Source organism: Micromonospora sp. NPDC049171, from assembly GCF_040648275.1.
In the GTDB taxonomy this organism is placed as follows: Bacteria; Actinomycetota; Actinomycetes; order Mycobacteriales; family Micromonosporaceae; genus Micromonospora.
Window position 1 is genome coordinate 1 of record NZ_JBEZDJ010000039.1, and the last position, 57671, is coordinate 57671.

Consider the following 57671-nt stretch of genomic DNA (forward strand, 5'->3'; position numbering starts at 1 on the left):
CGGATACCGGTGTCGTATCCGGACGAAGCCGCAACGCCGCCGGTCGTCGTCCGGGCCCGCCGCAGGCCGGCCAGTCCTGGTGAAACAGGCCCTAGGGAAGCCCAGGGGCCCGAGGCGCACGGAGCGTCCAGGCTGCGGCTCGGGCCAAGCCGGCCCTGGCCAGTGTTGACCCCCGCGTCGGGCCCGGAGCGTCCACGCCATCGCGGCCACCGTCGTCCGGGTGAAAGGCTGAGCGCGTGGGGCTGAACAAGGAGACAGCGGCAGCGCTTGCCGATGCGCGCCTGATCGAATGGCAACGCCTCGGCTATGGCGAGTTGCGCGAGCTGCTCGACGAGAAGGACGTACGCCAGGTCGTCGGCGAGGACGGCAAGCGCTACAGCGTCGTCAGCTACGCCCTCGACGACGGCGACGGGCGTATCCGCACGTCGGTGGCCGTGGATGACGGGGCCGGATCGGCGTTCGTGCCGCTGGTGCGAGATCAGGTCATGAATCCGGATGGCACGTTCGTCGAGTGACGGCTTCGGCGTCAAGGCAACGATCGGCCGTCGTTGAGCTGCGCGAGTCGTAGGCCTGGTCGGCGTCTTGCTCGTGGATCAGGCGGCGAGATGACGCTGTGACCGCAACCCCGATTCGGCTGGCGACCGGCTGCCGTTATCATCGCTGACGAATCGCGGCCGACGTAGATCAGCTTCGCTGCTCTGGACCCGGGGGCGGACATCAACCCGGGCACCGGTGGTCGGGTAGCCTGAAGCGCAGAGGGCTGTTAGCTCAATGGTAGAGCTGAGGACTTTTAATCCGCAGAGTTCGTGTTTTGGCAAACGACGGTCAGGCGCCTGAGCTGCGGAATTTGCCCCGGTCAACAAACCACTGTAGATATCAGGTGCTCGTAGGGTGCTCGCTTGTTGTGTGCAGGATTGTCCGCCACCCGCTTGAAAGGCGGAGACGACCGCCGGACTGGTCCCACAGATTGATCAAGTGGTCACTACCACAGTGGCACCTGTTGACTGTCCTCGGCCCGGCCTGCCACTCGGCTCGGCGGGGAGGACCTGGCGGCGGATGCACGCCACGAAGGACGTCGCCCGGTTTCGTCGCTAAAAACGCCGACGCTTACGGATTTCCCTTGCTGCAGGGATAATTCGATCTCCCGTGCGACTAGTGCCGTCGCGGAGCCACTGGTGCCGACACAACCCAAGGCTACCAACTGAGCAAATAGGGTGCTGGTCAGGTAATCCCTGACCGTGCGGAAGTCAAGGTACTGCAAGGCACCCGGGCGCTCGAGGTGCTTCTCGACCTGCTCGCGAGGCATGCACATCCCGGAGATCATCGAGGTGCTGTCGATGTCCAGAGTGTCGAGCTGACAGATCTTGACGAAGCTGGGCGTCGAAACCATTCGGTAATCACCACTTGGTTCTCCCTGTCCGCACTTGTTGTCGAGGGCCCGCATCACGTCGAGCTGTTGCCGGAAGTGATCGTCGATACGACAACGCCAGGATGAACCGTCCGGGACCATCCGCTTGTACTGGACCAAAACGAAACTGCGTCGTTGCTGGTGGTAGTAGATGAGGTCGGTACCGAGCCGGGTTTCGATCGGCCACCGGTTGACGTTCATGATCTCCAACGTGCGCCCATTACCGTCCGCGAACTTCCGAACGGCCAGCCGGTCGCTCTCCTGAGGGGTCCAGCCCAGAAACGTGTTCGCGTCGTGCTCGACCATTGGATCTTCTCGTGGCGTGACGTTAGGCCCGGAGGGGAGGAAGGAGTCACGGTCGGAGATGCTGCCGATCTCGTCATCAGAGAGGAAGCCGCCAGCGGGCGGCAGGTCGGGAGCTCCGGTAAACGCACACAGAGATGCGACGGAGTCCCGCTCCTCTGCCAGTGCCGCCTTGCGCGGCGCCGGCAAGTCGATGTCCCTGATGCCGAACAGTGATTGAATCAGCGGATCAAGCTCAGGTTCCTCGGCCAACAGGACCTCGAGCACGGCTTCGCTGGCCTTGTCGGTCAGCTTGCCCTGACGCTCCAGCGGCGGTCGCTGGTCCTTCCGCAGTGCGGCTCGCAGCCGGCTCATTTCTAATGGACGCTTGAGTTGAGTCAGTTCTCGCAGCCGAAACGCCCAGCGGATGTCATCGGCCCTACTGTCGTCATCGACGCCCGCCATGAAGTGTACGGCTTGTCGATATGAGATCAGAACTACGCCAGCTCCGATCCGCGACCGGACCGGGAAGGAAACTCGGCAGTCACCCGAACCTGCGCCTCGTGCTCGCCGGTCAGCCACCTCCTGCAGATACGACATACACGCGTCGTCGGCGAAAATTATCCCCAACTGGCGGCCACCCACTGCGCCTCCCTGCGATCGGCCGAGGTACGACTTCCGTTGCGGTTAGTTCGCGGTCGCTCGGGGCGACCAGTCGTTCGCGAAGGTTTCCATCTGTCGGATGACCAGGTCGACGGCGGCACGTTCGTGGTCCGGCGGATAGTCGTAGCGGGCCAGTAGGCGGCGGATGTGGCTGCGGAGCTTGGCGCGCACCGGTTCACGGGAAAACCAGTCCACCGTAATCGAGGTCTGAATTGACTTGACCAGCTCCCGGGCGATCTCCGCCAATGTGCCGACGCCCATGAGCTCCGTCGCCGCGCCGTTCTGGGCGACGGCGTCGTAGAAGGCAAGCTCGGCGTGGTTGAGCGGAGGATCGAACTGCTGGCCGCGCCGGGCATCCTCAGACACCTGCTTGGCCAGCTCGACCAGCTCAACGATCAGCTGCGCGCTGGTCAGCTGCTGGCGCATATAGCGGTTCATCAGGTCTTCGAGCTGGGCGGAGAACCGCTCCTGACGAACCACGTTGTGCTTGGTGACCTCACGCATCTTCCGCTCGATCAGCCGGCGCAGCGCCGAGGCGGCCAGGTGCGGGGTCTCCGAGTTCTGCAGACGCTGCAAGGCGACCGAATTGAGCTCGGTGATGTCGAGTTTGCCGAGGCCAGCCTCCTCGTAGATATCGGTGATGTCGGCGGCGTCGACCACCTCGGCGGCGAGCTGGGACAGGTAGCGCTCAACCTGAGCCGTGTTGGGAAGGCCCTTGGCCTCCCGGTCGGCGGCCTCCTCCTTGACGATCCAGACTCGGACGTCACGGAAGTAGTGGATGTCGCGGCGCAGGCGCTGGATGTCGCCGGCACGGTCGACGAAGTCGCGGCTGGTGGCGCAAAGCGTGTAAAACCGTTCCAGCCGGCCCGCCGAGTCGCGGAAACGCTGGTGCAGCGGCTTTGCGCCGGGCTCGACGACGTTGCCGGGGGTCCGCGGGTCACGCAAAAAGTTCGCGGCCTTGCGTACTGCCCGCAGCCAGCGGGTCGGGTTCTTCTCGTCGTCGAGGATCGCCCGCCACTTCACCGGGGCCAACATGGTTTCGATGACGGAGATCTCGTTGTGCACCTCGCTGATCGCCCGGTCGATCTCCCTACCGAGGGTCTGGTCCTCTTGGTCGCTGGAGGTGTACTCGCTGAGCGCCTTCCGCAGGTTCTCGGTTAGTGGGGCATAGCCAACCAGCAGCCCGTCCTGCTTCTCCCGGAAACGACGATTAACCCGGGCTAGCGCCTGCATGAGGTTGGCGCCCTTCATCGGCCGGTCCATGTACATGGTGTGGATCGGCGGCGCGTCGTAGCCGGTGAGCAGCATCGAGTGCACGATGAGCAACTCCAGCTCGTCGTTCGGGTCCTTGGCGCGAGCCTGGACCGTCCGCTGCTGTGACGGACGCAGGTGATGCGGACGCAGTTCCGCCTCGTCGCTCGGCACCCCGTGGAAGACGATCTTCATCTTGCCCTTGTCGACGGCCGATTCCGCCCAGTCGGGCCGCAGTTCCTTGATGGCGTCAAAGGTACGCACGCAGATTTCCCGGGTCGCACACACGAGCATCGCCTTGCCCGGCCCGCCGAGCTGCGGCCGCACGAGCTCGCGTCGATTCTCCCAGTGTTCGACCAGGTCCTTCGCAAGAGTCTCGACCCGGTCGGGGGCACCGTAGAGGTTGTTCATGGTCGTCGCGTACGTCTCGGCCCTGCGCCGTTCCGCGTCGTCCAGACTGGCGGTGAGCGCCGCTACCTGATCGTCGATGCTGTCCGGATCGATGTCCGGTGATAGCGACAGCGGGATGATCCGGGGTTCATGGTAGACCCGTACGGTCGCCTGGTCATCGACGGCACGCTTGAGGTCGTACAAGTCGATTCTCTCGCCGAAGACGGCGCGAGTGTTAACTTCGGTGGTGGCGATCGGGGTGCCGGTAAAGGCTATGAACGTGGCGTGCGGCAGCGCGTCGCGCAGGTGCCGAGCGTAGCCGTCCAGGCTGTCGTAGTGGCTCCGGTGCGCCTCGTCGACGATCACCAGGATGTTGCGCCGGTCGGAAAGCAGCGGATGCGGCCTCCCGGCCTCCCGCTCTTCCCTCGTACGTCCGAACTTCTGCAACGTCGTGAAGATGATGCCGCCGGAGTTCCGGTTCGACAACTCGTCTCGTAGTTCGGCGCGGGAGTCGACCTGGATGGGTTTCTGGCCGAGCAAACTCTGGCTGTCCTGGAACGTGTCGTAGAGTTGATCGTCGAGGTCGGTGCGGTCGGTGAGCACGACGATGGTCGGGTTCTTCAGAGTGGGGTGGCGCGCGGACAGCGCCGCGGTGCACACCATCTCCTCAGACTTGCCGGAGCCTTGGGTGTGCCAGACGAAGCCCGCCTTTCCGTCGCGCTTCGATGCTCGCACGATGCACTCGACGGCGCGGATGACCGCAAAGTACTGGTGTGCCTTGGCGATCCGCTTGCTCTTCGACGTGAAGTTGACGAACCCGTCGGTGAGCTCAAGGAAGCGCCGTTGGTTAAAGAGTCCGTAGAGAGCGACGATCAGCGCCTCCGGACCGTCGTAATCGGGAGCGGTAGCATCGACGGGCTTACCCTCGTCATCGATGTTCCACGGCGCGAAGTGCTCGTACGGGGTGAACGGGGTGCCGTACTTCGCGGTGATCCCGTCGGAGATCAGGCACAGCACGGCGTGCCGGAAGGCGAGCGGAAACTCCGCGAGGTATGTCTGGAGCTGAGCGTGTGCGCCAGTGAGGGTGGCGTTTTCGTCGGCAGCGTTCTTGAGCTCGATGATGGAAACCGGCAAGCCATTCAGGTAGAGAACGATATCGAGCCGGCGCCGGAAATCGCCGTCGACGATCGTGACTTGATTGATCGCCCGATAAATGTTGCGGCCGGGGTCGTGCAGGTCAACCAGACGCACGGTAGGGCTGTGTTCGGCGCCGTAGACGTCGGTGTAGGCGACCGATCGCATGCCGTCAACGAGCCGCTCGTGCGCAGCCCGATTCTCCGCGAACGCCTCCCTCGACGCCACGTTTGTAGCGACCCGGACCGCGTCAACGACTGCGGTCTGCGGTAGATCGGGGTTGAGCCGCTCGATCGCGGCCCGCAGGTCCTCCATGAGCACCAAGTCCGCCCAGTCACGCCGCTGCCCGGAGCCCGGCGCGAACTCCTTGCCCTCGCCCGGTTCCCAACCCAGGTCAGCGAGGTGCTCCGTTGCCAGGTTCTCCCAGTCGGCCTCGTTCATTCTTCCGCCCGGTCCCATAACAATCCTCCCGATGACCTATTCGACCTAGACCGCGTGCTCGATAGCCTTTTCGGCGTCCCTCACCTGCAACTTCCCCGACATCAATTCCGGCAACAACGTGTCGCGCAAGCGTTCGAGGGAACGTGACTCAGCCATTAGGGACTTTAAGTGGCGGAACGCGGCGCCGGCTTCGGCACCGAAGGCCGACAGTTTGCCGGGGTCGGGCCGCCGCACATGGAAATCCGCCGCGTCGGCGGCGCTCACTCGCTGACGCCCGGAGGAGCCGACCATCTTCCGGATCGCGTGTTCCCGAAAGCGCTCCTCGCGGGCGAGGAAGTAGGGGAACTGTGGCGGTGCATCACCTTTGGGTCGCATAACGATAAACTCGGTTGAGCCAGTACCGATCTCGCCGTCCGAAAGGAAGTCCACATAGCCCGTCTTGCCGTTCTCTAGGCATGGAGTGATGCGGGCCAGTAGCGTGTCGCCGTTTCGAAAACGGCTGCCGCTCTTTGGTGCGCGGCGCGACCACGTGCGGATGGAGGAGTGCTGCGTGGGTAGCGCCGCCATGTCGACGTAGACGGCGTCGTGCCGATCGGCGTGGGCAGTCTTCGGATTAAACTCGACCAGATCGGTGATCGGGTAGTCGCCGTCCTCGTTCGTTCCGAGAGCCGCGAACTTGGCCCGGAGCAGGTCTTCGTAGGTCTCGGCGATACGCTCGTTGACCGCAATCTTATCGTCTAGAGCCCCTAGGAGGGATGAGATCCCTCGCTGCGTTGAAGGGTCGGGGATTCGGATTGGCCAGCGCGGCAGATCGACGAGCGGGATCCGGTTGACTGTTGCCCCGTGGATCTGCCGCTGGTGGATCACCTCCTGGAACTGCGGGGACAGGTACGCCATGAGCAGGAACCTGGGCTCAACCAGTTCCTGCCGAGGCCTGAGAAGACCCATGCGGCGCCCAAGAGCTGCCCTGATTCCGGCCGGCATAAGGGCCGCCTCGCCGAGCCTGGTCTCGTAAGAGAAGAGGACATCGCCTGCCTGGGGTATGACCCTCCTGGTCCAGCGCTCGAAGTCTGCTTCCGACAGGTGGGCGGACTCAGCTAGTTTCAGGCGGCCGGATACAAGGCTGGAAATGCTGAGGAACCATGGTCCGCCCTCGGTCTTTGTCGGTGTCGCGTGCGGGCCGTCGAAGACTTCGGCGACATCGTCGACGGTGTAGGTTTGCCATCTAGACATCGATCCCTCCGAGCTGCTCGCGGATGAGTGCCTCGAGATGCGATGACTCATCGAATGATGTGTACAGATCCTTGGTCAGGCGCTCGATGCGTTCTGTCAAAGGCTCGGCGTCGGGATCGTTCTCGACTTCGGCGGCGCCGACGTAGAGTCCTGGAGTCAGGACGTAGTCGCGGGCAGCTACCTCATCTAAACGGGCGGAGTAGCAGAAGCCGGGATCATCTCGGTACTCCTGGTTATCGTTCTTCGCAGACTTGGTCCCCCGCCATGCGTGATAGGTACCGGCGACCTTGGCGATGTCCTCATCAGTGAGGACGCGCTCGGTGCGATCCGTCATGGTGCCCAACCCGCGAGCATTGATGAACAGGATCTCGCCCCGCCGGTCGTTCAGGGCCCGGGAACCCTGCGGCGACTTGTCCCTGACGAGGAACCAGAGGCACGCTGGGATCGCCGTGGTGCGGAACAGGTTCGGCGGAAGAGTGACCATGCATGCCACCAGGTCCCCCTCGACCATGGCGCGTCGGATCTCGCCCTCTCCCGACTGCCGGGAGGCCAGCGAGCCGTTGGCCAGAACGACGCCGGCGCTCCCGCGCTCGCCCAACTTGGCGGCGAAATGCTGGAGCCAGGCGTAGTTGGCGTTGCTCTGCGGAGGTACACCGTAACGCCAGCGCGGGTCGGTTTCTCGACGGAACCAGTCCCCATCGTTGAACGGCGGGTTGGCGATGATGAAGTCGGCTCTCAGATCGGGGTGCTTATCCTCGTAGAACGTGTCACCCCAACGGTCCCCGAGGCCCTTGGGATCCATGCCGTGAATGGCCAAGTTCATTTTTGCCAGGCGCCACGTGCGCTCGTTGCTCTCCTGGCCGTAGACAGCAATGTCATGTGTATGATCGCGGCCCGCATGTGCCGTGACGAACTTTCCCGACTGCACGAACATGCCGCCTGAACCGCAGCAGCCGTCATACACCCGGCCCTCGTAGGGCTCGAGCACCTCGACGAGAAGTCGCACCACGCTCGCCGGTGTGTAAAACTCGCCGGCTCGTCTGCCCTCGGCACGGGCAAACTTCTCCAGAAAGTACTCGTAAACCTCGCCAAGGACATCTTTCGCCTCCCGACCGTTGTGACCGGTGAAGCGGGCATCGCTAATCAGATCGACGAGCTCCTTCAACCGCTTCTGGTCAACGTTGTCCCGGTTGAAGATCTTCGGAAGGACGCCGGTTAGCGCAGGGTTCTCTCGCATGATCGCGTCCATGGCGTCATCGAGCAGCGCGCCGACGCCGCCGGGTGCGTTCTCCACCAGGTGGTCCCAGCGAGCGGTCTCCGGGACCCAAAAGACGTTGGCGCTCGTGTACTCGTCGCGCTCGTTGAGGAACTGGGCGCGGCGGTTCTCCGGGATGCCGGAAAGGCTGTCCTCGATCTGCGTGCGGCGTTCGGCGAAGGCGTCCGAGACGTACTTGAGGAAGACCAGGCCGAGGACGAACTCCTTGTACTGTGCGGCGTCCATGGAGCCGCGCAGCTTGTCGGCAGCCTTCCACAGGATATCCTGGATTTGCTTGGTGCTGGACACGCCAAACAGCTCGGCCTGTCCGTTGGCACGTTTACGTTGGGGCACTGTGTGTTCCGTTCTCTCGCTCAGGAGTTCGTACCGTACAAAGTCGTGAGCGTGCCGTCGGCAAAGCCGGTCACGACGAGTTCGCGCAGCTTCGCCAAGAGATCGGCTTGCCGCTCCAGTAGATGCTCGCGTTCGTCCAGACGGCGAAGCACCTCGTCGAGGCGGGCCGCCTCGTCGCGGGCCAGGTCGGGGATCGTGGCTTCCCTCAGCCGCGGGCCCCGCACTGCACCAGGGCTGCGTGCCATGTTGCGGGCAGTGCCCAGGAGTGCCGCCAGCACTCGGGGAGTAAGCGGGTCGCCAGGGGAGATACGCAGGCCGCTGGCCGGGAACTCGATCACCGAAAAGCCGTCGTCGTCGAGGAGGACCCCGAACCGGGGGGCGCTTGTGACCACGAGGTCACCTGGTTCGGTGAGGGCGACCTGCGGGTACCCCGCAGCGAGCGTGAGCCGGTCCATCCAGCGCTTAGACGGCTGCGCGAGAACCTCCGCCGGGCCGATGACACGGTGGTGACCCCGCGGTCCGACATGCTCGGGGTTAAGGCGGTGCCCGGTGAGGGGGCGGACTCGGCGAGCGGTTCGTAGCGCCTCGCAAGAAAGCTCCTTCGGCCTGATTCCGTCGCGCTGTACGGCGCCGGTGTTCAGGAAGCCGTTCTCCTTCCCGTACCGGATGGCCTCTTGCTCAGCGTCGGTTAGACGGCCCTCAACCTCGCCGACGAGCGCGGGACGGTCGGCGGCCAGGCGGGCACGCATAGAGACCGACGCTGGACCCGGTGGCCGGAGTGCGGCGGCTCGGCGCAGGTCGAGGCTTTCCAGCGGGACGATTCGACCGGTCCGTGGATCGTGACCGTCATTGCGGTGCCCCTCGCTGCGCCAGAGGAGAATGTCCTCAGCTGCGGATTCAACAGTGGGTTGGTCCAGCGCATGACCATTGAGGTCGGCGAGCAGCACGCGGCCCTTGGTTGCGGGGATCGGATCCCGGGTCAGTAGCCATAGGGCAGTGGGATGGCCTGGCCGGGCCGGGTAGACGCCGCCCGGTAGCTGCACGATTGCCTCGACGATGCCGCTGCTCAGCAGCGCGGACCGGCGCAACGCCGCTGGCCCGTCTCGCAGTTGGTCGACCAAGCTGCTCGCGGGACCGACGACGATGGCCGTGCGGCCCGGACCGAGCAGGTCGGCGATCGCCTCGACCCGGTTGAGGTCGGCGAGGGCATCCCGGCTCTCAGCGGGCTGGTAGGGGAGCCGGGTGACGATGAGGTCCGGCTCGGCGAACTCCTCGTTCAGCTCGTCGGCGCGCACCTCGAACTGGAACTCGGACAGTTCGGCGAGGAGCAACTGCCGGCGCACCAGGCGGGCGATTTCCTCATCAGCAACGAACGCATTGACCAGCAGACTGTCGCGGTCCTGGCCGCTTACCAGCGCTGTCAGCAGGTCGCCAGTGCCCGCATTGCCGTCGGCGACGGTAACGGCACGGTGACCCCGGAGCCGGGTCGGCACGTCAGCGACCCGACGGATCAGGGCGACCGTCTCCGGGGTGAGTGCATCAGCCGTCAGCTCGGGCCAGCCGAGGCGGTTGGCCGAGCTGAGCAGGAACTGACAGCTGCGCCAGGGGTCGAAGGCTCCCTCGATCAGTTGCTCGACCAGTTGGGCCAGCCCAGCTGGTTCAGGTGCGTCGGCCAGTTCGTGCAGCAGAAACTCGTCTTCGGGATCGAGGCGGCGGGCCAGCGGCAGAGGGTCGGCTGGCAGCGCCCGGCCGGCGAGGTGGCGGAGGCAGAGCGCGGCGCCGAGAACGACGATGGCACGTCGGCCGCCGTGCCGCCGGGCGTACGCCGTCAGCGTGTGCATGGACCGCTCGGCGCGCAGAGTGTCCGGGTCAGCATGGCCGAGCCCAGTCCGGAGTAGCCAAGCCACGACCGAATCTGCGGGAAAGAGGGGCTGGCCATGGTTGCCCGGCACGGGTGCAGGGAAGTCGGGGTGCCGCCGGCGCCAAGCCGCGACCGCCGGCTTGCTGACTCGCGCGAGCAGCGCGATCTCGCGCTGCGACATCAACTCCGCCTCCACGGCTCACCTCCTTGCTCTGGCGATCACGGTACGAGCCATGAGGTTGGGAAGACGACCATGAGTCTGTTATCCCGGGATAACAGTGTGTAGAGCAGTCTAGGCGACGGATCTGCGGTTCCCTCGGTGCGACGACGACATCAGGGGGTCTGATGAAAGACACACTCACGCTCTACCAGGAACTCACCGATCGCCTTCACCGGTCCCAGGTGCCGCGCGCGGTCACCGACCTAGTTCTTGCCGCCTTCCATGGCGAGCAGGTTCTCGATGCCGTGCTGCGGGGTGAGGCCCTTCCGCCGTCGCCCGAGCGGGGCGAGGCGGGCGGCGTCACGCCACAGGCATTCCTGGAAGAGATCCGGGTCGCCGGCTTCCGCGGGATCGGCCAGCAGGTCACGGTCGGGCGGCTGCCCAAGACCGGGCTGACACTGTTCGTGGGCCGCAACGGCTCCGGGAAGTCCAGTTTCTCGGAGGCCATGGAGTACACGCTGACTGAGGACTCCTTACGCTGGGCGCGGCGCCCGCTGGCCTTCCGCGAGGGCTGGCGGAACCTGCACCACGACGGCGCGTCGGAGATCCGCCTTGGCCTGCGGCTCGACTCCGGTCAGCAGGTGACGACTCACCGCACCTGGCCGGCCGGGGCGACCGATCTGACCTCCGCAACGGTCACCACGACCATCGGCGGCGCCGCGATGCCGCCCGGTCAGGTGCCGCAGTGGATCGGTCAGGCCGCAAGGTACCGGCCGTTTCTGTCCGCTCGGGACCTCGAACGGGTCTTCACCGCGAAGCCGGCCGAGCTGTACGACGCGATCGCGCCGATCCTCGGCCTGGGCCCGCTGCGCGACACGGACAGCTGGCTGCAGCAGCGGCGCAAGGTCTACGACGACCGGGTCAAGGCGCTCAAGGCGGCCTTCGCCGAGCTACGCGAACAGCTCGGCCAGATCGACGACGACCGCGCCCGCGATGCCCTGAACGCCCTCGGCGCGCAGGCCGGTCGGGCGAATCTGACCAGGCTGGCCGACCTCGCACGCAGCGACACCGCCGCGTCCGAGGAGCCCGCCGCGGCGGCCGCACAACGGCTCATCGAGCAGGACCTGCCCGACCTCGGCCAGGCACTGGTTGCCCTGAACGAGTCCGCGGCGGCGGTACGAGAGGAAACCGCCAGCGGCAGCGGTACGGCGGATCGGAGCGCTCGGCTGCTGCGGGCCGCGCTTGACGTGCACGACGAGCGTGGGGACGGCCCCTGCCCGGTCTGCCGCGCCGGAACCCTTGACCAGGACTGGCGTACGCAGGCACAGGCCGAACTCACCGGGTTGGCTGCAGCCGCCGCGGTGGCCCGCGCTGCACAGCAGGCGTACGCGAAGGCTGGCCGCACGGTCGACGGGCTTGTCCGCGACGTACGCCAGCTCCTGGCACCAGCAGCCACCGCGCTGGCACCCCACATTCCCGCGGAGAGTACGGCGATGGGTGAGGCTCTCGCCGAACTCAGTAAGGACCCGGCCGCTTGGGATGGTGTCGTCGCGGCACGCGCCGCCCTCGCGACGGCGGCAACCGAGTGGCTCACCCAGCGGCACGACACCTGGCGTGAGCCCGGCGCCGCGATCCGCAGGTGGGTCGACGCCGCGACCCTGATTCGCGCCGAAACGCCGACCCTCGCCCTACTCACCAAGGCCCGTGCGGCGCTCGACACCGCCGCCAAGGCGATGCGTGCCGAACGGCTGGGCAGCTTCGCCGCGCAGTCCGACCACATCTGGCGGAAGCTGCGGCAGGAAAGCAACGTCGAGCTGCACCACCTGCGGATGGAGGGAGCGAACAACACCCGGCGGCTCCTCTTCCCCGTGGCGGCCGACGGGGTCGAGACCAACGCCCTCGCGGTGATGAGCCAGGGTGAGCTGCACGCCCTCGGCCTGGCGGTCTTCCTGCCGCGCGCCTGCGCCGAGACCAGCCCGTACCGGTTCGTGATCATCGACGACCCGGTGCAGAGCATGGACCCCACCAAGATCGACGGCTTGGCCGAGGTGTTGCGGGAGATCGCTCTGACCCGGCAGGTCATCGTGTTCACCCACGACGACCGGCTGCCAGAAGCGATCCGCCGCCTCGACATCGAGGCCGACGTCCGGGAGGTCACTCGCCGCGAAGGCTCGATTGTCGAGGTCCGTAAGGTCTGCGACCCGGCAGACCGCTACCTCGACGATGCCCGCGCCCTCGTCGCTGCGGACATCTCGGACGAGGCGAAGTACCTGATGGTCGCCGGGTTCTGCCGGTCCGCGATCGAGTCGGTAAGCATGGATCGCTTCCGGGCCGCCGAGCATCGGCGCGGCACGCCCTACCAGCAGATTCTGGAAGGACTCAGCCGGGTGCACACCGTCAAGGACCGGCTCAGTCTCGGGCTCTTCGGCCGTGTCGTACCCCGTCCGGAGCTCTTCGCCCGTCTCGACCGTGACTACGGCGCGCAGGCCACCCCAACGGTCCAGGCGGTGGCGCAGGCCGTCCACGGTCATCGGAGCATGCCGGTCCGGACGATGGTTGCGAATACCGCCGCGCTCGTGGGGCGGTTGCGATGACGGCGTCGCCGTATCTCGCCACCGCAGACCGGATGCTCACCAGCGTCATCCGCGGCGCCCGCGGAGCCTGGCCCCGGGCATGCGCCTGGCTGCTGCGCCACGAACTGGAAGCGGCAATGGACCGGTACTGGGCCCGGGTCTGCCCGGAGATCGGACGGACTCGGGTGCAGCGGCCGAAGCTGCTGCTGCTCGCCCACTACGCCGGCCCCGACCTCGGGCACCGGGCCAGCTACCTGTGGTGGGCTCTGTCCCGCGCCGGTCACCACCACCACTACGAACTCGGCGTCACCGCAGCCGAGCTCACCCGGCTCCGCGCCGAACTCATCGACATCGTCGCACTCCTCGACCACTCGGAGGCATCCACATGCTGAAGCGGGATTACGCCATGCTGATACTCGGCGTGGAAGCGCTGGCCATCGTCGGCGTCGTCTACTACCTCGTCACGCTCGACCTCGTCAGCCTCGCCTGGTCGGCGTCGATCGCGATCGCCATCCCGGCCTGGCTGCTCGCCGTAAAGGCACCGACGACATGCGCCGTGACCACCCAGAACGGCGGCCGGTGCGGCCGGAAGGTCAACGGGGTGATCTTCGGCTGCGGCCGGTCGAACCACACCTGGGTCAAGTTCTTTGCGCGTTTTGGCTGGCACCGTCAGCCTGATCCGAGCATTCGACGGGTTTGGTCTACCGAGGCTGCAGAGGCCACCGAGGTGGTGACGGTGAAGATCGCCGAGGACTGGAAGAGCACTGTGGCGTTCTGGCTCGCCCTCACCGCGACGACATGCGCCCTGATCAGTGCCACCGTAGATGCCACCAGCTTTCTTCGGGAACAGGAGGCGTCCAAGTCGCCGGCCGTCGTCTCCCGTTGAGGGTTCACCTTCATCGCATGCTTTGACGGTCCTGCCTCCGTAAGATTCGCCTGGTGTGGCCCTTTCTGCGCTAACGTCTCCACGCTGCATCGCCGGGATCACGGCGATGCAGGCTGAGGCGTTCACGAGGCATGGTGAAGTCCCTTTCGTCGACGGCCACGTCGACCGGCACGAACTACCGGACGGACGGTGGACACGATCGACGCTCACCTTTGCCCAAAGATCAAGTCGTCCGGTCTCTTCGGCTTTCCGACTGGCAGCGCGAAGGTTGTTGTGACGGTCAGCTACCACTGTCACTTTCAGCGATAGTTGTCACCGCGGCTGATCCGCCGCTCCGGGCGGTGGTAGGAATTCGCTTAAGATTGATCGCCGGGTTCCGCCGGCCGGAGTCGGCGGCGGGTCGCGTGAAGACGTTCGCCACTCACAGCAACTCACAGCGGCGTCCGCCGGTGTGAGTGCGGGCGCGGGCGCTGTCGCCGGACAGCGTGGCTGACAGACTCTGACAGCTTCCCGATCGAGGCGCACTCCGCTTCCGGTCGCCTCGGATCGCGCCCGTACGGCGGGTGACGGTTACCGGCCCGGCGAGCTGGCGGGTGGGGGTGGGTGCGGCGGCCTGCAGGCCGCCGCACGCGCCGTGTGTTCCGCTCCCCCCCATTAGGCGGCCCGCTCGTCCGGGGTGGGCTGGTCGTGGGTGGGGTATTGGTCGTCGTGATGGGCGTCGGTGTAGGGCAGGTCGATGAGGCGGTGACGGCCGGTACGGCCGGGGAGTTGCCAGATCTGGTGGGCGGGGCTGGCGGCGAGGACGGTGCGGAGTTCGGCGGTGGTGGTGGCGATGACCGCTTCCAGGCTGATGCCGGCGATCCGGTGGTGCAGGTTCGCCTCGCGTCGTGCGGAGGGTAGGTGAAACAGCACCGGCCATGCCCAGGTGCTCAGCATGTACAGCCGCTCGTATTTGATGATTTTGTCGGTGAGGACCTGCAGGTTCTCACCGCTGGTGTCGTACTCGAGGAAGAACGGCACGGACCGTTCGTGCTCGGTCCATATCCCGGCGCCGTCGGGGCGGGGGAAGCCGGTCGCTCCGGCGATGATGTGCGGGTCGTCGCCTTTGCGGTAGAGGGTGCCGGGTTCGTGGTAGGCCGACGCGGGTTGCCAGCGGGCCAGTTCGGTGTGGGGGTGGGTGCGGGCGTGGGCGGCGAGGTCGATGAAGACCTGGTTGCCGCCGAGCAGGTGCGGCAGGTCCGGTCGGTTGGTGAGTGAGTGTTTGCGGCGGCGGGCTTGGTCGCGGCGGCCTCGTGGGAGTCCGCGTTGGGCGTGGACGTGGTCGTAGCCGAGTTGGTCTAGGACGTAGTGGTAGGGGTAGGAGCCGCCGTCGGCTTTGTTGGGTCGGAACCGGTCGACCGCCCGCAGGGCGGTGAGGCGGCGCAGGCGGCGTTGGGTGAAGTCCAGGGATGGGAACAGGGCGGCGGCGACTTGGTCGGTGGTGAGCACGCCGTGGTCGTAGAGCCAGCCCAGGAGCCGGTCGTCGCGGGCGGTGATGCTGGCCTGCAGGCGCAGCAGCGGGTCCGCGGCGGGTAGGTGTTTACCCATGGGCACCAGCCCTGGGGGAGAGACCCGAGACTGAAGGGTCTGTCTGGAGTGGTCCCAGACTCCTGACAGCGGGGCTGACCTGGGCTGTGAGCGGCCGTGAGGGGTCAGGTTGGGGGTCAGGATCAAGACGGACGGTAGAACGGCGATCGGCACTGACTGCTGAAGCACCGGGCACAACGGGTTCGGCGTGACAGTGCGGTGAGGGTGGGTGTGATTCGGGCCGTTGACGCTGGTGAGGTTCGCGGCGCGGGGTGATCATCTTTGTTGCTCCAAGGTCAGAGGTGCGAGCGGGTATGAGGTTGGTGCGCCCCGCGACTGCAGCGGGCGGAAGCAACCGGAGGTCCGCAGTCGCTGTACGGAAGCCTGGTTGGACATGCCAACCTGCCTGGTCTCGCGCGTGTGGCGAACTTCCGGTGATACGGGCAGTCAGTCGCCCGTCGATCGAAGTTGGTCTCGGCGGCTGCGGCCTAGGGTGTGAGCCGACGGCGTTGCCGTTCGGGTTCGAAGCGAACGGCAACTTCCGGCAGTCCCCCTGACAGCGGCCGGGTGGGCGCTTCGCTGGGGCGCCCCAGGTCTGCTCCTCGACCGACCAGGGTGGGCCGGTCGAGGAGCAGCGGTCGGTTGGTCAGGGGCGCGGCGGGTAGTGGTACTCGCCGTTGGCCACGGATTCTTCGTAGGGGCGTTCGGGGTCGTAGATGGGGTGTGGGGCTCGGGGCCGTACCTCCTTGAAGGTCACGGTGTCGGGCGGCCACTGCTCGGGGGTGTGGGGAAGGTCGGTCAGGGCGAGGCGGTGTGTATCGCCGATCGGCTGCCAGACCGGGTCTGCCGGGTGGCCGTGCTCGGGGTTGCTGGTGACGACGGTGAGGTGCCGCGTGTTGCGGCGCTCGAGGTGGCGGCGTAGTTCCTGCTCGCGCTGCGGGTCGGCGGCGTGGAACAGCAGGGTCGCCAGGCCGGTCTGTTCGGCCAGCCGCCGGTAGGCGTGGACGTGGTCGGCGAGGTTGGCGGGACGGATCTCGCCGGGGTCGGGCTGGTACCAGAACGCGTGGCGGTTGCGGTCGTGGATGTACTCGCCGTGCCAGGCGGCATGTCGCGCCGCGGTGACGTGTCGGCAGGTGCGCGGTGACCACCAGGTGCGTAGGTCACTGCCGGGCTTGGTGAGCGCGTGGGTGGCCAGGTCGACGAAGAAGTCGTTGGCCTGCAGCATGCCGGGCAGCCCCGCGTGTTCGCGGAGCCGGTCGCGGGCCCGGTACACCTGCACCGGTGTGACATCGTGGTCTTCGCCGATCGGGGTGAGTTGGGTGCCGATCGGGCCGAGGCACCACGAGGTGTGGGCGGTGGCCGCGGCGCGGGTGTTCCAGAGGCGGTCGATCCAGCCGCGGCGGGCGAGGATCGCCAGACGTCGGGTTGCCGACGCCGTGGTGGTGGCGAAGCCGAGTGCGGTGAGTTGCGCGGTGGTCAGGACGCGGTGCTCGGCGAGCATCTCGACGGCCCACCAGTCGGGCAGGCGCATGCGGCCGCTCTCAGCCAGGAGCAGCTCCGCCGGGATCGGTCGGGTGGACGGGACAGTGAACTGGGGATGGTAGGTGGTCGTCACGACCGGTACCTCCAAGATGGGGCCGTCCCCGGATAGGGGTGGCAGGGGTGGATGAATGCCCGTGCGACCGCGTCGGTACGGCGCACCTCGGGCGGATCACGCCACCGCGGTCGTGCATCGCGGTGGGTGACAGTGCAACGGCTCGCCGGTTCCGTGCCCGGACGGCCGCCCGGGCACGGAACCGGCCGGTCCGCGCGGCCGGATCACCGGCCGGTCATGCGGTACGGCGCGAATCCGAGCGCAGCTTCTGGCGCCGTCATTAACAAACCGCCGCTTGTGTGCTCTGGCGAACGCCTGCCCCACTCACAGCCACTCACAACAAGGGGTTCTCAGTTGAGGTGATCCGTCCCAGGGGCCCTCACCGAGGGAAGGCGACGGCGCCGCGAGAAGAGGGCTCCCGGGACAGCCGACCTACGCGACTGCCGTCGACGTGGCGGCAGTGGTGGAGAGGCGACGGCGGCTGGCGGCGCGCAGACTGGCCCGGCGTTCGGCTCGTGCCGCCAACGCCTTGGCGGCCTGCGGGGACGCCGCGCCGGTCAGCATGCCGCTGGCGAGGGCTTCGGCGAGGCGGGTGTCGATGCGACCCAACCGCATGCGCAGGGCGTCGGTGCTGATGCCCATCCGGGCCGCGATGGGGTCCATGGCCCGCCGTCCCAGTCGCACGTCGATGTAGGGCTGCTCGTCGTCAGCGTCGAGGATCCCCAGGCGCACCGCGCGGCGTACCAGCACGTCCGGATGCCCGTAGGGCACCTGCGGGGTCCTCGGTCCCGTGACGCGCTCCACGTCCTCGACCGGAACGAACTCGCCGGCCTGCTGGCGCAGCGCGTGCCCGGCGCGCCACCCGGCCCGGCACAACGACGCGTACGGCGCCCGGCGGGCCACGTCCACGTGGTCCCGCAGCGCCGCCAGGAAACCCGCGAGGATCTCCGCGCCGATGTCGTCGGGGTCACCGCGGTAGCCGTCGGACAACCGCCTCGCGTAGCGGCGCAGCGCCGGCATCGCCATACCGACCGCGGCGATGACCCACTGCGGCCCGTCCAGTCGGGCACGACGGATCAACTCCCGCCACACCGCGTCGCGGGCCGTGTAGACGCGCGGGTTCGCCAGCAGCCAGTCCCGCAGCGCCGGCAGCGCCACGACACCCCTTGGCAGGCCGTCATCCGGACCGAACATGTCGAGGTCGAGGGACAGGGGCGCCGGGCCGCCGCTCAGCGCCGTGAACGCGACGTCAACGGCGTCCAGGGGCGCGGCGGGCCAGATCGTGTCGGAGACACTCATGATCAACACTCCTGGGTCAGGAAGACCATCGAGCGTCGCCGTGTTTCGGCGACGCTGGGAATGCCGATTACGCCACGACCGGCTCACAACCGCTCACAGCGCAGGTCACGGCCGGAATGCCACCACCATTCGCACCGTGGCCGCGACAGGCGCCGGCGCGCTCGATCGGCCACGTCGGCCGGTCGACCGGCGAGGGCAAGTGCGCCTCTGAGCAGGACTGTGAGCGGTCAGCCGACCATAAATCCCACCCGTCGGCACCCCAATGGCCTACGCCCTGGTTCCCATTCCTTGCGGGTCTCCGCGCCGTCCACAGCCGCTCACAGCGACTCACAGCCGCTCACAACGGCCGAAAGCCGGGACCCAGCGGCCGCGGGTGAGCAGCCGATCTCGCCACCCGGCGTGCCGGCGGTCAGCCGGTCGGGCGACCCAGCGGCCAGAGCAGGAACGTTCGGCAGCCGGTACGGGCCGTCTTGGTGTCGACGTGGCAGCCGCGAGGCGGTGGCATCGAGGCGGCGTCGATGGGGTGCGTCACTCTCGCCGGCGTCACCCGTGACACGTTGACAATCTCAACGAGGCCGGTCGATGCGTCCGGACACGATGACACCGCCCGCGGTCACGATGGCCGCGCCATCGGCGCGGCGTCGCCTGTTCTGTCATCGTGGCCAGCGGCGCTGCGCCGTGATGACAGTGTCAACGGCGTTGTCGATGCGTTCGGACATGGTGGCACTCCGCCAGTCATGACGGTCGTGTCATCGCGGCCTCCGTGCCGGTGCCGCCGCGCATGACGATGTGCCCGCCATGCCGTGACACCGTGACATCGGCGGTCTTCGTTGACATTTTGTCCGGGCAGGCCGCTGAACAGCTCTTTGACATCCGCCGAGTCCACGCCGCGGGGGTGACACGCAGGCGCGACGGCAATCACGGGCGGCGGGCAGCGGTTACGGCGAAGCCGTCGCGGCCACGCCTTCAGCGGGCCCTTGCGGCGAGCGGGCCGACGACGGTCACCGCGTGCGTCATGACACTGCCGCCCCTGCGCCACGGGCACGATGTCACGATGTCACGATGTCACGATGTCACGATGTCATAGACATTAATTGATGACACGATGACATTTCGTGGCCGCGCCTGGCGTCCATGACTGGTCACGCTGCTCAGGCAAGGGGCGTGCATCTGAGCGGATCATTTCGCCGGGAAAGGTGGCAGGCCGGTCGGTCTCCCGCTGATCTGTCGCGCGATAGCGTCCACGGCCGGGGGCTGGCGGCTCTTGTCCCGCGCGCAGCGGTGTGGCCGAAGATCGGGGCGTAGGCGTCGCTGCGTAGGGCACCTGGATCCGACGGCTTGGTGGCCCTTGGCCCGGATGCTCAGTCAAAGGTGGGCGTGAGCGCCGGCCGCAGCGAAGCGCCTCGAGTGTGAAAACCGGCCCGTCGGATCACCTCAGTTGCTGAGGAGTAGCAGGTCAACTGAGAAAGAACACCGGTCGATCGGCGGCTCTGTGAGTCGCTGTGGGCGGCTGTGAGTGGGAGCAGGCGTTCGTCAGAGCACACAAACGCGGGTTTTTTTGATGTCAGCGCACCATCGGCGCGGCGTGGAGCCGACATCCAGATGATCGAGTATCCGCCGCACCACCACGAAGCCGTTCGGCCCGCCACCCCGCACCTGGTCGGCCCGACCCTGACCGGCCGAGTCGCCGGCCGACGATCCACCGGCGTCGGCGCACCCTGTGACGCGCCGCCGGCAACCCCGGTCGATCTCCGTCGCCTCGGCGCCGGAGCGCGTACCGCCACCGTCGTCCCGCACCCAGCCCCGACGCCGCCCTCCTCCAACGCCGGGAGGACACGTCGCGATGACCACTCCTGACCACCAGCGTGACCATCGGCCCCCTGCCGGCCCGGCCGGCGACGACACGTGGACCGCGCAGCGGATCCGCGCCCTGGGCGCGGTCACTGACCTGGGCACCACAGCCCGGATCTTCGGGCTGTCCCGGTCCGTCGCCTACGACCTGGCCAAGCGCGACCAGTTCCCCGTCCCGGTGCTGCGGTTCGGCAGCCGCTACCGGGTGCCGGTCCCTGCGATCCTGCACGCCCTGCACCTGCCCGCCGCCGACGACCCCGAGCCCGCGGCCGAGCCGCCCGACGGCGACTTGATCGCGGGCCGAAGGCACGCGTGGATCATCCCGGACCGAATCCGCAGCCGCTGGCTGCCGCACACCCCGGCCGAAGGGAACACTTGATCATGGCGGACGGATCCGTCTTCAAACGATGCTCCTGCCGCGACGTCGACGGCCGCAAGATCGGCAACCGCTGCCCCCAGCTGCGTCGGGCCGGCGGGGCGTGGAGTCCCACCCACGGGCGGTGGGCCTACCAACTCGAACTTCCCGTCCACCCCGGCCAGGCACGCCGGCAGTTGCGCCGCAGCACCTTCGACACCCGCGACGCCGCCACCACCGACCGCGACCACGCGAAGACCCTGCTCGCTCTCGCCGGCGACGACATGGCGGTGGCCGCCGAGATCGCTGACCTGCTCCTGGCCACCCGCGTCGGCGCCCCTCTGCCGGACCGCGACACCATCGCCCGGCGGGTCCGGGCAGGGTTGCCCGCCACCGCCACGACGACCGTCGGCGAGTATTTGCACCAGTGGCTGGCGTCGCGGCGTGGCATCGAACCCGCGACCGTGTTGGTGTACGCGTCGCACATCCGCATCCACCTCGTGCCCCACCTCGGCGCGATCCCCCTGGTTAAGCTGCGGGTGGAGCATATCGAGGCGATGTTCACCGCCATCGCCGACCGCAGCACCGCCATTGAGGTTGCCCGCCAGAGCGACGATGCCGCCATCCGGGCTAGCGTGCGCGGCCAGCGCCCCACCAGGCCGCCCACGATGCACCGCATCCGCGCCACCCTACGCAAGGCCCTCAACGACGCCATCCGCCGAAGCAACAATCGGCTCATCGACTTCAACCCCGCCGCCCACGTCGAACTGCCAACCGGCGTGCGCCCCAAGGCCAGGGTGTGGACCGCCAAGGCCGTGCAGAAGTGGCGCGACACCGGCGAGCGGCCCAGCCCGGTGATGGTGTGGACCCCGCAGCAGGCCGGACAGTTCCTCGACCACGCCGAGGACCACGACGTCGCCCTCTACCCGCTGTTCGTGCTCATCCTGCACCGCGGCCTGCGGCGCGGGGAGGCCATCGGACTCACCGACACCGCCGTCGACCTCGACAACGCGCTGATCAGCGTCACCCAACAGCTGACCACCCACGGCTACACACCCGTGATCAAAAAGGTCAAGTCCGAATCCGGTAACCGGGTGATGGCCATCGACAGCTTCACCCACGCGGCGCTGCGCGCCCACCAGACTCGCCGTGCCCAGTGGAAACTGGCCGCCGGCGCCGCCTGGCCCGACACCGGGCTGTTCTTCGTCCAACCCGACGGCAAGCCCTGGCACCCCCACGCCGTCACCGACCGGTTCGAAGCCCTCGTCCACGACGTCGGGCTACCCCCGATCCGGCTGCACGACCTACGACACTGCGCCGCCACTTACCTCAAAGCCGCCGGCGCCGACCTCAAGGACATCCAGGAACTGCTCGGCCACTCCTCGCTGGCCATGACCGACACCTACACCTCGGTCATCGCCGAACTCGATGTTGAGCGCGCCAAAGCCGAAGCCGCCGCCAGACTCGTCCCCCGCCGCCGCCGAGCCGCGTAACGCCCACACGCCCCAGCCGCCGCCGCGGCGATGCTCCGCGACCCCCGGATGCGGTCGAGCCCGAAATGGCCGGCCGCATCCGGGTCGTGACCAGGCGCACCCCGGAGTCGGGCCCAGCCCGCGCCGCCTTTGGCTGTGGCGTGCCAACGACCTGTCGCCGCGTGCGAGGACGGGTCACGCCTTGAACGGCGGCGGCACGGGGATCGTCCCGGGCGTCAATCCCGATGCTGGGTGCTCGACGGTTGCTCGCACACGAGGCCGCAAATCCGACAAATATCGACGCGAAACAGCCGAGGGGTAACGATGAACAGCTATCTTCCCAGCTCAGTGGTGGGCCGCCTGGGACTCGAACCCAGAACCTAAGGATTAAAAGTCCTCAGCTCTACCATTGAGCTAACAGCCCTCTGCGCTTCAGGTTACCCGACCGCCTGCGCCCAGGTTGATGTCCGCCCCCCAGTCCAGACGAGCGATGCTGATCTAGGCCCGCCGTGACGCGTGAGCGGCGATACCCTCCCGCCGATTGCCGTCTGCCTCGGGGTTGCGGCGCATCGGGTGCAGGCTCGGACCGTCCGGCAGGATGATCGGGGGACGGGGTGTGTAGCCGTGCCTGCTGTAGAGGTCACTGGCCGAGGTGGTGCTGGTCCATGGCGGCAGGCCTAGGTGATCGAGGCGACTGCGGTGGTGGGCGAGCATGGCGGTGCCGTAGCCGGCGCCTGCGCTGCTGGGCCGTACCGCGAGAAACGCCAGCTCGTAGTGGGGCTCGGTGGGCCGCGCCTTGGCGAGCAGCCGATCGAGAGTGTCGAAGCGGTCGGGGTGCGGGCCTGCCGCGTCGGCCAGTCGCATCTGGTACTGCGCTGGTGGGGGGATGCTGCGGTATCGGTGGAAGCCGACGGTGGCGGCGGTGGCGTCGTCGGTGAGGTGAATGTCGCCGTAGAACATGGCGTGTTCGACCCAGATGCCGAGAACGTCGGTGAGGATTCGGCGGCGTGGGCCTGGGTCGGGGATCAGCCAGGTGGCGAGAGGGCTGGGATGCAGTGCGTCGGCGATGAGTGCGGCGACGTGGTCTTTGTCCGCCCAGCGGGCGGCGCGGATCAGCGTTAAAGAGTCCATGGCGAGATGTCCCCTCGATGTTGTTGGTCGCGCAGGTCAGGAGTTGCCGCTGCTGGTGGCACGGGTGTGGACGAGGAACAGGTGGTAGTCGTCGACCAGGGGGCCGGTCCGGTCGCTGCCAGGTGGCGGTGTGAGCGCGGCTCTTTCGTAGGCGAGTAGTTCGCCGGTGGCGGGGTTGAGGATCAGCAGGAAGCGGATGGCGTGGGAGGTGGCGCTGACGCCGACACCGGTTCGGCCCGCCCGGTCGGTCACCGAGCCGTGGTACGCGATGCCGGGGGTGTCGCGCAGGACGGTGAGGACCGCGGTGCGGGCGGCTTGGTTGGGAGTACGCCAGCCGAGCAGGCTGGCGAGGCCGCGGATGACGGCGGTGGGTCCGCGGAATCGGGGCTGGGTGGAGTCGATGTGCGCGGTGAGCACTTTCGGGTCGGCGGCGACCGGGCCGATGGGTCCGTCCAACTCGCCGGGGTGGTAGGTGCTGTCGTCGGTGGGCTGGTTGCCGCCGGGGTAGCGGCTGCGGATGATGCGCCCGGAGGCGTCGTCGGCGCGCCAGCGTCGCTCTTCGAACAGCACGATCCGCGTGGTGCTGCTGCCCGCGATCGCGGTGTCCGTGGCCCATTGCAGCAGGTGGACATAGGCGAACCGACCCGGGATGGAATCGCAGCCGGACGGCCCAACCGTCACCGCTTCCAGAGCCTGCCGCGCCGGGGCCGACTCCGGCAGATGCGTCGGCGATGGGTCGAGTTTCTGCTGCGCGCGTGCCTTGAGCTGTGTCGCGGTCAGGGCGGCAGTTGACGGACACGGAGACACGGCCGACTGGGACGCGGCGGTGGTGGAGGGCGAGGGTGGGGATTGGGCTGGCCCGGCGGTGCCCGTCCAGTCCGGAATGGCTGTGGCGGTGGCGAGGAGGCCGAGCGCGCAGGCGGCGGCAGTGACTCTTACGGCTCGGCGGCCCACCGGGTGGGGCGTCTCGGCCACGGGTCGCGCGTGGGGCAGGTTGTTCACGGCCAGCTTTCTTGAGGTGAGGTGAATTGGGGCTAGCGGTAGGTGGCCGTAGCGAGGTCACCCACGGCGGCGTCTACGGCGGCGGTGATGTGGCGCACCGGCTGGTAGTGCTGCGCGGCGACGGCCTTCAGGCGAGCGGCCAGGACGGTGGTGTCGTCGTCGAGGTAGAGGTGGTGCGTGAGGCCGAGATCAGCGACGAGGCCGGCGAGGGCCGCGGTGTGGTTGTCGGGTTGTTCGCGGCCGGCGGCGAGGTAGCGCAGGCGGGAGCGAGCGATGACTGCCCACTTACTGTGGGTGGGCAGGTAGGTGTCGGCGCGTATGAGGCCGCCGAAGCGCCGTCGGGTGTGGCGGCGCAGGATTCCGCCCGCGACGAGGCCGTTACGGGTGCGGTCGTAGAGGTCGGCGGAGAACCCGCGCAGCCACCCCCGCAGTAGCGGGTGGGTGTGGCGGATGGTGGCGGTCGCGGCGTCGGCGATCAGGTCTCCGACTGGCCGGTCGATGTGCGGGTATATCCGCAGGTGGCTGACCGGGCGGGTGTCGTCGTTCGGGTCGAGGATCACCCGCCCGGCCAGGTACAGGTCGATCAGGACCGCGCCCGCGAGCCCGAGGGCGAGGGTCTGCCGGTGCACGTGGGGGTGTCCGGTGTCGTCGTCGTGGCCGAGGAGGAACAGCTCGTCGCGCAGCGGCAGGCGCGGGATCGACGCGGTCATCGGCGGAGCTCCTACCGCAGCCCGGCGGTGAGCCGCCGCAGCCGCTCGTGTGCCCCGCCGTACGCGGTACCGGGGGCGGGGAGCAGGTTTTTGTCGATGGCGGCGAGGACGGTGTAGTTGGGGTCGCAGACGTTGCCGACCGGCGCCCGCCCGGCCTGCGACACGAGCTGGTAGGCGTCCAGGGTTTCCAGGCCGGTCAGGGCGGCGGCCCAGCCGACGAGGTCGTGCTGGGCGATGCGGTAGGCATCCTCCAGCGGGCGGGCGCAACCGATCGTCAGTATGTTCCGGTCGGTCTCCAACCGCGGCCAGCGTGTGGTGACGCCTTTGATGACGTCGATGGCGAGGGTGGTGGTCGTGGCGATCTCCACGCCGACGCCGCAGGCCTCGCCCTCGCCCTGGCGGGCGTGTCCGTCGCCGAGCGCGAGCATCGCCCCGTGGACGTTCACCCCGAGGTAGAGGGTGGTGCCGGCGCGCAGGTGTGGGGTGTCGAGGTTCCCGCCGTGGGTGTCGGGCACGAGTGTGGATCGGGCTTCGAACCCGCCGGGGGCGACACCGATCGTGCCGATCATCGGGTCCAGCGGCAGGTCCACGGTGTGGTCGCTGCGCGTGGCCTCGAACCGTACGGTCCCGGCCCGCCGGTCGATGCCGTACACCCACACCCGCTCCTCCAGCGGCGGTTGCAGGGTAGCGGTGTGGGAGGTAGAGGTCAGTGCGCCGAAGTGCGGAAACGTCGAGGACACACCCCAGTCCCGGGCCGGGGTGATGGCGGCGAGGTGGACGGCGAGGGTGTCGCCGGGCTCGGCGTCCTCGACGAAGAACGGCCCGGACACCGGATTGAGGTACGGCATGCGGCACACCTGCGACGGCAGGTCCGCCGGCCCCCTCACGAGGCCACCGAAGCAGTCCTGCGTCACGACGGTGAACACGTCACCGCCGCGCACGTGCGCAACCGGCATCCGACCGCCGAAGGTGTAGGCCAGCTCGTCGCGGGCGGGCCGGTAGGTGAACCTGTCCATGCCGGTCACACCCGCTCCACGTGACGCGCCTGCGGCTGCGCGGGCGCCAACCCCGACAGGGCAGGCCGACGGCCGGACAGGTACAGACCAGCCAGAACGATGACGCCGAGGGCGAGCCATGCCAGGCCTAGGCGCTGGGCGGCGATGTTGGCGTTGACCACCACCCACACCAAGATGGCGAAGCCAATGCCGGGCATGACCAGGTGCGCCCACCAGTTCCCGCTGCGCGCCCGGATGAGGTAATGCACCACGACCGAGACGTGCAGGACGAGGAACGCGACCATCGCCCCGAAGTTGATCAGCGATGACAGCAGGGTGATCCCATCCGCACGGGTGGCCATGTACAGGCCCAGCGCCAGGGACACCGCGCCGGTGAGCAGCGTCGCGTTGATCGGCACGTTGCGCCGGATCGACACCTTCGCCAGGAACGCCGGCAACTGCCGGTCACGGGCCATCGCGTACAACAGCCGAGACGTCGCGACCTGCGCGACCATCGAGTTCGGCAACCCCCACGCGATCGCCGTCGCCACCGCGCACATCGTCGCCAACCAACCCCCACCGGCCACGGCGGCGGCGTCGTAGAAGGCAGTGCCGTTTGGATCGCCCTCCGCAAGAAGGCTGCCGGGGTCGGGGACGAGCATCGCGGCCAGCCACGTCTGCGCGACGAACAGCACCCCCGCCAAGACCAGAACGGCGGCCATCGCGCGGCCGATCTGACGGGAGCCGCCCTTGGTCTCCTCCGCCAGCATGGAGATCCCGTCGAAGCCAAGGAAGGACAGCACCGCGAGCGACACCGCCCCCGCCACCACCGACCAGGTGAACGTGTCGGAGTTGTAGAACGCCTCCCAACTGAACCGGCCCTTCCCGGTCGCGAGAGCCCAGCCCGCGACGGCCACGAAGACCGCCAAGATGATCAACTCGCCGACGAGCATCACCCGGGTAACCACTGCGGTCATGCGGATGCCGACCGAGTTGACGACCGTGTTGACCGCGACGAACCCGAGCAGCCACAGCCACACCGGCACCGCCGGGACCGTGGCGTGCATCGCCACCGACGCCACCAGGTACAACAGCCCCGGCACGAGCACGTAGTCGAGGAGGATCACCCAGCCGGCGAGGAACCCGACAGGCGGGCTGATGCCGCGCCCTGCGTAGTTGTAGACGCTGCCCGACATCGGGAACGCCTTCACCATCTGCGCGTACGAGAACGCCGTGAACACCAACGCCACCACACCGACCGCGTAGGCCAGGGCCACCATCCCGCCGGAGCCGGCGTAGACGCTGCCGAAGATCGCCATCGGCGCGATCGGCACCATGTACACCAACCCGTAGGCAAGTAGATCCCGGAACCTTAGTTGACGGCTCAATTCTTGCCGGTAGCCGTAACGCTTCAATTCCTCTTTCAATTGCATCGCAGCCCTTTCGATCAGCTCGCGTTTGTCTGGGCAGGCAGCCATTGCCGGTCCGGCCTGCGGGCCTCTCCCAGTCGAAAGGGTCGCTCGGAACGAATAGCCGGGTCGATACCGGAATTGCGGACAGAGAAGTTGTCCGCATGTAGAGAGCTATGACGCGACGACCCGGCCAGCGGCCAGTTCGGCACAAGAAGTCCGGCGGTCGGGACAGGCAAGTCCGGCGTAGAGTCGCCGGTGTCCGAGGGACACTCGCCCCGGCCGGTCCGGCGGCGGGCGGGGCATGCCAGAGTTGTTCGAGGAGGGCCGTGCAAGTGGCGGATTCGGTCGCCGCCGTCTCGTTGGCCGACGCTGTCAGCGCGTCTGTCAGCTACGACCAGCTTCGGGTCTCTGACGGCACGCTCTATTGGTTGGAAACCCGTCCGGACGCTGGCGGGGTCACGACATTGACGCGCTGGCGGGCTGGCGAGGGCAAGTTCGATGCCAGCCCTGCGGGGTTCGACGTCACCAACAACGTTCACGCCTATGGTGGCGGGTCTTTCGCCATCGCCGGGGAGTCGTTGTGGTGTGTCGGCGAAGGTGGCCTGTACGAGGGCCGTCAAGGCGAGGAGCTCGACCTGGTCAGCCGGGCATCCTTGGGAGATCTGACGCTCGGCGACGGCGAGTTGCTGGCAGTGCGAGAGTCGGACCACGGCGACGAGCTGATCGCGCTTCCACTCACGGGCGCACGACAGCTGAGAACCCTCGTCGCGAGCAGAGGTTTCCTGAGCGCACCAAGGCCAGGTACGAATTCCCTGGCCTGGTCTGCTTGGAGCGAGCGTGACATGCCTTGGGATGCCTGTGAGGTATGGGTGGCACCCTATTCATCGCACGGTCACATTGAGGCACCGGTCAGGGTCGCCGGCGGTGCCGACGAGTCAGCGATCGAGCCTCGGTGGGGACCCGATGCCGCGTTGTACTTCATGTCAGACCGCAGCGGTTGGTGGAATCTGTTCCGCTGGGATGGAGACAGGGTCGAGGCGGTGGCATCCATCGCCGGCGAGTGCGCCGCAGAGCCGTGGGAGCTGGGTTACGCGTCATACGAATTTCTCGACGACGGTCGAATCGTCGTGGCAGTCCAGGAGGGGCCGCGACACCGACTCGTTGTCATCGACGCTCTCGGCACCGTCCGCCAGGTGAATCTGCCGTACACGTCGATCAAGCCCTACCTGGCCGCGCTTGGTACGACGGTGGCGTTGATCGGTTCGTCACCAACGGCGGCGCCCCAGATTGCGCTCGTTCACCTAGCCGGTGACGACCCGCAGGTGGAGGTGCTTGCACGATCGGAGCACGCCGGGCTTGCCCGGGTTCAGGTGTCGACGCCGACTGAGCTGCGGGTCCGCGTCACTGATGACCGTGAGGTCTTGGCGCTGGTGTATCCACCGACGGGCTCACCGACGTCGTGGCGGGCTCCTGTGATCGTTCGGGCGCACCCTGGGCCAACAGCATCCTGCCTGCTGCGCCTGGACTGGCAGGCGCAGTTCTTCACCAGTCGCGGATTCGCTGTCGTCGACGTGGACTACCTCGGCAGCACGGGGTACGGCCGAGCCTTCCGGGAATCTCTGTATGGCCGGTGGGGCTTAGACGACGTCGATGACTGCGTAGCAGTGGCGAACCAGCTCCTGACGGCAGGGCAAGCCGTCCCAGGACAGGTCTTCATCCGCGGTGCCAGCGCTGGCGGATACACGGCGCTGCACGCGGTGGCGCAGGATAGTCCGTTCGCTGCTGCCACCGCCATTTCAGCGATCGTGGATCCTGACCGGTGGACGAAGACTGTGCCCCGATTCCAACGTGCACATGCCATGCGGCTTCGCGGCGGTGCCGGGCGAGTCGATGCCGCCGCCGTCCAGCGACCTGTGCTGTTCATTCACGGCACTGCCGATGAAGTGGCCGTGGCCGAGGACGTACGGGAACTTGCCGATCAACTGGAGGCTCGCACTGTCCCTCACGAGCTGCTGCTCCTCCCCGGCATCGGACACTACGTGGCAACTTCCAAGCGGGCGGGTGCGGCACTGGAGGCGGAATTGGTCCACTACCGCGCAGCGATAGCAGCTGCCGTGACCAGTCGAGGCGGTCACACTGCAGCGAGCGGCAGCTGATGGCGAACGTATTCGCCGAGCTCACGAACCTCCGGCTCGCATCGGTAGGGCTCTAGGTCGGCTTGGACCTCGACGACGCGCTGCAAGCAACGGTGCGAGGCGGTCTTCGCCGCATGATCTACCGCCTCCCGGGCGGCAACGCAGGCTTCGTCAATGCGGCCGGCGGCGGCCAACGACGAGGCCAGTAGCGCGGTGTCGATGGCAAGACGACGGACGTGCGTGGGACTCAACGCGGCAAGAGCGTCACCCAGGTGCTGTTGCGTCTGCTGCGGTCTGCCCAGGTCATGGAAGCAATGGGCCATCTCGTCCGCCAGGTACGCCGACGTGAAGTACCTAATCCATGTCGGCTCGTCCTCAGGCCGGCTGCGGGCCAGATGTCTCTCCGCGATGTCTAGGTGGCTGAGGCACTCGCCTTCACGTCCGAGTCGGGCGTGCGAGCGTGCCACCACGGCGTGCAGCCCTGCCTTCACGGCTGGCGTCGCCAGACCCTCACCGCCTCGCACCGCCGTGAGCGCCATCCTCAGGGCCGGCTCGGGGTGACCGCAGTGCAGCGCGAGGTGGCCGATGTTCACAGCCAGCAGGTAGCTGCCGTAGAGGCGGTCCTCGGCGGCCTGCGTCAACCGCAATGCACGTAGGTAGCGGCGCTGTGCGAGACCATAGGCACCGGTATCGACCGCCTGGTAGCCGCACAGCTCGAAGAAGCCAGCCGCCAGCGTGTACAGACGCCGACCGATCGCTTCCGAGGCGGGACTGTTCGCCAGCAACCGGTTCAGCTCATCCTCGACGTATCGCTGCACCTGGGCGTGGATCCGTCCAGCGCCGTGCGTGTGGTCCAACTGTCGGAACATCTCCAGGGCGGTCTCAGCGGAAAAGAGGTCCTCATCGCAGACCTGATCAGACGAGCCGGGTCGCGCGTGCAGGGACAGGAGCGGGCCGGATGGGGCATTCAGCCAGTCCAGGGCGGCACGATCAAGGACCCCCGGTTGAAATGGGACCCGGACGACCATCTCAGATATCACCGACGGCTGCGCCGAGTAGGTGGGCAGCAACTTGGTGCCGCCCGCAGGGCCGGCCGGCGGCGGGCCCTCCTCGTTCCGCGTCTTCTCAAGCAGCGGTAGCAGTCGAATCAGGGCTCCGTCGGCCGCCAGCGCCTTGTCACATGCCTCGACGAATTCCCGAGAGGGGAATCGGTCCGCGGTCTCGACCCGACGAATCAGATCAGCGCTAAATCGGATCATGGAGCCCAAGCGAGCCTGGGAGAGATCGGCCCGCTCCCGCCGCTGTCGGAGTTCGGCACCGAAGAAATGCCGCTCGGACAAGGATGGCTGTAGCGCCCGCGGGGCCTGACCCATGACACCGCCTCCTCAGGCCACTCCGGACCAAGCGAAATCGAGCGGCGTGGACATCGCACATAGGGTCGCTCACCGTCTGGCGGGATGCAACCAGGATCGCCTGAATCGCTGCCGATTGACAGCCCCACACGTTGGGCACGCGGATGCGGACAACCACTTCGTCCGCATGCCCGGCGTTCACCCAGAGGACTCGAAAGGTGAGTGTGGAGATACCGGCACCACGCCGCACGTCGATGGAGGTTGGGGCCTGCGATGACGACTACCCATGGCGATATCACCGAGATCGACTACGGGGCGATGATCCGCTCCTTGAATCAGGCGCACTACGCGGGTGAAACCTCGTTCTACGACACAGCGCCGCTGCGTACATGCGAGGAGGCGCTCTACCACGGGCTCGGCACCGAGGCGCGGATCCTCGATGTCGGGTGCGGAGCAGGTCGTGTGACCCGGGCGATCACCGCGCTCGGCGGCAACGTCGTCGGCGTCGACATCAACGAAGCAGCTCTGACCGCAGCCCGAGTCGCGTGCCCGCACGGCACATTCGTGCACGGCAGCATGAGCGCACTGCCGCTACCTACGGCCAGCTTCGACCAGGTGTGGTGCCTGCGTTTCTCCTTCAACGCCCTCGCAACCGAAGCCGAACGGCTGGAAACCCTGCACGAGCTGTGGCGAGTGTGCGCCCCGGGAGGCCGCGTCCTGGTAGAGACGTTCAACTGGCACTATGCCGGCCGCTTCGGGCTTGTCCGCATCGCCAACGTCCTGGACATGACCGCACGCGCCGTCCGTTGGCAGGGCCAACGCCGTGCTGGCTCTAGGCCACTGCCCGCGCGCGACATCATCTATCTGGCCAACAAGGCCAGCGGTGCCGCGCCCGGCTACGCCCACCTCACCACCGCAACCGAGCTGTACCTCCTGGCCTCGGCCTGCGGCATTCGTCAGCACGCGATCGTGACCTCCGAAGCTGGTGTCTTGTCGACACCTTCGCCCCCGATTCGCAGCAGACACCGTCGCTACTCCATGTGGCTGGTCCTCAGCAAGTCCCCGGAGCAGCCATGAGTCTCCTGACCATCGGCAACCGCTCACTGGAGCTGCGCGTCGCGAAGTCGGCACCGCCGTCGCTGCGGCACTTCGTCACCCGGATCACCCGCGCGGAACGCCCGACCGGGCAGGCAACCCAGTCCATGCACGTGTGCGGTGGCGACCGGACCCGGTTGATCGTCGACACATGCAAAAACGAAGTCCTGCTCGAACTCGCCGCAAATCTGCCCGGTGGCCAGGCCACGCTCGAGATCGGGATACTCCAGGCCGCCGCTCGTTCCATGGCCGTTATGGGCAATGACGACCTGGCGCTCCTTCACGGCAGCGCGATTACCACCGACGAAGGAAAGTCGGCCGTGGCGGTGCTGGACGGCGGTCGCGGGCAGGGTAAGACCTCCCTCGCGCTGGGCCTCGCCGCGCGCGGCGGAAGCCTACTTGTCGACGAATTCGCATTCACCGTCGTCCGCCACGACCAGCCGTGCATCGTGCCGATGCCGACCATGCCCTGGCACCTCCGAGCCGACATGGCGGCACTGCTGGTCCCTGGGGCCGCAGAGCGGCTTCTCTACCCGGTGGATCTGCCCGCCGGGGCGCTAGCCGAGCACCGGCCTGTGCCGTTGAGCCTCATCGTCATCCCGGACCACGGACTGCCGGCGGGCGAACTGCGGGAGGCGCCCGCCCCAGCGGGCCGCGACCTGCTACGCGCCGCGGTGACCGACCACGAGGCCAAGCTCCGCAACCCAAGGCTTGACCACGTCTCGATTTTCGACTCACCCGACGACGTCAGCATCGGCCGCAATCTCTGCGGAGCCAGCCGGGATGAGAAGATGATCGAGGCGCTGAGCGCCGTTCCGATCGTCCGTGCCGGCATCGGCAAGCCACACGACCTGCCCGCGAGCGTCATGGCGGTCAGCCGCCGGATAGCGGGAGGCACCTGATGCCGATGCTGCCCACGCCACCACCGATGCTCCTCCTCGCGGGCACCAGCGAGGCCGGAAAATCGAGCGCGGGCGAGTACCTGGGCGCTCTCGGCGCTCGACGCATCAAGATCCGAACAATCCTAGTGCAACTCACCACGGGCCGGGAGGCCTACCACGAAGGCGCGGAAACGCGCGAAGACTTCGCGTACGAGGAGTTCATCGCGAAGCTCATCGAGCTGTCGATTGCCAGTGAGGCCCCGTTGGTAGTCGAGAGCTTCATCGACGCCGCTCTCACGGCCGAACTGAAGCGGGCATGGCCAGCACCATGCGACATCATTTTCATCACCGCGCCGCAGGCCCTGCGCATCAGACGCTTGGCAGCGGCTCGAGGAATGAGCACCAAGCAGGCGCAACAGATCGTCCGTCGCAAGGACGACCGCAAGCGAGTTCACGAACAGTTACCGACCTGGCGCGCTGTTGCCGATCATTGGATCGACAACAGCGCCGACATCACCAGCTTCAGGGCTCGTTTACGTGGCGCGCTCGAGACCATCCAGACACCCCCGGGAGGCATCCCCTCATGATCCGTCGCTACTCCTCGGCCGGCGCCGTCGTCACGACCGATGACCTGAACGCCCCGTCCGTCCTGCTCCTCGACCAGATTCGGAAGACCGGCGAACGACAGACCGTGGCCCCGAAGGGTCGCCTGGAGCCGGGCGAGGCCCCGCTACAGGCAGCCACGCGGGAGGTGACCGAGGAAGCTGGCTTGACCGACACGCACTACAGCGCCTACCTCGGACAGGAGGGCTACACCTTCGTCGACAACGACGGCACAACCGCCGCAAAAACGGTCGACTGGTTCCTCTTCAGGGCGTCATCCACGGCAACAACCCCGAACCGAGACGAAGGCTTCGTGGAAGCCCGCTGGCTCGACGCCGACTCCGCCCGCCAGGCTGCCAGTCATCCGCAATTCCAGCAGATACTGGACCGCGCCCTCGCCATCATCGCCTGGCGTTCCGCACGGCCTCTACCTTTCAGCAAGGACCTCAGTCGCCTGATCGCGGAGGTGGCAGCGGGGGCACAAGCGGCCGTCGCCGAGCATCCGGAAGCCGGAGTCGGGCTGTGCGGATCTGCCGCACGTGGCGACTTCGTCGACGGGTGGAGCGACGTCGACTTCATCGCCTGGAACCTGCCCGGTGCATCGAGCGCGACAACCGAGCTCGAGGGAACCGTCACCCGAGCCGCCCACCGCCTTGGCCTGCGGGCATCACTGCACCTTGCTGACGACAAGGGGCGCGACGCACGTCGCCTTGGCGACCTGTACGACATGAAGATGCGCGCCGTACTGCGTCGTGTCGGAATCGACACCGCCGTGATCGCGGGCACCGCGCCTACTCACGCATTACCGGAAGAAACCGACCTCGCCGGTGACATCGGTGTGCTGCACAAATTTGCTCTCCTACGTCTCAGCAGGAGCCGCGACAGTGTTCCGGAGCGCGAGGACGCGGCGCGCCGGGTGCTGTCCGTACTCTCAAGCGCCGCCCGGCTGCTTGTGACACACCGGCGCCCGGATGCGCCCCTGCGACTTCCCGACGTCGCAGACGCCCTGCATGACTGGCCCGGTGATCAGCTCCGCGCGTTGCTGCACGACTACAACGCCTACCGACGCGCTGGCGCGGGCAACATCGGCCAGGCAGAACAGCTCGCCGCGCGCGTTCCCAGCGTGCTCATGGAATCACAGCGACTCGCCGAAGAGCTCTCACAGCGATGATCCTCTTCGTCGACGGCATCGACGGCAGCGGCAAGACAACACTTGTCCGCCACCTTCACGAGGCACTCAACTCCGCAGACATCGACACACACGTCGCTGAGCCGCTTTGGCAGCACCTCACGCCGATTACCGCTCCCGAACAGTTCGGCCCCTGGGTCACCAGCAGCAGCGGGACAGAGGTGGCCATAGCGCTGGTGAGAGCGATGATCGGTCGGATCGACAGCCTGCGGCGGGGCAGCGAAAAGCAAACCAGCGTGCATCTCGTTGATCGAGGGCCAAAGACCGTCTACGCCTCTGCTCTCGCACACGCCGGAGGACATCACACGAAACTCGGCGACCTGCGGGAACTTCTCGCCAACGCCGTCCGCGCGCTTCAGGAAACCCAGCCGTGCACGGCGGTTGAACTTGGCGCCGAAGATGCGCTCGGGGTCGCCCTGCCACGCCTCGAAAAAGTTCAGCCCGTAAGTCCGCGATACCTGGGGTACCTACGGACGTTCGCGGAGGAGATGCGGGTCGGGCCTGATTGGCCAGGGCTGCCAACGCAGCGAGTGAACTCTTTCGCCTCAGCCGACGATAGTTGCCGAGCCGTCCTCGCGGCGCTCCACCACGGCCTACACCCAGCCGCGCCCAACTGATTGGACGTCCACCCGTTTCCGGCGTCACGTTGGGGCTCACTTCCGTGAGTACACAAGTAGGTGGTGGTTCCACCGCCAATCCACGTCATGCTCCGGGCCCAGGTCTTCGACTGCCGATGCCTGGTGGGCCTCCCAGATACCCCGGTAGTTTCGGCTACCGGACATCATCACAGTCTTCGATTGGGGAATCGACCACGTGTCGCACATCGAGAAGATCACCGCTGAACTCCGGGCACTGGCGACGGGCGTCGAGCGCGCGCAGGGACTGGCAGCCGCGGCCGACAGTCAGGCACAGGAGGTGGCCCTGCGGGCCGCGGGCGCTGGCTTCGCCGCGGTGGCGGTGGGCGTAACGCGAGTGCGGAGTGCGATCACCGATATTCAAGGTGGCCTGGGCAGCCTCGGCGGTTCGATCGGTGAGGCGACGAAGGCAACCGCGGCCGTTCCGCACGAAGCGACTCCGCAGGAGACGATCTCCGGGCTGACACCCGTCCACGCGGCGGTAGACAGCACCCGAGACGCGACGGCAGCGACGATCGCTCAGGTTGGTGAGGCACAGCGGCTTGTCACCATGATCCTGCAGGGCGGGCAGCCCGGGCCCCTGCTACAGGCGCTGGAAAGCATCAAGCAGGTCCTGGTACTGGTAGTCCAGCGCACCAGCACCACTCGGCAGCTCATCGAAGCCGCGATCACTGAAGCACGGCATATCGGGTCCTCGGGAAACTGATCGGGGCTGGCAGTCCCAGACCGGCCAGCCCGCCCCCTCTTGCCACCAGCAATCCGAACCCGCCGCCTCCCGCCTCCGGCAGCGGTGCCTCGGGTAACCGCAACCACACCCCCTGGAGCCGGCATCCCACCGGCGTCCTCGGCGGATCACCTACCGGGCCCCGAACCAGGATCCCGCCCCGGGCGGATCAGAGGGTGCAGCGTGCGTTGGAGTTGGAGAACGCGTGTGCCGACACGGTCGCCGGCAAGGGTTACCGCTTGCACCAGAACCCGACCAGGCAGGAGCTCGCCGAGGCGCGGCGGAACACGGGCGACGCCGGGAAGCCGGACAAGGACCCGGACTACCTGATCGAAGGCCATGTCTTCGACTGCTACTCACCGACCCCCGCCAAAGCCGCACGCGGCGTCTGGACGGAAGTCTCGGGAAAGGTGGCGAGCCAGCAGACCCAACGGATCATGCTCAACCTGCGGGACTGGCGTGGCGACCTCGGCACCCTGCAGAAGCAGTTCGACGACTGGCCCATCCACCACCTGAAAGAACTCACAGCGCTGACCCGCAGCGGTGAGATCATTCAGATCGTCCGACGAGACTGAGAAGGCAGGCAGCACGTGGGTATCGAGTACCGACTGACGCTGGCGGGCGACATCCCGCTGGAACACGTGGCCGAAATCGTGGCTCCCGGGAACGTCGAGGAGTCAACTCTGCCCGGATACCCCCGACTACTCGGCGCTGACCTCGGTGACGAGTCCGGATACACCGTCAGCATCTATGCGGGCAGAAACGGTTACTACGACGCCGAGGACGACGACGGCTCCCAATGGGAATGGGAACCCGACACGTACGTCAACATCGTCTTCCACATGCACAAGGACGACACGTCCGGCAGGGCGGTCCCCGACATGGTCTCGGCCGTCGACCGGCTGCTCGCCAGCAGGCCGGAGGACGCGGCACTGACACTGAACGGTAACTGGCTGCTACTGACCCGAGTCGCAGGAGCCCTTCGAAGGCACCGACCGTCGTGGTGGAACAACTATGGCCTCGACCATCGTCCCGCCTGAGTAGAAGCCCGCGAGTTGGGATGACCGCCTGAGGGCGCAGGATCGTTTAGCTCGGCCCCACGACGCGCTTGAATCCAGGTAGTTCCTCCGAGGAACCCCGCCGTACGGCAGGAACAGGAATCGCAGCGAGTGACCGCGGTGATCGAGACGAAACGAGCGAAGGGGCAACGACGCCGCCGCCGTTGCCCGCTCCCGACGCGTTCACGCTCCTGACCAGCGTCGGCGTTCTGGATACTGGTGGCTTAGGACGGAACGCCACCCGCAGGCACCGCAGCACGCGGCGCAACTGCCGGCGCAGACGAGCGAGGCAAGCCAGGAGCTTGTCCACTGGACGATCACCGGCAGTCGCGAATCGGGGTGGCCGGGTGGGTCCCGTCGGGACTGATGCTGAGGCGCGCAGGACGAGCGCATGAGAGTTATTCGACGCTCTTACCGCGAAGCATAAGTAGCGCGAGGTCTATCGTCTCGATTACGGCGCTTTCGGCAGATTGGGTCATGTGTGCGATATCCGAAATCGGGAGATGGTCATGAAAGCGCAAATAGATGATTTCACGCCACTCGCTGGGCATAGCTTGCAATCGTCTTGAGTAATCGCTTGCAGCCGTGTCGCCCGCAGCGTATTCGATGCCCACACCCTGCTGCTCCAAGAAATCGGGGTGATCGATGCTTACATGAGCGCAGGCAGTGTTCGCGCGACGCACTTCGGCTACTTTGTGAACGGGAACATCAAGGTGTCTGGCGATTTCCTCCTCACGGGGCGACCTCCCGAGTTGTGCGTACAGAGAGTCCCCTGCTTCACGAACAGCTGAGCCGTAGTCCTGCAGCACGGTTCGGGTCCCGGTCTGAAGATCCGCTCTAACGAGACCGTGCAACAGCCCGGCGATACGAGATCTGAGATACGAGAGGAATAGTCCGCGCCTCGGGTCTTGGTATTTGATCGCCAGAGCGACAGCCTCACCCCACACTTCTTCGGCGTATTCTGGACGATTCATCTTCCAAGCCGCACTCGTGGCAATCTTTTCGGCGATTGGCTTGAGTTCGATCGCCAAAGCGTTTTCGAGTCGACGACGGTGTGGGTCCGAATCTGGGTACAGCCGAATTCGATCAAGTGTACTACGAATTTTCAGCTCGTCTTTGGAGGGACGTAGGGTCGGGAAGGCGGCGATGATGTCGTCGACGGTCGTGGTAGACGGCAGGAAGGTCCGGGCGACACGCAGGAGATAATCCCGATCCGGAATAAGGCCACGCTCCACATCCTGGACCCTCTGCACACTCACACCAAGCTTGGCCGCGAACTGGTCTCGCGTCCGCCGAACTGCCACCCGAACTGCGGCAAGAAAGATGGATGGCGGCTCCTGGCGAAACCGGGAGAGTTCAGCCACGCCTGATCGAGGTATACCGATTATTGGGCCGATTTGCTTAAAATCGGGATCAGCAAGGGGGATCTTGTCGATCAGGTCCAGTAGGAAGTTCCACGACGGCACTCGTCGCCCGACCCGATAATCATGGACCGCGCTCGGGCTGTACCCGGTCAGCCGCGCGATATCGGCCAGGGACATATCCAGCTCCGCACCAGCCCACTCCAGGTACTTCCTTGCCGCACCGCGCCGGGACTTTCGATCCCTACCCTGCACATTAGACTTCACAGCTCCAGCCACGACAGCGGATCGTAGGATGCTCTGTAGGGCGCCAACGGACCAACTGTGCGACGTGTTCACCGGTCGGGGCCGCAGCGGGCGCAGTCATGGACGACCAGATCGGCGGTCCGACCTGAAGACGCTGGCTGACCGGGACAGCGACGCCGAGACTTTTCGGGGCGGATGCGGCTGTCGCGGGAGCGGCACGCACGCCTCGACGCGGCACCGCCCCGAGCCACCGCCCCTGGCCCAAGGGGCCGGTTGCCTTCTGCTTGCTCTGCGCCGCGAGGGCCTCACCATAATCGGTTATCCGGTAGACGCGCCGTAGCCGAGATTTGAAGTGCTTCCTGCCTCCTGGCGCCCCTGACAGCGGTACCCGTTTGGCGTACGCCGGAAGGCCGCCCGTCAGGCCAACACGCTTCGCACGCTGTGATTCGGATCCTGCGCGAGACGATCGTGAACGGACCGCCGGACCTCGTCTGTCTCCACACCGCCGAGCGCCTCAGCCAAGGCCCGCCGTACCCTGACGTCGGAATCGGTCGCAAGCCGCATCCCGGCCTGGACGGGCGTCCCGTGCCTGGCCCAGAGAATGGCGGCGAACGACCTCAGCGCCCACCCTTGGATCAGCAGATAGCCGACGTCCTCGCGCATCGCGTCGCCCAACTGCTGGAGCGCTCGCGTGACCCAGTAGCCGGACTCGCCGCCGCCGTTGACGAGCAACTCGTAGGCATGGTCGCGCACCGCCGTCCGCTGCCCGTCGTCGCCAGCCATGCACGCGGCGAGAAAGAGCGCCCGCTCGCGGCTGTCCATATCGTTGCGGACCACCCGCATGCCGCCGAGGCGGTGAGCGAAACCCCGCTCCAACTCGTCGTGCAGCGACGGCTGCGGTTCCGAGGCGATGCGCATCGCCGCCGCGAAATGCTCGCCACGATCCTCCGCGGACAGCTGCGGGGCGAGATTGGCGGCCGCGATGAGGTAGTCCCCCCGATCGGCGGCGCCTACGTGTGTGTCGTCTGCCCTCTGCAGCAGTTCCGACACGGCCGAACCGAGCAGGTCGCCCGGCAGACCCCGCACGAGCAGCGAATCCCCGACGGCGCCGGTTCCTTCGGTGAAAACACCCGGTTCGTGGACGAGCGGGGTCGTGAGCCTGGCCAAGGCCGCCTCGGCTTGCTCCGGCGACACACTCTCGGTGTCGTGGAACGCCAGCGTCTCCCGCGCCCAGTGGTTGCCCTTCGCCGCGAGCTCCGCGAGGAGCGGCCGCGTGACGTCGATGAACCGGTCCACGGCTTTCTGCACAACCGGTTTACGCGCAGATTGCGACCGGGCGAGCAGGTTTACCAGGTGGGAGCAGGCACGTTTCGCGAGTTGCGGCTGGGCGAGGGCGATACGGGCTACTGCGACGGCCTCATTCTCGTCGTGAAACCGGTAATGCTCGTCGTCCAAGGGCGGCTGCCGCTCGAAGTGCGCGAGCGCCTTATCGGCGTGCTCGGGCGCGAGCCGATGCGCGAGGCCGGCTAGCGCGCCGACCGCCCCGTTGTAGCGCGACACCGCGAGCATGCGGATGTCCGGCAGCTCGTACGCCTCGGCAGCGGCGATCTCGATCAGGATTCGGTCGGAGATAACCTCCACCAGGTCGTCCGGCACCAAGTCGGCCTGCTGCTCGATCAGCCGAAATGCCGTGCCGACCGTCCAATAGTTCAGCGCCGACAGCTCCGGCGTGACGTCAATGAACCTGTCGGCGAACTGTTTGCCCAGCTCTTTGATCTCCTTTGCAGCACCCGCCCGTGCGAGGTGCCGTGCCGCGAGGCCGGGTTCGTCCGCCTTTGCCAGCGCGGCCGCCAAGACCCGCCTCGCGTCGCGTTCGCCCGCCCAATCACCAGCCGAGACGGCGTCCCGCAGGGCTCGCTGGGCGGAGATCGTCGCCGGGCGCAATCGATCGACCCGCAGCGCCTCCAGCGCCGACTCGTAGGCCGACTCGGCGATCGAGAGGATCCGCGGGGAAGTTCCCAGCTCACGTAGGGCCTTCTGCAGCGGCAGCAACTCGTCCGAGGTGAAGGGATTCCAGTACTCGCGGAAAGTCCGGCGGCTGAGCGTCCAGGTCGTCGCGTCGGCCCAGCGCCGCGCCAGGGAGGCGTCGCCGGTGGCGTCGTCCCACAGTGCCTCGGCCTCCTTGAACTCCTGGTGCAGCGCCCGATGCCGTGCATAACGGGCCGTCACCAAGGCGAGCAGGTCGTACCCCAACTTGAGCGTTCGTGCGTCGGTGAGAATCGCCGTCCAGTCGCCGGTCGCCTCGGCGGCGAGTAGGCGCAGCCGCGTCCGGAGAACGGGGTCCCGGAAATCGCCCTCGATCGCGGCCGCGATCGTGTCGCTCAGCGATGAGAGCGCGGCCGAGTCGTCATTCGCGAGGGCGACCTCCCCCGCGAGGGCCGCGAGGCGCGCCCTATCGATATCCTCTCCGACACCCGCGACGTCGTTCACAGCACCGAGTGGGTTGAAGTAGAGGTTCGACGCCGCGCCGGCCACCTGCGTAAACCACGGTGGCGCGCCAGCACTGACGAGTTCGCGCAGTCGCCGGTGGGCGACATCGGCGGTGGAAGTCAGCCCGAGATCGAGCGCCGCCCAGAACTCGTCGAGGCACTGGCGCGCTGCCTCATCGGCGCGGCCGACACGCGCGAGTAGCCGGCCTCGCTCCGCGTCGTACAGTGCGGCGTAGGCGCCGAACGGCGTCGCACGCAGTTTCCCTTGCGCCTCCTCAAGCAGGCCCAGCGCCCGCTCAGGGTCGTCGGGTAGCGCTCGCGCCTCCCGTAGCAGGTCGGCCGCGCCGGTCGTCTCCTCCGGCGTCCTCGCCAGGGCTTCACGGATAGCGACCGTCTCCACGGACGGCACCACCACGGACTCCAACTCAAACGGAAGACAGAACGCCCGAGCCGTCTCCTCACCAAAGAACTCGACGACGATGTCCGGGCGCGTGCGAAGCAGCAGCGAAAACTCTTGTCGGTCCCACAGGTCCAGCTCGATGGGACGGAGATGCTTGCGGAGATCGGCCAGCACCGGCGGCACGGTCTTGCTCTTGACATCGATACTGACGCCGATGATCAGGCGGTCGATCGTGAAGGGTCGCTCGGTGTCCCGGAACTTCTTCACGGCGGCTTTGAGGTCGGCCGGGCCAAAGCGCTTGTACTTCTTGCTCTGCAGGCCGACACCGCCGCCGTCCGGCGCCAGCGCGACAACGTCCAGGCCCTCTTGTGCCTGACCGCGCTCGCCGTAGATCTGGGCGTAACGCAGCCCCTCCACGTCGCGCAGGATGCGCCATTGGATGCGCTCGAAGTCCTCCCACGACAGCTCGTCTAGGGGCAGGACCTCAAGCTTTCCGATGACCCTGGCCGGCGTGACCTGCGACGGGCCTTGGTAAAGCGCGGAATCAAGTGGTACCGGGTTCCACAAGACGGCGACTCCTAGATTTGATGCGCTGGATCCTCTTCGACTACGGCAGCTACCTCCGTCAGGTCGCCTCGTCGGTGACCGCACCGTAGCGGATGCCCGGGTACGTCTTCGGTCGACGAACAGCGCCGCAATCGACAGCGGTCAGTTGCAAACCTCAAGCGCTGCTACACAAGGGTTGCGGAATTCCCCTGTCCCACCCTCGCCGTCGTGGATCTGCACCCGGTCGTGTGCCGTGCCCTGTGCGCCGTCACCTGTGTGCTGTGCTGGGCATGCGATGTGTGCCGGGGAATCGAACCCCAGCGCCTACCCTCGGCGCGCCAGAAGTGAGCCGGAATACCCGCCGGCTCGCGGGTTCGTGCACGCCTCCACGTCGGCTACCTGCTCCGCAACCCCCTTAGTCCAGCAGCTCGACCTCCCAGTTCGTCCGCTGGATCAGCGTGTCGATCTCGCGCAACTGCCGGGCGAAGTCGTCAGCCTGCCGGCGCAGCTCGGCCACCGGCAGCGCCGGGATCATCTTCAACTCCGACCGCAGCTGCCGATATCCGCGCTGGCCCTCACCCGCGGCGGCGTCCGCCGCCGAGTTGACCACGCTGTGCCGCAGACGGAGCACGTCGCGACGCGCCAGCGCGTCAGTAAGCGTGGCGCCATCGACGGTGGTGGCGGCGTTGGTGCGATTGATTCGCCGGATCAGCGACTCCAGCTCACCGAGGGCCTCGCCCACCTCAGTCAGGAGAGCCGAGGCGTCTTCCGCGGGTGCCTCGCCCTCCTGGTAGCGGGCACTGGCCGTGATGCGGGCACGGAGTTGTTCGGCGCGTCGCGCCGCGTCCGCGCGCAGCGCCAGGGCCTCAGCAAGCTTCATGGGCACCAGTATGGCCAGCGAAGATCAACGCCGCGCCCCAATTTCTACCCAGTCCTGTCGACCCCCTTGGGCTCGCCGCAGGGGTAGACGATCGGCTCAAGGAGACGGGCGGAACCGTGTCGTATCACCGATGGGCCGCTCCCCGGGTGCTCGGACGTCCCCAACCCAGGACGGACTCATCACGCAACCCCCGGACATCACCACGAGGCGGGCCGCACACCGTCGCGTCGTACACCGCAACCAGGCCCTGGACCAGCGCGGACACAACGGGACAGCACTGCCGTTGCTCGGACGGCAAGCCAAGGTCACGACGGCAAAAAGACTTCATAGCGTTTTGTCGTTCCCTGGCCACTTTTAATCCTTAGGTTCTGGGTTCGAGTCCCAGGCGGCCCACCAACGGTTCGACCAGCCGGCGAGGGGTCCCAACCGCACCTGCGGCTCGGACCCCTTCCGCAGTCAGTCCGACGGCTGCTGCTGCTCGGGCTCGATATCGTCAGAGCGCCAGCGGTCGGCTGGTCACAGGAACTCGCTGCGGTAGGTCGAGGCCAGTTCGGTGGCGCGGCGGCGGCGTTCGGCGAGTTCGTCCGGGGAGAGCTGCGGCGGTGGTGCGTCCTTGCTTGCGACTACGTCACCGATGCGGGTGAAGTACTCGTCCTGCCCGGCCGGGGTGCACATGCAGAGCATGTGGGCCGGCGCACCGGAGTTGTTGCGGAAGTTGTGCGGTGCGTTGGCCGGAATGTTGATCGTGGAGCCGGCCCGCACGAGGTGCTTCTCGCCGCGGAAGGTGAACTCGATCTCGCCCTCGATGATCGTGAACATCTCCTCGAAGTCGTGCCGGTGCGGTGGCGGGCCGCCGCCGTCGGGGATGCGCATGTCGATCAGGCAGTACGCGCCGTTGGTCTGCTCGCCCGTGATCAACATGCCGTAGTTGTCTCCCGCCAGGGAGATATGGGTCGTGTCGGGATCGTCGGGATTCGCCACGGTCAGCGAGCGAGTGGGATCGTCGTCGGGAATCATGGAAATCGTCTCCTGGAGTGTGCTGTCGGTTGGTTCGATCGGCCGGGCGACGACGCGTCCCCCGGAGGCAGCTCGACGGGCTGCTTGTTGATCCTCATGGAAAGCACCGTCACGTCGCGTGCTTTCCGGTGGCTGGCCGGGACTGCTACAGCCGCGGCTCCTGCGCCTCGGCCACCTGCACGCACCGGTCCAGGGCAGCCGCCAGGTAGCGGTGCCACAGGGGGCGAAGGGGCCGGCGAGGATGGGGCGCCGGCCGGGGAGCGGCTTGAACTCGTAGGTCCAGCGGATGAGGGTGCCGTCCCCGTCGGGGTTGAAGTTGAACTCGCCCCGCACTCCGGACGCAAGGCGGGAGAGGACGTTCGTGAACCCGGTCAGCTGGTACGCGAAGATCGAACCCTCCGTGTACTCGGTCAACTGCTCGCTGGCCTGTGACCCGTCCTCGAACTGCGGGTTACGGGTGGGGCCGACGTGATCCCAGGTCTCCGTCTGGTTGGCCACGCCCTTGACGCCGGGGAACGGCCCGACCCGGTGGAAGACGCTGGGCAGGTCGATCGGCGCGATCACCCGGAACGCTGTGGCGGGCGCCACCCGGGTGCGTTGCTGGACCGTGATCGAAACCGCGCGGTCGGTCCGGCTGATGAGCAGCGGTATGGCCGGAGTGCCTGACGGGTTGGTGCGGCTGTCGGTCATCGGGTGTCAGGCCGTGGGCGCGAGGACGACGGTCTTGCCCGGCAACTCGCCCGCGCCGGCCCGGGCGTGGAGTGTGGGCAGGTCGGCCAGCGCCACCCGCTGGGCGACGTCGACGACCAACTCTCCGGTGCTGATCCGAGCGGCCAGGTCGGCGAGTTGGTCGGCGTCGCTGCGGACGAACAGGTCGATGCCCCGCACATCGCGCGCCTCGTCCGAGGGAGCGGGCATCCAGACTGTGGTGTTGACCAGGGTGCCGCCGTCGCGGATCAGCGTGACCAGCGCGGCCAGCTGTTCCGGGGAGACGGGCGCGAGATTGAGTACGAGGTCGACCGGCTCGGTCACCGCCGCGGTCACGTCGGTGGTGGTGTGGTCGATCACCTCGTCGGCGCCGGCAGCCTTGACCCGCTCGGCGCTGCGTGGGCTGGCCGTGGCGATCACGTGGGCGCGGACCTCCTTGGCCAACTGCACCGCGTATCCGCCGACCGCTCCGCCGGCGCCGTTGATCAGCACCCGCTGGCCGGCGGTCAGCTTGCCGTGGTCGAACAGCGCCTGCCACGCGGTCAGGCCCACCAGCGGGAACGCCGCCGCGTCGGCCAACGGGATGTTCCTGGGTGCCCCCGTCAGGATCTCCGCCGGCGCGATCACATATTCCGCGGCCGCCCCGGTCCCCGTCATCGGCAGGAAGCCGACGACACGGTCGCCGACCGCGACGTCGTCCACGCCGTCACCGAGCGCGTCGACAGTGCCGGCGACATCGAGACCGGGAGTGTGCGGCAGCTCCACCGGGATCGGGCCCTGCATGTAGCCTGCGCGGATGTTGCCGTCGACGCCGTTGAACGACGTCGCGGCGACGCGGATCCGGACCTGCCCGGCGCCGGGGGTGGGCTGCTCGACGTCCTCGTAGCGGAGGACCTCAGGACCGCCGAACTCGTGGAAACGTACTGCCTTCATCGCTGAACCTGCCTCGGTGAGCGCCGTCGATGGACTCCGCACTCGAAGCGCTTGCGACGCAGGGATGCTCCCTGCGGTCTGCTTCGAGTTGCGAAGGCATCCAGCCCCGCCTCACCGGAGCCGCCCGGAGGCAGCGACTGGATCCGCGTTCGCTGGAGACGTCACTTACCTTCACAGGATTTGGTGCGGTTAACCTGGGCCGGGCTGGCCCACCTTGATGACTGTCGGTGCCCCGGCGACGCCGACGATCTCCGCGAGACGCGCCGCATCGGCCGAGCCGGGAGCCGCGGTGAGCAGCAGAGCCGCCAGATCGTCGCCCGGGATGGCGAGCAGGCTGCCGACGAGCGTGACGGCGCCGCCGTCCGGATGAATGAACGCGGCACTGCTCTCGTAGGCCGCCACCGGTCGTGGCGCGCGCCACAGGGTGTCGAACAGGCGGCTTCGGCTTCGCATCTCGTCCACCAGCGTGGCGAGCGACGCGTCGGCGGGGTAGCGCAACAGCGCGCTCTTCAGCCGGGCAGCGAGGATCGATTCGTGATCGGTCGCGTCAATGGTGGACTGCTTGAAGCCGTTGAACGGATCGCAGAACGTACGCCACGCGATGTTCCACTCCCAGGGTTGCCCGGTGAGTTCCCAGTGCCCCAGAGCCATGAACGCGCTGTTCACGGCGACGAGGTTCATCGCCGCGTCGGAAACGAACATCGGAGTGTCCGTGAACCGTTCCAGCAGCCGCATCGCGCCCGGACCGATCTCGTTCGGCACCTGGCCGTCCGCGGCGGCGTACCCGGCCAGCGCGCAGAGCCGCTCGTACTCCGCCCGCCCGATCCGTAGCGCCCGGGCGATGGCGTTCACCACCCCGGCGGACGGGTGGCTGCGCCCCTGCTCCAGCCGGCGTACGTAGTCCGCGGACATCCCCGCCAGCTCGCCGAGCTCCTCCCGGCGCAACCCCCGCACCCGCCGACGGCCGATCGGCAGCCCGACAGCCGCAGGCGGCGTGCTCTCCCGCAACTGGCGCACCGCGGCACCGAACTCGTGACGTTCCACAGCCCAATTGTGCCCGGGAAATCCGGACGTGCCCGAGCGGTGTCGACGGGTCCTGCCCGCACCCAAGCCCTGCGGCCCTTACCGGGTGGGCGGTTGAGCGGCTGCTGGGCGGGTACGGGGTCGAGCATGCGGATCGTGGTGGTGGGGGCGAGTGGCAATGTCGGTACGGCGGTGCTGCGGCGGCTCCGTCAGGAGCGGGACGTGGAGCTGGTCGGGGTGGTCCGACGGTTGCCCGCGCCGGATGCCGGTGAGCCGTACGACCAGGTGCGGTGGCACTCCTGCGACATCGGGGCGCCGGGCGCGGCGGGGCAGCTCGCCGAGATGTTCGCGGGTGCGGACGCGGTGGTGCACCTGGCCTGGCAGATCCAGCCCAGTCACGACCAGCGGGTGCTGCGTCGGACCAACGTCGAGGGCAGTCGAGCGGTGTTCGACGCGGTGCTCCGGGCCGGTGTGCCGGCGGTGGTGTACGCCTCGTCGGTCGGCACCTACGCCCCCGGCCCGAAGGACCACCCGATCAGCGAGCGGTGGCCGACCACGGGTGTGACCGGCTCGTCGTACAGCGAGCACAAGGCGGAGGTCGAGGCGCTGCTGGACGGGATCGAGCGTGATCACCCGACGCTGCGGGTGGTGCGGATGCGACCCGGGTTGATCTTCCAGCGGGCCGCGGGAACGGAGATCACCCGCTACTTCCTGGGTCCGCTGGCGCCGGTGCGGCTGCTGCGCTTCGGCCGGATCCCGCTGGTGCCGACGAACCGTCGGCTGCGGATGCAGGCGGTGCACGCCGACGACGTGGCCGATGCGTACACCCGGGCACTCTTGAGTGATGTGCGCGGTGCTTTCAACGTCGCCGCGGACCCGGTGCTCACCCCGGAGCTGGTGGCTCGGCACTTCCACGGTTGGACGGTGCCGGTCGCCGCGCCGGTGCTGCGGGCGGCGGCGGCGCTGACCTGGCGGGCGCGGCTGCAGCCGGTCGACGCGGGCTGGGTGGAGTTGGGCCTGAACGCCCCGCTGATGTCCAGCGAGCGGGCGGAGACCGAGCTGGGTTGGCAACCCAAGATCAGTGCGCTGACGGCGCTCAGGGAACTCTTCGCCGGCATGGCCGACGGCGACCACACGGCAAGCCCACCGATGTCCGGCGCGCCGAACCTGCCCGGCCGCCCCGCCGCCCTCATCCAGGCCCGCCCTCCGGGCCAGGGAAACCCCTACTGACCTCCGATCAGCTGAGCTTGGAACCGGTGACCGTGGGGTTCTGGGCGCCCAGGAAGAAGATGCCGGGGAAGCCTCGGGTCTCGAACTTGCCGCTGGGGTTGCGGCGCAGGGTCGAGTTTTCGATCCGCATCGTGCCGGTGCGGTTGTTGCTGACGAAGAAGACCGCGCCGCCGCCCTCGTTCGCCCGGTTGCTCTCGATGATCGTGCCGGCGATCCGCACGGTGAACTCGTTGCCGTCGCAGTAGATGGCGCCGCCGCTGCCGCCGCCGGGCGTGCCGGACTTGGCCGGGTTGGCACCGCTGCCGATCGCCTCGTTGTGGCTGAGCACGCTGTTCAGCACGACCCAGGAGACGCCGATGCTGCTCAGCGCGCCCCCGTTGGAGCAGGAGCCGCCCTGGCCGGCTGCGCCGCCGAAGGTGCTGCTCACCACGTACACGGGCTTGTTCTCATACTGGCTCAGCACCCGGATCGCCGCGCCGCCCAGGTCGGGGCCGGTGCGGTCGCAGCGGTTGCGGACGAAGCGCGAGTTGACCACCTTGAACCGCCCGCCGCGTACGAAGATGGCACCACCGCCACCACCCTCGGCCTTCTCGCCCGTGGAGTTGCCGTCGGCGAAGGTCAGGTTCTGCACGGTGAGCTGCGGGTGGTCCTGGTTCTGGCAGTGCGAGGTGGTGAAGCCCTGGGCCTCGTCGCAGGTGTTCAGGTAGAGGATGCGGCGCTGCCCCTGACCGCTCAGGGTGACAGTGCCGCCGCCGTCCAGCACGACCTTCGGCCCGTTGGCGTTGCGGACCTTCGCGGTGGCGGTCATCTTGATCGTCACCGGGGCGGGCCCGCAGTTGAACGTGATGACACCGCCGGCCGCGACGGCCTGCACGACCGCCGCGGAGGTGCAGCTCGCCGGGGTGCCGGTGCCGATGGTCCGGGTCGGCTTCGAGGTGTCCACCGCCCGCGCCTCGCCCGGCACGGTGGCCCTGCCGTTCGGGTTGCCGGCCGCGAGCACCTTTCCGGCGGGCTTCGGGCTCGCGCTGGCCCCCGGGCCGCCGAGACCGTCGCGGGTCTGCGGTGCCTCGGCCTGGGCACTCGTCGGCGGGGCCACCGGCGCGGCGGACGCGCCGGGCTGGAAGGCCGGGGTCGGGTCGTCGGCCGCACAGGCGGGCAGGGTCGCCGCGGCGACACCGAGGACGAGGAGGGCGGCAACCGACGTCATGCGCACCCCGTGATGCTAAGGCCTGTTTCACCCGAGCTGGCCAGCCCGGGCCGGGGTGGGCGCTCAGGCGTGGGAGAGGGCGAAGGCGGTCAGGAAGCCGGCGACAGTGATGAGACCGACGAGCAGATGGGCGTTCTCGAACGCCTCCGGGACCATGGTGTCGGTGATCATGGCGAGGATCGCCCCGGCGGCCAGCGCCGTGATTCCGGCCAGCACCTCCGGCGGTGCCCCACCCAGCACCGTGTTGCCGAGCAGTGCGGCCGCACCACTGATCAGCGCGATGCCGATCCAGAGCAGGAAGACGTACCGCCGGGACCGGCCGGCCTGGCGCATGCCGGCCGCGCTGGACAGGCCCTCCGGCACGTTGCTGAGGAAGACCGCCGCCACCGTGACCAGGCTGACCGTGCCCCCGCCGAGCAGGCTCGCGCCGATCACCACGGACTCCGGTACGCCGTCCAGGAGCGCGCCCACCGCGATCGCCGACCCCGAGCCGGGCTGCTCACCCTCGGAGGGCTGCTGGTCGCCGGAGCGCTTCCGGTGCCGCGCGCCGTGCCGGGCGAGGGCCACGTTGGCCAGGGTGTAGACGACCGCACCGCCGCCCGCGCCGAGCGCCGTGGGCAGCAGCCCGCCCTGCGCGTGCGCCTCGGCGATCAACTCGAACGACACGGCGGAGAGCAGCACACCCGCCCCGAACGCCATGATCGACGCGATGACGCGCTGCGGCACCCGGGCGAACCAACCGACCGCCGCCCCGACCAGCAGGGCCGACCCGGCCAGCAGCCCCCACCCACCCGCCTGTAACCACTCCGGCATTCGCGGGACCGTACCCACGGCCGCCGGGACGACAAACCCAGTTGTGAGGAAGGCTCAGAAGTCGGCGAAGACGTACGGCACCCGGCGGGGAAAGACGTCCCGCAGCTCCGCGGCGGCGTCCACCGGCACCTCGCCCAACCCCCGCAACGGCAGCTCGGCCGGATCCAGCACCCCGTACGCCAGGGCGGAGAGCCCGGCCGCGGTGAGGGTGGCGGTCGGCGCGCGGCCGGCGGTGTCGGCGACCAACTCCAGCGCGCCGGTCGTGCCGTCCAGCAGGTGGGTGCCGGCCAGCCAGCGGTCCCCGGTCAGCTCGATCCGTACCCGACCGGGGCCGGCCGGCAGCCCGCCCAGCGCGTCAAGCGACAACAGCCGGGCCATCGGAGCGGACGTACCCGGCACGGCGACGCGTGCCTCGACGTGCACGTCCAGGTCGGTCAGCCACAGCTCCGGCAGCTCGTCCGGCGGGACCTGCACGGTGATCCGGTCGACCTGGTCGACGTGCCGGGCGAAGAACTGCAACAGCAACACCCGCGCGAGCGGATCGGCGACCAGCAACTCGTTGCCGTGCAGCGTGCCGCCGTGCTCGTCGATCCGGTAGGTCACCGCGCCGGTGACCTCGCCGTCGACGCGGGCGGTGAGCAGCCAGTACTCGTCCCGCTCCCGCATCCCGTCCGCCCGGTAGTCCGGAAAGAGCGCGAAGCCGTGCCGCTGCGTCAGGCAGCGCTCGGTGAACGCGCGCCACGCCGGATAGCCGGTGCCGATGCGTTCCCAGCCGACCTCGCCGGGCAGCTCCGCGCGCAGCAGCGAGCCCAGGTGGGCCGGCGAGAAGGTGACCCGCCGCGGCTTGGGCAGCCCGACGTAGCCGAACCGGGCGTAGAAGCTGGGCCGGAACGGGTAGAGCGTGCTGACCGGGTGCCCCTCGTCGCGTACCTCGTCGAGGAGTTGGTGCAGCAGTGTCCGGACGTGCCCCTGCCGGCGGGCCAGCGGGTGGGTGGCCACCCCGGCGACACCCGCCATCGGCAGCACTTTCCCGCGCAGGTTCTGCCGCATCGGAATGGACGAGGCGGCGGCCAGCGTGACGCCGTCCTCCTCGGCGATCAGCGTCCGGTTGCCCTCCTGGTAGGGCAGGTAGTCGCGGAACTCGTCGATCCGTGCGGCACCGAGTGGCGAGGACTCGAAGGCGTACGCGGCCAGCGGGAAGCTGGTGGTGAGACGTTCGTCGGCGGTCACCCGGCGGATGGTCATCCGCCCATCTCAACCCGCCGTGCTGGCCGGAGCAACCGGATTGGCGGTATCCGGGCCGGTCATCCCACCGGCAGGTGTCGCAGGTGCCGGCGGCGGCGCAGGCGGACGCTGACCACGGCGGCCACACCGACGACCAGCAGGACGGTGACGGCGAGCCCGTGCAGCACGCCACGGGAGAGGTAGCCCTGGTCGGTGTGGTCCACCGCCCAGGTGGCGATCTCCCGGGTCGACCAGAACGGCGTCAACTTCGCCCCGGAGCCGGCCGGGTCGATCAACATCTGCACCGTCACCACGGTGAGCAGCAGCAGCGTCCCCTCCATCTCGCGGGGCAGCAGCGCGCCGATCAGCATCCCGAACGGCGCCGCCACCGCGACCGAGCAGAGCAGCGCGGCGGCCAGACCGCCGTACCGCAGGTCCGCGCCGTCGATCATGGGGAGCAGGAAGAACGGCACGGCGATGACCAGCCCCACCGTCCACAGGCCCAGCACCCGGCCGAGGTAGAGGTGATGGGGACGGTAGCCGGCCAGCCGCAGCCTCGGCTCCAACTCGCGGGCCGCGGTGGTGGCGAACAGCGCGGCGGTGCTCACCGCCCAACCCACACCCAGCAGCAGCGACCGGACCGACTGCCCGAGATAGGCGTCCCGCCGGATCAGGTAGAAGGTCAACGGCATCGACAACAACAGCAGGAGTACGCCCCGACGCCGCAGCAACTCCCGCAGGGTCATCTCGGCGACGACGACGAGCCGGTTCATCGACGGCCTCCCTGGACGCCTGGCGTGTGCCACCCGGTCACCTGTGCCGGGGTCAGGTCGAGCACGATGTCCACCCGGTCGAGTTGGGTGAGCAGGTGGGTCACCACGACGACGGCCGTGCCGGCGTCCCGCAACCGACCGAGCTGGTCCCAGAAGTTGACGTACGTGCCCTGGTCGAAGCCCTGGTACGGCTCGTCGAGCAGCAGCACGTCCGGGGCGCTGAGCGTGGACATGGTCAGGTTGAGCTTCTGCCGGGTGCCGCCGGACAGGTGGCGGGCCTGCACGTCCCCGTCCGCCTCCCAACCGAGCTGCCGAGCCGCCGCCCGACCGGCCCGGCGCGCCGGGCCCCGGGCCACGCCCTGGCCGGCGCCGACGAGCACGAAATGCTCGTCGGCGAGCAGGAAGTCGGCGGTACCGCCGGACTGTGGGCAGTAGCCGAGCCGCCCGGAGACGGTCACCGCGCCGGCGTCGGGTGACATCAGCCCGGCGCAGATCCGCAGGAAGGTGCTCTTGCCGCAGCCGTTCGCCCCGACGACGGCGGCGATCTGTCCGGCCCGGACGGTGAGCGTGGCGTCGCGCAGCACCGTTCGCCGCCCGTACCGCTTGGTGATGCCCTCCGCGTGCAGCCGGACCGGCCCGGGGCGCGGTCCCGGCGCGGTGCCGATGCTCTCCACCACCGCGCCCGCGTACTGCTGGGGTGGGCCGAAGACGACCCACGGGTCGCCGCCCCCCTCGCGCAGGTGGGTGGCGGCCTCGGCGACCACGTGCCGGGCGGCGTCCGCCGCGACCCGGCGCTGGTGCAGCTCGGCGGTGAGCGTTCGCAGCCAATCGTCGGCGTTCACCGGGTGACCCCCTTCGTGACGATGTCGTTCACCGGCCCGACGAAGGCGAGCCAGGCGTTGCCGCCCGTGCGGAGTGCCGCGTACCCGTCGTCGGTGAGCCGGTAGTACTTGCGGGCCGGCCCGGCGCTGCCCTCCCGCCACTGCGCGGTCACCAGGCCGGTCTTCTGCAGGCGCAGCAGCACGGGATAGAGCGTGCCGCCCTGGATGGGCCCCACGCCCGTCGCTTCGAGCGCCTGGGCGAGCTGGTAGCCGTAGGACTCGCGGTCGGCCAACAGGGCCAGGACACAGATGTCGAGCACCCCGCGCAGCCACTGCCCGCGCCGGTCGGAATCCACGGGTCGGACAGTAGCGGCGCAAGCTAGATGGCACAACTACCTAGCGAGGTGGCCGAACCCGAGCCGACCGGTTCCGACGAACCGCCGAGCGGGGTCCGGCGAGGTCAGTGGGCGACGACGTCGGAGACGACGACTGTGACGTTGTCCGGTGCGCCGGCGTGGTGGGCGAGCTTCACCAACTGCTCGCCACACTGGTGGCGATCGGCGTACATGCCGAGCGCCGCCGCGATGGCGTCGTCCTCGACGTAGTCGGAGAGCCCGTCGCTGCACAGCAGCAGCCGGTCGCCGGGGACCACGGTGAGCACACCGACCGCCGGTGGGGTGTCGGCGCCCTGCACGGCCCGGGTCACCAGGGAGCGCTGCGGGTGGTGGCGGGCCTGCTCCGGGGAGAGGGTGCCCTGGTCGACAAGTGCCTGGACGAACGTGTCGTCCCGGGTGAGCTGGGTCAGCTCCCCGTCGCGCAACAGATAGCAGCGGGAGTCGCCGACCTGGGCCAGGACCAGCGTCTCGCCGGCCAGCAGCGCCGCGGTGAGCGTGGTGCCCATCCCGTCGCGGCTCGGGTCGACGGTGATGGCGGCGTGGATGCGCTGGTTGGCGGTGCTGACCACGGCACGCAGGGCGTCCGCGGCGCCGTCCGGCTCGGTGGGCGGGGCCAGCTCGTCCAGGATCCGGATCACGATCTCGCTCGCCACCTCGCCCGCGGGCAGCCCGCCCATGCCGTCGGCGACGGCGATCAGGCGGTCACCGGCGAGGGCGGAGTCCTCGTTGTTGGTGCGGACCAGGCCGATGTCGTTGAGGATGACCGAGCGGAGGATCAGCGTCATGGGGTCAAGCTTGCCAAGAACACCCCGCCTTCGTCTCTACGCCTCCTGCGTGCGTCGAGAAATGATTGCGATTTTCGTCGACGGGCCCGACGGTGCGTGACCGATCGGCCGAGCCTCAGCGGCGCGGGTAGCGCAGTAACAGGCTGGCGGCGACCTCCTCGTCACCCACCGCCGCGTAGCTGTGCGGCACGTCGGACACCCAGCGGAGGTGACCGCCGGCCGGGGCGGTCAGCGGCGCGTCGACCGGTCCGGCGCGCAGCACCCCGGCGAAGACGGTGATGTGCTCGGTGACGCCCGGCTGGTGGGCGGGGGAGAGCTGCACCGGGCCGGGCGCGACCCGCATCCGGTACAGCTCGTAGGTCGCGTCGGTGTCGGTGAACACCTCCAGCAGGGTGGCGGTGACCGCGGCGCCGTGTGCGGTGGGCCCCGCGGTCGGCTCGGCCAGCAGGGCGGTGAACGGTACGCCGAGCTGCGCGGTGACCGCCCAGAGTGTCTCCAGGGTCGGGTTGCGGGTGCCGTTCTCCAGGCCGGAGAGGGTGGCCTTTCCGACACCGGCGAGCCGGGCCAAAGTGGACAGTGAGATTCCCCGCTCCTCGCGCAGGGCGCGGACCCGGCGGCCGACGACGGCGGGGTCCACGTCGAGGCCGGGGCGGCGGGCTGGTGGTGACTGCGGCACCCGGCTATCGTGCTACACACTGTCGTTCCGTAAACGGAACAGTTGGGGAGGGTGGCATGGCCGGACGCGTCCAACCGGTGTTGGCCGGCGTGGTGACCGCCCTGGTCGGCTTCGCCAGCTCGTTCACCGTCGTGCTGGCCGGGCTCCGGGCGGCCGGCGCGTCGGACGCACAGGCCGCCTCCGGCCTGCTCGCCCTCTGCGTGGCGTGCGGGCTCGCCGCCGCCTGGTTGGGCTGGCGGCACCGGATGCCGATGAGCGTGGCCTGGTCCACGCCGGGCGCGGCGCTGCTGGTGGCCACCGGAGCACCGCCGGGCGGTTGGCCGGTCGCGGTGGGCGCCTTCCTCGTCTCCGGTGTGCTGGTCGTGGCGGCCGGACTGTTCCCGCCACTCGGCCGTGCGGTGGCCGCCATCCCCAAGCCGGTGGCCGGCGCGATGCTCGCCGGGGTGCTGCTCCCGCTCTGCACCGCCCCGGTCCGCGCGCTCGTGGAGCTGCCCGCCGTGGCCGGGCCGGTGGTGGTCGGCTGGCTGCTGCTGCACCGCTTCGCCCGCCGCTGGGCGGTGCCCGGCGCGTTGCTGGTGGCGGTGGTCGCGATCGCGCTGACCGCGCCGCCCACCGGTCTGACCGGTGCCACGCTGGCCCCGTCGATCGTCCTCACCGCGCCGGCCTGGGAGGCATCCGCCCTGGTCGGCCTGGCCCTACCGTTGTTCCTGGTCACCATGGCCGCACAGAACGTGCCAGGCATGGCGGTGCTGGCCGGCTACGGCTACCGGCCACCGTTCGGCGCCGCGCTGCGGGCCACCGGCCTGGCCAGCCTGCTGGCCGCCCCGGCCGGCGGGCACGCGGTGAACCTCGCGGCGATCACCGCCGCGCTGGCCGCCGGCCCGGACGCCCATCCGGACCCGGACCGCCGCTGGGTCGCCTCGGTCACCGCCGGCGCCGGGCTGGCCCTGCTCGGCCTGGGCGCCGGTGTGGCCACCGCACTTGTCGCGGTCGCCCCGCCGATCCTCATCGAGGCGGTCGCCGGGCTGGCCCTGCTGGGCGCCCTCGCCACCGCGCTCGCCGCGGCGGTGACCGACCCGGCGACCCGCGAGGCCGCCGTGGTCACCTTCGTGGTGACCGCCTCCGGGGTGACCCTGATCGGCGTGGGCGGCGCGTTCTGGGGCCTGATCGCGGGCTGCCTGATGCTGTTGCTCTTCCACCGCCGCCCACCGGCCGCACCCGCCGCGCCCGGCGACGTGCCGACGGCCAGTCCTGCCGACGTGCCGACTGGATCTCGGGGCTGAGGGCTACTCCTCGGGTGGCAGGTCGGCCACGCCCACGGCGAGGAGGACCCGGCCGTCGGCCACCGACCCGATCCGGTCGGCCGGCACGTAGACCGCGCCGGTGCGGGTCAGCTCGGTCGAGACCTTCAGGTAACCGCTGTGCAGCAGCCGCGCCGCCAGGTCGGCCGGAACGTCCGGCTCCTCGACCGCGGTCGCCTCGATCAACTCGTCCAGGCTGCTGCCCGGGTCGGCGGTCGGTGCCTGGACGGTCACCGCGTTCGGATCGGCCCGCTGGACGAGGTCCACCGTGCCGACCTCGGTGCCGGTCGAGTCGATCACCGGCATCCCGGTGGTGATCCGTGAGATGGTCGTCTGCTGCTCGCCCTGCTGGTCCATCCCAGAGCGGTTCCCGGGGCGGTGCGCCGCTAAACGCTGCCGGCAGCCCTGCGGCGGCGGGCCAGGGGGCGACGGAGCCCGAGAGGATGATGACTCTGAGGCATATTTATGCCGCTGAGTCAGCACCGATGGAGTGCACCACCGCCCCCAGGTCTGGAGTGACGGTGGGCGGCGGCGACCGCTCAGCCGTTCGGGAGGGTCCAGCTGCCCGGCGGGCGGGGGGACAGCTCCCGCCAGGTGTCCGGGCCGTCCAGGAGCGCCCGGACGGTGTCCTCGGCCTCCTCCGCACTGCCGTACTCGTAGAACCGGGAGATGCCCTCGGCGCCGCCGGCGCGCTGCTCGACGTGCCACCGGTCGGCGTCCACCCGCAGGAAGACGTCCCGCCGGGCCAGTCGCCCCCACTTCCCGTTCCACCAGTGCTTCCGCTGCTCCATGGCGGGACTCTATCGAACACACGTACGAGAAAGTGCGGCCCCTGCGGGAATCCCGCAGGGGCCGATGTGCATCCGTTCGGTCAGCGCTGCGTCGGCGGCTCGGGACGGCGGCCCAGCACGTCGTCCAGCGCCCCGCGCTGCTGGCCGGGCGTGGTGTGGCCGGCGGAGACCAGGGCGTCCCGGATCTCGGTGAGCAGCTTGACCTCCTCGCTCGGCGCGGAGGGCGGCGGCTCCTCGCCGCGCTTGCGCCGCTCGGCCAGCCGGTTCATCGGGTAGACGACCAGGAAGTAGAGCGCCGCCGCGGTGAGCAGGAAGGTGATCACCGCGTTGACGAAGGCGATCCAGTCGAACGCGATGCCGCGGAACTTTGGCGCCGTGCCGGCCAGGCCCTTGTCGCTGCCGGTGATGAGCAGCACGATGACCCGGATCAGTGGTTCGAGGAACGACTTGGTGAGCTGGGTGACCACGCCCGTGAACGCGGCGCCGATGACGACACCGACCGCCAGGTCGACGACGTTGCCGCGCATGATGAAGTCTTTGAAGCCCTTGAGCATCCGTACTCCCGAGGTGTCCGCTTTTCTGTCGGGCACAACCTATGCCCCGCCGGTGGGCTCCAGAAAAGCGCCGGCTTCGCTCGCCGCCCGGCCCGGATCGCCGGCCCGGATCGCCTCGACCAGTCGGGTGTGGTCGACGTAGCGCTCGGGCGTGAGCGCGCCCCCCATCGCCTGGGCGACAGTGCTGCGCAGGGCGGTGCCGACCGAGGCGTACAGCTCGGCGAGCATGGCGTTGTGCGCGGCGGCGACCACCGCGACGTGCAGCGCCGCGTCGGCCTCGACGAACGCGTCGACCCGGCCGCCGTGCCAGGCGGCCTCGCGTTCGGCGAGCAGGCCGTCGAGCGCCGCCAGGTCCTCCGGTGTACGCCGCAGCGCGGCGAGCCGGGCGGCCTCCACCTCGAAGGCGCGCCGCACCTCGACGACCTCGGTCATCCGGTCGTCGCCGAGTCGACGGGCGACCACCGGCGCCAGCTCGTCGGTGGACATCACGTAGGTGCCGGAGCCCTGCCGGCACTCCAGCACCCCGGCGTGCACCAGGGCGCGGACGG

50 protein-coding genes and 1 tRNA gene (1 of these 51 running past the window's edge) are annotated in these 57671 nt (G+C 68.5%); 17 read left to right on the forward strand and 34 right to left on the reverse strand.

Features of this window, described 5'->3' with window-relative positions:
- The first annotated feature begins 236 nt into the window (after positions 1 to 236).
- A complete protein-coding gene (locus AB0B14_RS33620; protein WP_357068812.1) occupies positions 237 to 515 on the forward strand; it encodes a hypothetical protein in 279 nt (92 codons plus the stop codon).
- A 467-nt stretch (positions 516 to 982) separates the two neighbouring features.
- On the opposite strand, the gene AB0B14_RS33625 is transcribed toward AB0B14_RS33620, so the two are convergent.
- The 5 genes from AB0B14_RS33625 to AB0B14_RS33645 all read right to left on the reverse strand — a co-directional run bounded on the left by AB0B14_RS33625 (position 983) and on the right by AB0B14_RS33645 (position 10468).
- Entirely contained in the window at positions 983 to 2155 is a 1173-nt protein-coding gene (locus AB0B14_RS33625) for a hypothetical protein (protein WP_357526067.1), read from the reverse strand.
- Positions 2156 to 2377: 222 nt separating this feature from the next.
- Positions 2378 to 5569, reverse strand: coding sequence for a type I restriction endonuclease subunit R (locus tag AB0B14_RS33630; RefSeq protein ID WP_357526069.1), 3192 nt, complete (start codon positions 5567 to 5569; stop codon positions 2378 to 2380).
- 45 nt (positions 5570 to 5614) lie between these two features.
- Positions 5615 to 6802, reverse strand: coding sequence for a restriction endonuclease subunit S (locus AB0B14_RS33635; RefSeq protein ID WP_357526071.1), 1188 nt, complete (start codon positions 6800 to 6802; stop codon positions 5615 to 5617).
- On the reverse strand, positions 6795 to 8411 hold the full coding sequence (locus AB0B14_RS33640) for a class I SAM-dependent DNA methyltransferase (RefSeq protein ID WP_357526073.1): 1617 nt from the start codon (positions 8409 to 8411) through the stop codon (positions 6795 to 6797). The genes AB0B14_RS33635 and AB0B14_RS33640 overlap by 8 nt, the downstream gene beginning before the upstream one ends.
- Positions 8412 to 8431: 20 nt before the next feature.
- Positions 8432 to 10468, reverse strand: coding sequence for an SAM-dependent DNA methyltransferase (locus AB0B14_RS33645; RefSeq protein WP_357526075.1), 2037 nt, complete (start codon positions 10466 to 10468; stop codon positions 8432 to 8434).
- Between the two features lie 149 nt (positions 10469 to 10617).
- Here AB0B14_RS33645 and AB0B14_RS33650 point away from each other — a divergent pair, with 149 nt between their 5' ends.
- Genes AB0B14_RS33650 through AB0B14_RS33660 form a run of 3 tightly spaced genes read left to right on the forward strand, consistent with a single transcriptional unit; the run spans position 10618 to position 13891 of the window.
- A complete protein-coding gene (locus AB0B14_RS33650; protein ID WP_357526077.1) occupies positions 10618 to 13026 on the forward strand; it encodes an AAA family ATPase in 2409 nt (802 codons plus the stop codon).
- Complete coding sequence (locus AB0B14_RS33655; RefSeq protein WP_357526079.1) at positions 13023 to 13397, forward strand: hypothetical protein; 375 nt, start codon at positions 13023 to 13025, stop codon at positions 13395 to 13397. The genes AB0B14_RS33650 and AB0B14_RS33655 overlap by 4 nt, the downstream gene beginning before the upstream one ends.
- The gene (locus AB0B14_RS33660; RefSeq protein ID WP_357526081.1) at positions 13391 to 13891 is read left to right on the forward strand and encodes a hypothetical protein; all 501 of its coding nucleotides are present in this window, start codon (positions 13391 to 13393) and stop codon (positions 13889 to 13891) included. The genes AB0B14_RS33655 and AB0B14_RS33660 overlap by 7 nt, the downstream gene beginning before the upstream one ends.
- Before the next feature lie 654 nt (positions 13892 to 14545).
- On the opposite strand, the gene AB0B14_RS33665 is transcribed toward AB0B14_RS33660, so the two are convergent.
- The 4 genes from AB0B14_RS33665 to AB0B14_RS33680 all read right to left on the reverse strand — a co-directional run bounded on the left by AB0B14_RS33665 (position 14546) and on the right by AB0B14_RS33680 (position 18897).
- Complete coding sequence (locus AB0B14_RS33665) at positions 14546 to 15478, reverse strand: replication-relaxation family protein (protein WP_357526085.1); 933 nt, start codon at positions 15476 to 15478, stop codon at positions 14546 to 14548.
- Between the two features lie 625 nt (positions 15479 to 16103).
- Positions 16104 to 17072, reverse strand: coding sequence for a replication-relaxation family protein (locus tag AB0B14_RS33670; protein WP_357526087.1), 969 nt, complete (start codon positions 17070 to 17072; stop codon positions 16104 to 16106).
- Between the two features lie 411 nt (positions 17073 to 17483).
- Positions 17484 to 18350, reverse strand: a complete 867-nt coding sequence (locus AB0B14_RS33675) for a hypothetical protein (RefSeq protein ID WP_357526089.1) — start codon at positions 18348 to 18350, stop codon at positions 17484 to 17486.
- A gap of 409 nt (positions 18351 to 18759) precedes the next feature.
- Positions 18760 to 18897 carry a hypothetical protein gene (locus AB0B14_RS33680; protein ID WP_357526091.1) on the reverse strand — a complete coding sequence of 46 codons (138 nt, stop codon included), beginning with the start codon at positions 18895 to 18897 and terminating at the stop codon, positions 18760 to 18762.
- Positions 18898 to 20193: 1296 nt separating this feature from the next.
- Between AB0B14_RS33680 and AB0B14_RS33685 the strand changes: the two genes are divergently transcribed.
- On the forward strand, positions 20194 to 20580 hold the full coding sequence (locus tag AB0B14_RS33685; protein ID WP_357526094.1) for a DNA-binding protein: 387 nt from the start codon (positions 20194 to 20196) through the stop codon (positions 20578 to 20580).
- Between the two features lie 2 nt (positions 20581 to 20582).
- Entirely contained in the window at positions 20583 to 22049 is a 1467-nt protein-coding gene (locus AB0B14_RS33690; RefSeq protein ID WP_357526095.1) for a tyrosine-type recombinase/integrase, read from the forward strand.
- Between the two features lie 328 nt (positions 22050 to 22377).
- Here AB0B14_RS33690 and AB0B14_RS33695 read toward each other — a convergent pair.
- The 6 genes from AB0B14_RS33695 to AB0B14_RS33720 form a co-directional block, all read right to left on the reverse strand.
- Positions 22378 to 22452 (reverse strand) — tRNA-Lys (locus AB0B14_RS33695).
- Between the two features lie 74 nt (positions 22453 to 22526).
- On the reverse strand, positions 22527 to 23159 hold the full coding sequence (locus AB0B14_RS33700) for a GNAT family N-acetyltransferase (protein WP_357526097.1): 633 nt from the start codon (positions 23157 to 23159) through the stop codon (positions 22527 to 22529).
- A gap of 36 nt (positions 23160 to 23195) precedes the next feature.
- Positions 23196 to 23840 (reverse strand): hypothetical protein, encoded by a 645-nt coding sequence (locus AB0B14_RS33705; protein ID WP_357526099.1) that lies wholly within the window; start codon positions 23838 to 23840, stop codon positions 23196 to 23198.
- Between the two features lie 353 nt (positions 23841 to 24193).
- The gene (locus tag AB0B14_RS33710) at positions 24194 to 24871 is read right to left on the reverse strand and encodes a GPP34 family phosphoprotein (protein WP_357526102.1); all 678 of its coding nucleotides are present in this window, start codon (positions 24869 to 24871) and stop codon (positions 24194 to 24196) included.
- 11 nt (positions 24872 to 24882) lie between these two features.
- On the reverse strand, positions 24883 to 25896 hold the full coding sequence (locus AB0B14_RS33715; RefSeq protein ID WP_357526104.1) for an acetamidase/formamidase family protein: 1014 nt from the start codon (positions 25894 to 25896) through the stop codon (positions 24883 to 24885).
- A complete protein-coding gene (locus AB0B14_RS33720) occupies positions 25893 to 27299 on the reverse strand; it encodes an APC family permease (RefSeq protein ID WP_357526106.1) in 1407 nt (468 codons plus the stop codon). Before AB0B14_RS33720 ends, AB0B14_RS33715 begins: the two co-directional genes overlap by 4 nt.
- A 311-nt stretch (positions 27300 to 27610) precedes the next feature.
- On the opposite strand from AB0B14_RS33720, the gene AB0B14_RS33725 reads away from it, so the two are divergent.
- A complete protein-coding gene (locus AB0B14_RS33725; protein ID WP_357526108.1) occupies positions 27611 to 29434 on the forward strand; it encodes a prolyl oligopeptidase family serine peptidase in 1824 nt (607 codons plus the stop codon).
- Here AB0B14_RS33725 and AB0B14_RS33730 read toward each other — a convergent pair.
- Entirely contained in the window at positions 29410 to 30786 is a 1377-nt protein-coding gene (locus AB0B14_RS33730; protein ID WP_357526110.1) for a helix-turn-helix transcriptional regulator, read from the reverse strand. The genes AB0B14_RS33725 and AB0B14_RS33730 overlap by 25 nt on opposite strands.
- Positions 30787 to 31038: 252 nt before the next feature.
- Between AB0B14_RS33730 and AB0B14_RS33735 the strand changes: the two genes are divergently transcribed.
- The 8 genes from AB0B14_RS33735 to AB0B14_RS33770 all read left to right on the forward strand — a co-directional run bounded on the left by AB0B14_RS33735 (position 31039) and on the right by AB0B14_RS33770 (position 36932).
- Positions 31039 to 31842, forward strand: coding sequence for a methyltransferase domain-containing protein (locus tag AB0B14_RS33735; protein ID WP_357526112.1), 804 nt, complete (start codon positions 31039 to 31041; stop codon positions 31840 to 31842).
- Positions 31839 to 32762, forward strand: a complete 924-nt coding sequence (locus tag AB0B14_RS33740) for a hypothetical protein (protein ID WP_357526114.1) — start codon at positions 31839 to 31841, stop codon at positions 32760 to 32762. The genes AB0B14_RS33735 and AB0B14_RS33740 overlap by 4 nt, the downstream gene beginning before the upstream one ends.
- Positions 32762 to 33328, forward strand: a complete 567-nt coding sequence (locus tag AB0B14_RS33745) for a hypothetical protein (protein WP_357526116.1) — start codon at positions 32762 to 32764, stop codon at positions 33326 to 33328. The genes AB0B14_RS33740 and AB0B14_RS33745 overlap by 1 nt, the downstream gene beginning before the upstream one ends.
- The gene (locus AB0B14_RS33750) at positions 33325 to 34515 is read left to right on the forward strand and encodes an NUDIX domain-containing protein (protein WP_357526117.1); all 1191 of its coding nucleotides are present in this window, start codon (positions 33325 to 33327) and stop codon (positions 34513 to 34515) included. The genes AB0B14_RS33745 and AB0B14_RS33750 overlap by 4 nt, the downstream gene beginning before the upstream one ends.
- Positions 34512 to 35150: a hypothetical protein gene (locus tag AB0B14_RS33755; RefSeq protein WP_357526119.1), complete on the forward strand. Its 639-nt coding sequence runs from the start codon at positions 34512 to 34514 to the stop codon at positions 35148 to 35150. Before AB0B14_RS33750 ends, AB0B14_RS33755 begins: the two co-directional genes overlap by 4 nt.
- A 196-nt stretch (positions 35151 to 35346) precedes the next feature.
- Positions 35347 to 35874, forward strand: a complete 528-nt coding sequence (locus AB0B14_RS33760; RefSeq protein WP_357526121.1) for a DUF6244 family protein — start codon at positions 35347 to 35349, stop codon at positions 35872 to 35874.
- A 206-nt stretch (positions 35875 to 36080) separates the two neighbouring features.
- Positions 36081 to 36467 (forward strand): hypothetical protein, encoded by a 387-nt coding sequence (locus tag AB0B14_RS33765; protein ID WP_357526123.1) that lies wholly within the window; start codon positions 36081 to 36083, stop codon positions 36465 to 36467.
- Positions 36468 to 36482: 15 nt separating this feature from the next.
- Positions 36483 to 36932 carry a SitI3 family protein gene (locus AB0B14_RS33770; protein WP_357526125.1) on the forward strand — a complete coding sequence of 150 codons (450 nt, stop codon included), beginning with the start codon at positions 36483 to 36485 and terminating at the stop codon, positions 36930 to 36932.
- A gap of 416 nt (positions 36933 to 37348) precedes the next feature.
- On the opposite strand, the gene AB0B14_RS33775 is transcribed toward AB0B14_RS33770, so the two are convergent.
- From AB0B14_RS33775 to AB0B14_RS33800, 6 genes are all read right to left on the reverse strand, one after another.
- Complete coding sequence (locus tag AB0B14_RS33775) at positions 37349 to 38491, reverse strand: sigma-70 domain-containing protein (protein WP_357526127.1); 1143 nt, start codon at positions 38489 to 38491, stop codon at positions 37349 to 37351.
- A 483-nt stretch (positions 38492 to 38974) separates the two neighbouring features.
- Entirely contained in the window at positions 38975 to 42013 is a 3039-nt protein-coding gene (locus AB0B14_RS33780) for a hypothetical protein (protein WP_357526129.1), read from the reverse strand.
- A 394-nt stretch (positions 42014 to 42407) separates the two neighbouring features.
- The gene (locus AB0B14_RS33785) at positions 42408 to 42872 is read right to left on the reverse strand and encodes a DIP1984 family protein (RefSeq protein ID WP_357526131.1); all 465 of its coding nucleotides are present in this window, start codon (positions 42870 to 42872) and stop codon (positions 42408 to 42410) included.
- Between the two features lie 516 nt (positions 42873 to 43388).
- Positions 43389 to 44579, reverse strand: a complete 1191-nt coding sequence (locus AB0B14_RS33790; protein ID WP_357526133.1) for a cupin domain-containing protein — start codon at positions 44577 to 44579, stop codon at positions 43389 to 43391.
- Positions 44580 to 44585: 6 nt separating this feature from the next.
- Positions 44586 to 45530 (reverse strand): NADP-dependent oxidoreductase, encoded by a 945-nt coding sequence (locus AB0B14_RS33795; protein ID WP_357068806.1) that lies wholly within the window; start codon positions 45528 to 45530, stop codon positions 44586 to 44588.
- Positions 45531 to 45719: 189 nt separating this feature from the next.
- Positions 45720 to 46574 carry a helix-turn-helix transcriptional regulator gene (locus AB0B14_RS33800; protein WP_357068804.1) on the reverse strand — a complete coding sequence of 285 codons (855 nt, stop codon included), beginning with the start codon at positions 46572 to 46574 and terminating at the stop codon, positions 45720 to 45722.
- Positions 46575 to 46700: 126 nt separating this feature from the next.
- Here AB0B14_RS33800 and AB0B14_RS33805 point away from each other — a divergent pair, with 126 nt between their 5' ends.
- On the forward strand, positions 46701 to 47783 hold the full coding sequence (locus tag AB0B14_RS33805) for an NAD-dependent epimerase/dehydratase family protein (protein ID WP_357526135.1): 1083 nt from the start codon (positions 46701 to 46703) through the stop codon (positions 47781 to 47783).
- Between the two features lie 7 nt (positions 47784 to 47790).
- Here AB0B14_RS33805 and AB0B14_RS33810 read toward each other — a convergent pair whose 3' ends face one another.
- The 8 genes from AB0B14_RS33810 to AB0B14_RS33845 form a co-directional block, all read right to left on the reverse strand.
- Positions 47791 to 48990, reverse strand: coding sequence for a hypothetical protein (locus AB0B14_RS33810; RefSeq protein ID WP_357526152.1), 1200 nt, complete (start codon positions 48988 to 48990; stop codon positions 47791 to 47793).
- Positions 48991 to 49053: 63 nt separating this feature from the next.
- A complete protein-coding gene (locus AB0B14_RS33815) occupies positions 49054 to 49803 on the reverse strand; it encodes a ZIP family zinc transporter (RefSeq protein ID WP_357068800.1) in 750 nt (249 codons plus the stop codon).
- Positions 49804 to 49857: 54 nt separating this feature from the next.
- Entirely contained in the window at positions 49858 to 51048 is a 1191-nt protein-coding gene (locus AB0B14_RS33820; RefSeq protein ID WP_357068798.1) for a GNAT family N-acetyltransferase, read from the reverse strand.
- Positions 51049 to 51107: 59 nt separating this feature from the next.
- Positions 51108 to 51800 (reverse strand): ABC transporter permease, encoded by a 693-nt coding sequence (locus AB0B14_RS33825; protein ID WP_357068796.1) that lies wholly within the window; start codon positions 51798 to 51800, stop codon positions 51108 to 51110.
- Positions 51797 to 52642 (reverse strand): ATP-binding cassette domain-containing protein, encoded by an 846-nt coding sequence (locus AB0B14_RS33830; protein WP_357068794.1) that lies wholly within the window; start codon positions 52640 to 52642, stop codon positions 51797 to 51799. The genes AB0B14_RS33825 and AB0B14_RS33830 overlap by 4 nt, the downstream gene beginning before the upstream one ends.
- Positions 52639 to 52977, reverse strand: a complete 339-nt coding sequence (locus AB0B14_RS33835; protein ID WP_357068792.1) for a PadR family transcriptional regulator — start codon at positions 52975 to 52977, stop codon at positions 52639 to 52641. Before AB0B14_RS33835 ends, AB0B14_RS33830 begins: the two co-directional genes overlap by 4 nt.
- Positions 52978 to 53081: 104 nt before the next feature.
- Positions 53082 to 53801, reverse strand: coding sequence for a protein phosphatase 2C domain-containing protein (locus AB0B14_RS33840; protein ID WP_357068790.1), 720 nt, complete (start codon positions 53799 to 53801; stop codon positions 53082 to 53084).
- Between the two features lie 115 nt (positions 53802 to 53916).
- Positions 53917 to 54477, reverse strand: coding sequence for an XRE family transcriptional regulator (locus AB0B14_RS33845; protein WP_357068788.1), 561 nt, complete (start codon positions 54475 to 54477; stop codon positions 53917 to 53919).
- 56 nt (positions 54478 to 54533) lie between these two features.
- Between AB0B14_RS33845 and AB0B14_RS33850 the strand changes: the two genes are divergently transcribed.
- On the forward strand, positions 54534 to 55760 hold the full coding sequence (locus AB0B14_RS33850) for a benzoate/H(+) symporter BenE family transporter (RefSeq protein ID WP_357526137.1): 1227 nt from the start codon (positions 54534 to 54536) through the stop codon (positions 55758 to 55760).
- A gap of 3 nt (positions 55761 to 55763) precedes the next feature.
- On the opposite strand, the gene AB0B14_RS33855 is transcribed toward AB0B14_RS33850, so the two are convergent.
- The 4 genes from AB0B14_RS33855 to AB0B14_RS33870 form a co-directional block, all read right to left on the reverse strand.
- Complete coding sequence (locus tag AB0B14_RS33855; RefSeq protein ID WP_357068784.1) at positions 55764 to 56135, reverse strand: hypothetical protein; 372 nt, start codon at positions 56133 to 56135, stop codon at positions 55764 to 55766.
- A 182-nt stretch (positions 56136 to 56317) separates the two neighbouring features.
- Complete coding sequence (locus AB0B14_RS33860) at positions 56318 to 56569, reverse strand: hypothetical protein (protein WP_357526139.1); 252 nt, start codon at positions 56567 to 56569, stop codon at positions 56318 to 56320.
- A gap of 80 nt (positions 56570 to 56649) precedes the next feature.
- The gene (gene mscL, locus AB0B14_RS33865) at positions 56650 to 57123 is read right to left on the reverse strand and encodes a large conductance mechanosensitive channel protein MscL (protein ID WP_357068963.1); all 474 of its coding nucleotides are present in this window, start codon (positions 57121 to 57123) and stop codon (positions 56650 to 56652) included.
- A gap of 39 nt (positions 57124 to 57162) precedes the next feature.
- Positions 57163 to 57671, reverse strand: partial view of an FCD domain-containing protein gene (locus AB0B14_RS33870; RefSeq protein WP_357526154.1) — the 3' portion only. The gene runs 172 nt beyond the window's last position; the window shows 509 of its 681 coding nt (coding positions 173-681); the start codon falls outside the window, past its right edge — the gene reads right to left on this strand; it ends in the stop codon at positions 57163 to 57165.

Bases quoted from the DNA above. Each gene is read 5' to 3' on its own strand.
- AB0B14_RS33820 (WP_357068798.1), bottom strand. From the start codon at position 51,048: ATGACCATCCGCCGGGTGACCGCCGACGAACGTCTCACCACCAGCTTC.
- AB0B14_RS33850 (WP_357526137.1), top strand. From the start codon at position 54,534: ATGGCCGGACGCGTCCAACCGGTGTTGGCCGGCGTGGTGACCGCCCTG.
- AB0B14_RS33720 (WP_357526106.1), bottom strand. From the start codon at position 27,299: ATGCAATTGAAAGAGGAATTGAAGCGTTACGGCTACCGGCAAGAATTG.
- AB0B14_RS33625 (WP_357526067.1), bottom strand. From the start codon at position 2,155: ATGGCGGGCGTCGATGACGACAGTAGGGCCGATGACATCCGCTGGGCG.
- AB0B14_RS33665 (WP_357526085.1), bottom strand. From the start codon at position 15,478: ATGGGTAAACACCTACCCGCCGCGGACCCGCTGCTGCGCCTGCAGGCC.
- AB0B14_RS33635 (WP_357526071.1), bottom strand. From the start codon at position 6,802: ATGTCTAGATGGCAAACCTACACCGTCGACGATGTCGCCGAAGTCTTC.
- AB0B14_RS33785 (WP_357526131.1), bottom strand. From the start codon at position 42,872: ATGAAGCTTGCTGAGGCCCTGGCGCTGCGCGCGGACGCGGCGCGACGC.
- AB0B14_RS33700 (WP_357526097.1), bottom strand. From the start codon at position 23,159: ATGGACTCTTTAACGCTGATCCGCGCCGCCCGCTGGGCGGACAAAGAC.
- AB0B14_RS33730 (WP_357526110.1), bottom strand. From the start codon at position 30,786: ATGGGTCAGGCCCCGCGGGCGCTACAGCCATCCTTGTCCGAGCGGCAT.
- AB0B14_RS33755 (WP_357526119.1), top strand. From the start codon at position 34,512: ATGATCCTCTTCGTCGACGGCATCGACGGCAGCGGCAAGACAACACTT.
- AB0B14_RS33675 (WP_357526089.1), bottom strand. From the start codon at position 18,350: ATGAGTGTCTCCGACACGATCTGGCCCGCCGCGCCCCTGGACGCCGTT.
- AB0B14_RS33790 (WP_357526133.1), bottom strand. From the start codon at position 44,579: ATGACCGACAGCCGCACCAACCCGTCAGGCACTCCGGCCATACCGCTG.
- AB0B14_RS33815 (WP_357068800.1), bottom strand. From the start codon at position 49,803: ATGCCGGAGTGGTTACAGGCGGGTGGGTGGGGGCTGCTGGCCGGGTCG.
- AB0B14_RS33745 (WP_357526116.1), top strand. From the start codon at position 32,762: ATGCCGATGCTGCCCACGCCACCACCGATGCTCCTCCTCGCGGGCACC.
- mscL (WP_357068963.1), bottom strand. From the start codon at position 57,123: ATGCTCAAGGGCTTCAAAGACTTCATCATGCGCGGCAACGTCGTCGAC.
- AB0B14_RS33810 (WP_357526152.1), bottom strand. From the start codon at position 48,990: ATGACGTCGGTTGCCGCCCTCCTCGTCCTCGGTGTCGCCGCGGCGACC.
- AB0B14_RS33710 (WP_357526102.1), bottom strand. From the start codon at position 24,871: ATGACCGCGTCGATCCCGCGCCTGCCGCTGCGCGACGAGCTGTTCCTC.
- AB0B14_RS33860 (WP_357526139.1), bottom strand. From the start codon at position 56,569: ATGGAGCAGCGGAAGCACTGGTGGAACGGGAAGTGGGGGCGACTGGCC.
- AB0B14_RS33840 (WP_357068790.1), bottom strand. From the start codon at position 53,801: ATGACGCTGATCCTCCGCTCGGTCATCCTCAACGACATCGGCCTGGTC.
- AB0B14_RS33775 (WP_357526127.1), bottom strand. From the start codon at position 38,491: ATGTCCCTGGCCGATATCGCGCGGCTGACCGGGTACAGCCCGAGCGCG.
- AB0B14_RS33855 (WP_357068784.1), bottom strand. From the start codon at position 56,135: ATGGACCAGCAGGGCGAGCAGCAGACGACCATCTCACGGATCACCACC.
- AB0B14_RS33690 (WP_357526095.1), top strand. From the start codon at position 20,583: ATGGCGGACGGATCCGTCTTCAAACGATGCTCCTGCCGCGACGTCGAC.
- AB0B14_RS33685 (WP_357526094.1), top strand. From the start codon at position 20,194: ATGACCACTCCTGACCACCAGCGTGACCATCGGCCCCCTGCCGGCCCG.
- AB0B14_RS33805 (WP_357526135.1), top strand. From the start codon at position 46,701: ATGCGGATCGTGGTGGTGGGGGCGAGTGGCAATGTCGGTACGGCGGTG.
- AB0B14_RS33750 (WP_357526117.1), top strand. From the start codon at position 33,325: ATGATCCGTCGCTACTCCTCGGCCGGCGCCGTCGTCACGACCGATGAC.
- AB0B14_RS33735 (WP_357526112.1), top strand. From the start codon at position 31,039: ATGACGACTACCCATGGCGATATCACCGAGATCGACTACGGGGCGATG.
- AB0B14_RS33650 (WP_357526077.1), top strand. From the start codon at position 10,618: ATGAAAGACACACTCACGCTCTACCAGGAACTCACCGATCGCCTTCAC.
- AB0B14_RS33630 (WP_357526069.1), bottom strand. From the start codon at position 5,569: ATGAACGAGGCCGACTGGGAGAACCTGGCAACGGAGCACCTCGCTGAC.
- AB0B14_RS33655 (WP_357526079.1), top strand. From the start codon at position 13,023: ATGACGGCGTCGCCGTATCTCGCCACCGCAGACCGGATGCTCACCAGC.
- AB0B14_RS33795 (WP_357068806.1), bottom strand. From the start codon at position 45,530: ATGAAGGCAGTACGTTTCCACGAGTTCGGCGGTCCTGAGGTCCTCCGC.
- AB0B14_RS33740 (WP_357526114.1), top strand. From the start codon at position 31,839: ATGAGTCTCCTGACCATCGGCAACCGCTCACTGGAGCTGCGCGTCGCG.
- AB0B14_RS33825 (WP_357068796.1), bottom strand. From the start codon at position 51,800: ATGAACCGGCTCGTCGTCGTCGCCGAGATGACCCTGCGGGAGTTGCTG.
- AB0B14_RS33660 (WP_357526081.1), top strand. From the start codon at position 13,391: ATGCTGAAGCGGGATTACGCCATGCTGATACTCGGCGTGGAAGCGCTG.